The organism is Kaistella treverensis, from assembly GCF_900114045.1.
GTDB classification, from domain to species: Bacteria; Bacteroidota; Bacteroidia; order Flavobacteriales; family Weeksellaceae; genus Kaistella; species Kaistella treverensis.
On sequence record NZ_FORQ01000002.1, the window covers coordinates 1 to 57,671 of the forward strand.

General features: G+C 40.5%; 40 protein-coding genes (1 of these 40 running past the window's edge). 24 read left to right on the forward strand and 16 right to left on the reverse strand.

Translation table 11 applies throughout. The features are described 5' to 3' along the window. Positions 1-107: 107 nt before the first annotated feature. From BMZ55_RS11450 to BMZ55_RS11495, 3 genes are all read left to right on the forward strand, one after another. Positions 108-1,055 carry a hypothetical protein gene (locus tag BMZ55_RS11450; RefSeq protein WP_233701902.1) on the forward strand — a complete coding sequence of 316 codons (948 nt, stop codon included), beginning with the start codon at positions 108-110 and terminating at the stop codon, positions 1,053-1,055. Positions 1,056-1,069: 14 nt separating this feature from the next. Further along, on the forward strand, positions 1,070-2,338 hold the full coding sequence (locus BMZ55_RS05445; RefSeq protein WP_089819449.1) for a site-specific integrase: 1,269 nt from the start codon (positions 1,070-1,072) through the stop codon (positions 2,336-2,338). A gap of 90 nt (positions 2,339-2,428) precedes the next feature. Continuing rightward, the gene (locus BMZ55_RS11495) at positions 2,429-2,560 is read left to right on the forward strand and encodes a hypothetical protein (protein WP_262493335.1); all 132 of its coding nucleotides are present in this window, start codon (positions 2,429-2,431) and stop codon (positions 2,558-2,560) included. 122 nt (positions 2,561-2,682) lie between these two features. On the opposite strand, the gene bglX is transcribed toward BMZ55_RS11495, so the two are convergent. The 13 genes from bglX to BMZ55_RS05510 all read right to left on the reverse strand — a co-directional run bounded on the left by bglX (position 2,683) and on the right by BMZ55_RS05510 (position 19,838). Next, entirely contained in the window at positions 2,683-4,959 is a 2,277-nt protein-coding gene (bglX, locus tag BMZ55_RS05450) for a beta-glucosidase BglX (RefSeq protein WP_089819451.1), read from the reverse strand. Between the two features lie 12 nt (positions 4,960-4,971). Next, positions 4,972-6,360, reverse strand: a complete 1,389-nt coding sequence (locus tag BMZ55_RS05455) for a sialate O-acetylesterase (protein ID WP_089819453.1) — start codon at positions 6,358-6,360, stop codon at positions 4,972-4,974. A gap of 71 nt (positions 6,361-6,431) precedes the next feature. Further along, on the reverse strand, positions 6,432-8,417 hold the full coding sequence (locus tag BMZ55_RS05460) for a cellulase family glycosylhydrolase (protein ID WP_089819455.1): 1,986 nt from the start codon (positions 8,415-8,417) through the stop codon (positions 6,432-6,434). Between the two features lie 125 nt (positions 8,418-8,542). Beyond that, on the reverse strand, positions 8,543-9,670 hold the full coding sequence (locus BMZ55_RS05465; protein ID WP_089819457.1) for a glycoside hydrolase family 26 protein: 1,128 nt from the start codon (positions 9,668-9,670) through the stop codon (positions 8,543-8,545). Between the two features lie 9 nt (positions 9,671-9,679). Then, positions 9,680-10,921 (reverse strand): glycoside hydrolase family 27 protein, encoded by a 1,242-nt coding sequence (locus tag BMZ55_RS05470; RefSeq protein ID WP_089819459.1) that lies wholly within the window; start codon positions 10,919-10,921, stop codon positions 9,680-9,682. Positions 10,922-10,934: 13 nt separating this feature from the next. Further along, the gene (locus BMZ55_RS05475; RefSeq protein WP_089819461.1) at positions 10,935-11,276 is read right to left on the reverse strand and encodes a phosphomannose isomerase type II C-terminal cupin domain; all 342 of its coding nucleotides are present in this window, start codon (positions 11,274-11,276) and stop codon (positions 10,935-10,937) included. Positions 11,277-11,314: 38 nt separating this feature from the next. After that, a complete protein-coding gene (locus BMZ55_RS05480; protein ID WP_143068750.1) occupies positions 11,315-12,334 on the reverse strand; it encodes a hypothetical protein in 1,020 nt (339 codons plus the stop codon). A 13-nt stretch (positions 12,335-12,347) separates the two neighbouring features. Next, a complete protein-coding gene (locus BMZ55_RS05485; RefSeq protein WP_233701904.1) occupies positions 12,348-13,538 on the reverse strand; it encodes a glycoside hydrolase family 26 protein in 1,191 nt (396 codons plus the stop codon). A 35-nt stretch (positions 13,539-13,573) separates the two neighbouring features. Then, the gene (locus BMZ55_RS05490) at positions 13,574-14,755 is read right to left on the reverse strand and encodes an AGE family epimerase/isomerase (RefSeq protein ID WP_089819465.1); all 1,182 of its coding nucleotides are present in this window, start codon (positions 14,753-14,755) and stop codon (positions 13,574-13,576) included. Positions 14,756-14,823: 68 nt separating this feature from the next. Next, a complete protein-coding gene (locus tag BMZ55_RS05495) occupies positions 14,824-16,002 on the reverse strand; it encodes a glycoside hydrolase family 130 protein (protein ID WP_089819467.1) in 1,179 nt (392 codons plus the stop codon). Positions 16,003-16,015: 13 nt separating this feature from the next. Continuing rightward, positions 16,016-17,404: an MFS transporter gene (locus BMZ55_RS05500; protein ID WP_089819469.1), complete on the reverse strand. Its 1,389-nt coding sequence runs from the start codon at positions 17,402-17,404 to the stop codon at positions 16,016-16,018. Positions 17,405-17,423: 19 nt separating this feature from the next. Then, a complete protein-coding gene (locus BMZ55_RS05505) occupies positions 17,424-18,554 on the reverse strand; it encodes a glycoside hydrolase family 26 protein (RefSeq protein ID WP_089819471.1) in 1,131 nt (376 codons plus the stop codon). 3 nt (positions 18,555-18,557) lie between these two features. After that, positions 18,558-19,838, reverse strand: coding sequence for a glycoside hydrolase 5 family protein (locus tag BMZ55_RS05510; protein WP_221404024.1), 1,281 nt, complete (start codon positions 19,836-19,838; stop codon positions 18,558-18,560). A gap of 180 nt (positions 19,839-20,018) precedes the next feature. On the opposite strand from BMZ55_RS05510, the gene BMZ55_RS05515 reads away from it, so the two are divergent. The 20 genes from BMZ55_RS05515 (at position 20,019) to BMZ55_RS05610 (ending at position 50,250) form a co-directional block, all read left to right on the forward strand. Further along, positions 20,019-20,876: an AraC family transcriptional regulator gene (locus BMZ55_RS05515; RefSeq protein ID WP_233701905.1), complete on the forward strand. Its 858-nt coding sequence runs from the start codon at positions 20,019-20,021 to the stop codon at positions 20,874-20,876. A 224-nt stretch (positions 20,877-21,100) separates the two neighbouring features. Further along, a complete protein-coding gene (locus BMZ55_RS05520) occupies positions 21,101-24,034 on the forward strand; it encodes a SusC/RagA family TonB-linked outer membrane protein (RefSeq protein WP_233701906.1) in 2,934 nt (977 codons plus the stop codon). Between the two features lie 15 nt (positions 24,035-24,049). Next, entirely contained in the window at positions 24,050-25,636 is a 1,587-nt protein-coding gene (locus tag BMZ55_RS05525) for a RagB/SusD family nutrient uptake outer membrane protein (protein ID WP_089819477.1), read from the forward strand. A gap of 178 nt (positions 25,637-25,814) precedes the next feature. Continuing rightward, positions 25,815-26,708 carry an IPT/TIG domain-containing protein gene (locus BMZ55_RS05530; protein WP_177179786.1) on the forward strand — a complete coding sequence of 298 codons (894 nt, stop codon included), beginning with the start codon at positions 25,815-25,817 and terminating at the stop codon, positions 26,706-26,708. 576 nt (positions 26,709-27,284) lie between these two features. After that, the gene (locus tag BMZ55_RS05535) at positions 27,285-27,701 is read left to right on the forward strand and encodes a hypothetical protein (protein WP_089819479.1); all 417 of its coding nucleotides are present in this window, start codon (positions 27,285-27,287) and stop codon (positions 27,699-27,701) included. 217 nt (positions 27,702-27,918) lie between these two features. Further along, the gene (locus BMZ55_RS05540) at positions 27,919-28,305 is read left to right on the forward strand and encodes a hypothetical protein (protein ID WP_089819480.1); all 387 of its coding nucleotides are present in this window, start codon (positions 27,919-27,921) and stop codon (positions 28,303-28,305) included. A 19-nt stretch (positions 28,306-28,324) separates the two neighbouring features. After that, complete coding sequence (locus BMZ55_RS05545) at positions 28,325-28,948, forward strand: DUF3347 domain-containing protein (RefSeq protein ID WP_089819481.1); 624 nt, start codon at positions 28,325-28,327, stop codon at positions 28,946-28,948. A 14-nt stretch (positions 28,949-28,962) separates the two neighbouring features. Beyond that, positions 28,963-30,246, forward strand: coding sequence for an efflux RND transporter permease subunit (locus BMZ55_RS11500; RefSeq protein ID WP_089819482.1), 1,284 nt, complete (start codon positions 28,963-28,965; stop codon positions 30,244-30,246). Positions 30,247-30,248: 2 nt separating this feature from the next. Then, positions 30,249-32,207 (forward strand): efflux RND transporter permease subunit, encoded by a 1,959-nt coding sequence (locus BMZ55_RS11505; protein WP_089819483.1) that lies wholly within the window; start codon positions 30,249-30,251, stop codon positions 32,205-32,207. An 18-nt stretch (positions 32,208-32,225) separates the two neighbouring features. Beyond that, the gene (locus BMZ55_RS05560) at positions 32,226-33,473 is read left to right on the forward strand and encodes a TolC family protein (RefSeq protein ID WP_089819484.1); all 1,248 of its coding nucleotides are present in this window, start codon (positions 32,226-32,228) and stop codon (positions 33,471-33,473) included. Then, complete coding sequence (locus BMZ55_RS05565; RefSeq protein ID WP_233701907.1) at positions 33,470-34,720, forward strand: heavy metal-binding domain-containing protein; 1,251 nt, start codon at positions 33,470-33,472, stop codon at positions 34,718-34,720. Before BMZ55_RS05560 ends, BMZ55_RS05565 begins: the two co-directional genes overlap by 4 nt. Before the next feature lie 11 nt (positions 34,721-34,731). Beyond that, on the forward strand, positions 34,732-35,937 hold the full coding sequence (locus BMZ55_RS05570; protein ID WP_089819485.1) for an efflux RND transporter periplasmic adaptor subunit: 1,206 nt from the start codon (positions 34,732-34,734) through the stop codon (positions 35,935-35,937). 1 nt (position 35,938) lies between these two features. Then, positions 35,939-36,397 (forward strand): heme-binding domain-containing protein, encoded by a 459-nt coding sequence (locus BMZ55_RS05575; RefSeq protein WP_089819486.1) that lies wholly within the window; start codon positions 35,939-35,941, stop codon positions 36,395-36,397. A 12-nt stretch (positions 36,398-36,409) separates the two neighbouring features. Further along, positions 36,410-36,982, forward strand: a complete 573-nt coding sequence (locus BMZ55_RS05580) for a DUF305 domain-containing protein (RefSeq protein ID WP_224134514.1) — start codon at positions 36,410-36,412, stop codon at positions 36,980-36,982. Positions 36,983-37,040: 58 nt separating this feature from the next. Beyond that, positions 37,041-39,146, forward strand: a complete 2,106-nt coding sequence (locus BMZ55_RS05585) for a heavy metal translocating P-type ATPase (RefSeq protein ID WP_221404027.1) — start codon at positions 37,041-37,043, stop codon at positions 39,144-39,146. 7 nt (positions 39,147-39,153) lie between these two features. Beyond that, positions 39,154-41,898 (forward strand): multicopper oxidase domain-containing protein, encoded by a 2,745-nt coding sequence (locus BMZ55_RS05590; RefSeq protein ID WP_233701908.1) that lies wholly within the window; start codon positions 39,154-39,156, stop codon positions 41,896-41,898. A gap of 200 nt (positions 41,899-42,098) precedes the next feature. Further along, entirely contained in the window at positions 42,099-42,419 is a 321-nt protein-coding gene (locus tag BMZ55_RS05595) for a DUF6660 family protein (RefSeq protein ID WP_143068752.1), read from the forward strand. A gap of 110 nt (positions 42,420-42,529) precedes the next feature. Continuing rightward, positions 42,530-46,858, forward strand: coding sequence for a CusA/CzcA family heavy metal efflux RND transporter (locus tag BMZ55_RS05600; RefSeq protein WP_089819489.1), 4,329 nt, complete (start codon positions 42,530-42,532; stop codon positions 46,856-46,858). Between the two features lie 20 nt (positions 46,859-46,878). After that, positions 46,879-48,081, forward strand: a complete 1,203-nt coding sequence (locus BMZ55_RS05605) for an efflux RND transporter periplasmic adaptor subunit (RefSeq protein WP_221177636.1) — start codon at positions 46,879-46,881, stop codon at positions 48,079-48,081. A 48-nt stretch (positions 48,082-48,129) separates the two neighbouring features. Next, a complete protein-coding gene (locus BMZ55_RS05610; RefSeq protein WP_089819490.1) occupies positions 48,130-50,250 on the forward strand; it encodes a heavy metal translocating P-type ATPase in 2,121 nt (706 codons plus the stop codon). 736 nt (positions 50,251-50,986) lie between these two features. Here the strand turns inward: BMZ55_RS05610 and BMZ55_RS05615 are convergent. From BMZ55_RS05615 to BMZ55_RS05630, 3 genes are all read right to left on the reverse strand, one after another. After that, the gene (locus BMZ55_RS05615) at positions 50,987-51,868 is read right to left on the reverse strand and encodes an SDR family oxidoreductase (protein WP_089819491.1); all 882 of its coding nucleotides are present in this window, start codon (positions 51,866-51,868) and stop codon (positions 50,987-50,989) included. 365 nt (positions 51,869-52,233) lie between these two features. Next, entirely contained in the window at positions 52,234-55,161 is a 2,928-nt protein-coding gene (locus BMZ55_RS05625) for a M16 family metallopeptidase (protein ID WP_089819493.1), read from the reverse strand. Positions 55,162-55,226: 65 nt separating this feature from the next. Continuing rightward, positions 55,227-56,567, reverse strand: coding sequence for a dihydroorotase (locus BMZ55_RS05630; protein ID WP_089819494.1), 1,341 nt, complete (start codon positions 56,565-56,567; stop codon positions 55,227-55,229). 149 nt (positions 56,568-56,716) lie between these two features. On the opposite strand from BMZ55_RS05630, the gene BMZ55_RS05635 reads away from it, so the two are divergent. Further along, on the forward strand, positions 56,717-57,671 hold the 5' portion of the coding sequence (locus tag BMZ55_RS05635; RefSeq protein ID WP_089819495.1) for a lipopolysaccharide biosynthesis protein. It continues 470 nt past the right edge of the window; only the first 955 of its 1,425 coding nucleotides appear in the window; it begins with the start codon at positions 56,717-56,719; its stop codon lies off the right edge, out of view.

Sequence of the window (57,671 nt, forward strand, 5' to 3'; positions counted from 1 at the left end):
AGTGCTAAATTGAACATTTGGTTTTCAAATAAACATTAGTGCTAATTGAAAGTAAGTGCTTCAAAATCCGCCACTTCGCCAAGCCGCGGAACGTTATGTGCAACCGTATGAAAACAATTCCAATAACAATTTTATTTGCATTTATCACAATTCTGTTAGGGTGTTCCAAGGAAAGTAAAACCATTAAAGAAGACGATGAAAAAATCCTAATTAATGCAAAAGAAATTCTTGAAAACAAAAATCTTGCTGGCTTAATTACTAAACTTGAAAACACAGAATTGACGGAAGAAACCGATATTAACAAAATTCCAAAGGTTATATTAAACTTCCTAAATGCAATATTAGAAGATAAACCTATTGCAAATCCACACGAAAATTGGAATCCTACTGACGTTATTCTCGACAAAAAACTGCCAAGAAGAAAATTACAGTATTTTGGCAGTGGAAAAAATATAGCGTTAATGAATTATTTTAAGGGAGGAATAGGAAAATCAACCATCAGCACTTTAAATTATTCAGGGAGGAAATCAGGGACTAATGTTACTGATTTTTTATCTCCTAACCGAATTTCGAGGATGATTTTCTTTAACGAGGGGGATTGGGATCAATTAAAAGAAATTTCTTGGTTTCGCTTTGTGAAGGTCAATGACGGAAATTTTGATCAAATAATTAATTCCGATAATTTAGACTTAATAGCAAATTCTTCTCATACTAATAATTGGAAAGACGAAAATGGAAATGTAAGTTTTAGATCTGTTTCTGAACCTCTCAAAATCTCGCAGGAATTCAACGGAAAGAAAAATGAAAAAGGGCAATTGAGTACGCCGTTAACAGAGACTGAGATCTATGAAACCACATCGCCAATTTCCTCATTCTCTTTCCAAATTTACACCCACCGAAAAGATGACAACCCGGCCATTTCAACTGATCTGTCAAAAACAATCAACATTTACGCAGACAATAAATTAATAAAAACATTTAATTACGCTTACACAGATCTAAGAAAAGTGAGCGGTATATCTTTAAAGAACTTCAATGTAAACGAGGCGAAATAATAAAGGCAATAACAATGGAAATTAAATATCATGCTCAGTTCTTACTTGATAAAGAAAAAGATAAACCTACTGCAAAAGTTCGTTATAGAATTAAATGGGAAGATAATATTGTGGCTTTTAATTTAGGTTATCGCATAGAAATTGACAAATGGAGTCTCGAAACTCAACGCTGTAAAACCAATACAACGCACGGTGAAAAGAAAGTTAGCGCATCAATCATCAATAAAAAAATCAAACAATTTGAATCCGTTTGCGAGAAAGTTTTTCGCAAATTCGAAATCGAAAACTCTACACCTGGAAAAGAGAACTTTAAAAACTTGTTTAATCTTGAAATAGGCAAGAAACCCGTAGTTCTGATTGAGCGAGATAAAACTTTGTTTGAACTATTTGATGTTTTTACGAAAGAAGAGTCTTTGCTGAATCTATGGTCTATTAAGACACAGGCAAAAATGAAAACCTTCAAAAAGCATTTGAAAACATTTGATGAAAATCTAAGTTTTAAATCCCTGGATGAAAACAAATTAATAAAATACCAATATTTTTTACAAGACGATCTAAAACTCCAGAACTCCACTGCCTTAAAAAATTTTTCGTTCCTCCGGTGGTTTTTAAGATGGGCGACTAAAAAAGGTTTTAATGAAAACAAAGCATTTGAACTTTTTAAACCGAAACTCAAAACTATTCAGAAAAAGATAATTTTTCTTACTCAACCCGAGCTAAGTCAATTGAAGAATTTTGACATTCCAAAAGAGAAAAAATATTTAGAAAGGGTGAGAGATGTTTTTATGTTCCAATGTTTTACCGGTTTGAGATATTCGGACGTAGAAAATTTAAAACGAAGCGACATTAAAGATAATTTCATCGAAATAATAACGGTAAAAACTTCTGATAGTTTAATTATTGAACTCAATGATCACAGCAGAGCCATACTTGAAAAATATAAAGATGAAGTGTATGAAAAATCTAAAGCTTTGCCGGTGATTAGCAATCAAAAAATGAATGAATATTTACGGGAACTAATGGAAATGGCGGAAATTGATGAACCTATTCGCGAAACCTACTATAAGGGTAATGAAAAATTTGATGAAGTTTCCCCAAAATACGCACTTATGAGTTCTCACGTGGGGAGACGAACTTTTATCTGCAACGCTTTGGCTTTAGGAATTCCTCCGCAGGTCGTGATGAAGTGGACAGGTCACAGTGATTATGCTGCGATGAAGCCCTATATTGATATTGCAGATCAAACAAAAATAAATGCTATGGCAAAGTTTAATATGTTGTAAAGTGTAGCCTTCATCATATTCAATTACCATTATAGAAAAATTGATAGGAATAATATCGAAAATAACTACTTGGGCAGGCATTCAATAAAGATGAGAAAAACTTTCAGTGCCGGAATCCTCTACAGATTCCCGATGTTGGTAGATTGCAGGCAGAAATACTTACAGACGGAATCTGTAAGATTCCAACTGAAACGCGAGGATATACCAATGCCACTCGGTTAAGGGGACATTGATGATTAATACTAACAAAGAATATTTAGCATGTCTTAAATATATCGTCACAAAGAATTTTGGAATCTCCACTCACTACAACAGCGATATGAGTTGGGGTGCAGGGGCAACTCTTAGTTAACCTCAAATTTAAGCTCCATCACCTCTTGAGAATTTCCTCCCACCAATACTTTAAAACTTCCCGGCTCTACTACAAAAACTCCGTTGTTATTGTAAAATCCAAGTTCTTTATCTGTTAAAATAAATTTCAAAACCTTGGATTCTCCGGGTTTAAGATTTACTAACTGAAAACCTTTTAATTCCTTCACAGGTCTTGCAACGGATGCAAATTCGTCGTGAATGTAAAGTTGCGCAACTTCTTTTCCTTCGTGTTTTCCTGTGTTTTTCAAGGTCACTGAAACTTCTACATTTTCTCCGTTTTTAAATTCACTTTTATTGATTTTCAAATCTGAATACTCAAAAGTCGTATAGCTCAACCCATAACCGAAAGGATAAAGCGGTGTTTTTTCGGAATCAGAATAATGCGTCCAAAAAACATTTTTATCTTTATCTAAAGGTCGCCCGGTGTTGTAATGATTGTAATAAATAGGGACCTGTCCAACATTTCTCGGGAAAGTCATGGGTAATTTTCCACTTGGATTGTAATCACCGTAAAGTACCTGTGCAACAGCGTTTCCGGCCTGCGTTCCAAGATGCCACGCTTCTACAATCGCGGGGATATTTTTGTCTGCCCAATTGATTGTTAAAGGTCTTCCGTTATTCAGCACCAAAACAATATTTGTGTTGACCTTGTAGATTTCTTCCAAAAATTCCTGTTGAAGTCCCGGCAGATTCAATTCTGTTCTGCTTCTTGCTTCTCCAGAGCTGAAGGCGTGTTCGCCCAAAACCATTACCACAACGTCGGCTTCTTTTGCCGCTCTTTTCGCTTCCTCAAAACCGCTTCTGTCCGTCATATTATAATCAACATCGGTCAGGAAATCGGGTTCTTTTGTAGTCAGATGAAGCCCTTTTACATATTTTAAATGATTGCCTTTGTAAGCATTCATTCCTTCCAAAACGGAAACTGCCGAATTATCTTCTGCCGCAATTCTCCAACTTCCCAAAGGCGAGTTTTTACTTTCTGCAAGTGAGCCGAGCAATAAAATTTTCTGTCCCGATTTCTTTAAAGGCAAAATATGTTTATCATTTTTTAAAAGCACGATTGATTTTTTCGCCATATCCAAAACCGCATCATTGTTGGCTTTGCTTCCCACGGTTTCTTTTTCACGTTTTTCATCCAAGAATTTGTATGGATTATCAAAAAGACCGAGTTCATATTTCACCCTTAAAATTCTTCGGCAAGCATCATCAATAAATGATTCTTTCACTTTTCCTTCTTTAACCAAACTAATGAGTTGTGGCACATAGATACCGCTTTCCATATCCATATCGGTTCCGGCTTCCACGGCTGATTTTGCTGCTGCGGCTTCATTTTCAGAAAAACCCCACGGAATCATTTCACGAATCGAAGCCCAATCTGAAATCACAAATCCTGAAAATTTCCATTGGTCTTTCAAAACTCCTCTGAGCAATTCTTTATCTGCGGTTACAGGAATGCCATTCACTGTGTTAAAGGAGGTCATCACGCTTCTGATTCCAGCATCAACAGCCGCTTTAAATGGCGGCAAAACCTGATTGTGAAGTGTATTTTTTCCAATTTCCGCGGAATGGTACTCCAAACCGGCTTCCACAAAACCATAACCGGTGAAATGCTTTGCTGTCGCAGCAATTTTTAGAGGGGATTTAAAAGTATTATCACCCTGAAAACCTTTCACTCTGGCCACGGCAACTTTTGAACCCAGAAACGGATCTTCTCCGGCTCCTTCCATCACTCTTCCCCATCTTGCATCCCGTGAAATGTCCATCATTGGTCCGAAAGTCCAGTTGATTCCTGATGCGGCGGCTTCCGAGGCTGCAACTTCTGCAGATTTCTCAATAGCTTGTAAATCCCAACTGGCCGCTTCTGCTAAAGGAATCGGACTTATGGTTTTATAACCGTGAATCACATCAAAACCTATAATTAAAGGAATGCCTAATCTTGTCTGTTCCACCGCCATTTTCTGCACGGCAAGCACTTCTTTCACACCGCGAACCGTCAACATCGAACCAACCAATCCTTTTTGTATATTTTCATATTTCTGTTCCGCAGTTCCGCCAACAGGAGCAGGCCCTGTAACGTCCCAAAAACCATTGTATTGGTTCATCTGCCCCACCTTTTCTTCCAAAGTCATTTTAGACATTAAGACATCGATTTTTTTCTCAATCTGGGGATTGAGTTTTTGTTGTGAACTGAAAAGGGATGCGGTAAGAACACTCATTGTAAAAATTGCAGATTTTGTAAATTTTTTCATTAGTAAAGATATTTATTTCAAACTTTCTGTGGTAAAACTTGAAAGCGGAAGTCCTGATTTATTGAACAGATCGGGCATTGCAACGTTGCTCCACGCGTAGCGCACGTTCACGGGATTTTTCACGGAAGTGGATACTAAAGTGATTCGATTTCCTTTCAAAGTGGGTTTTGCAGGATAATATTTCCCATCGTTTCCTGCCATTTCAAACAGTTGGGAATTTGAATTTTTAAAATGAAGACCATCCGCAAATTCGAAAGTTAAAACTGCTTTGCTGCCTATGTATTCTACATTTTTAAATGCAGGACTTTCCACCAACCCGTTTTTAAAATTATATACATTTTTCAAAGCCAAATTCGCCATTCTTACACCTATCGGTTTTTTATTTTTGGGATGAATGTCGTCGGTTTTATCCAAATCTGTTGTTACTACCATTCCAGAATTTGGGACGGTTTGCGCCACCACTCGCTGTGCGTTTTTAATTTGAACCGTTGTATCGCTCCAACCGGTAAAACCCGCAATCTGAACAATGTAAAACGGGAAATCATACCCTTTTGCCAACCTCCAAGACGAAATCATTGAAGACAATAAATCTTTGTAACCCTCGGAATTTCCGGTGTTGGGTTCGCCTTGATACCACAATGCTCCTTTAAATTTAAAATTGTTGACCGGATAAATCATCGCGTTGTAAGCACCGGACATTTGCGAGGGATAATAGTCAGAATTTTCCAAACTTTTGAAATTTTCAGCAAGCGATGGATTTGAATCAAAAACCTCTTCCGGTGTCCATAATTCCGCAGGAGTACCGCCCCAAGCTGAACAAATCAGACCAATAGGAACGCCTTTCAAATCTTCCTGCAGTTTTTGGGCGAAAAAATAACCAACGGCACTGAAATTTTTCATTGTTTCAGGCGTGCAAAGCTGCCAGTTTCCAAAGAAATTATTCTGTGGAAATTCGGAGGAAAGTTTTGGAACAAAGAAAAAGCGGATGTTCGGATAGTGGGCTTTTGAAGCTTCCAACTCGCCGTCTTTTATTCCCCAACTCGCGCTCATCTCCATATTGCTCTGTCCGGAAAGCAGCCAAACTTCGCCCAGCATCACGTTGTTCAGCACGACTTCGTTGTATCCTTTAAGCGAAATTCTGTATGGTCCGCCTTCTTTTCCGGTAGGAATTACAAATTTGAAAGTCGAGTCATTTCCTGTCGTCACTTTATATTCTTTGTCGAGAAAATCGGCTTTCAAAGTGATTTCCTCTTTCGGATTCGCATTTCCCCAAATCACGACTTGCGAATTGCGCTGCAGCACCATGTTGTCTGTAAAAACCGCAGGTAGATTGATGTTCGCAAAGGCAAAAACCGATGCCAGAGAAGAAAATAATAGCGCAAATTTTATTTTGAAATTCATTTTGAAAATTTTTAATGTTTTGAGATTGCCACTTGATTTTGCTATTCCATTTCGCCCAATGACAATGGCTATTATCTGTTTAGAAATGTTTTGAAAGAAGGATAAAGCTGATCTGCCATTTCCTGATCCTGTTTTATACTTGGATGTCCGCATCCTTCAGACTGCATCTCCTGAAATTTCAAAATCTCAATTGGAGCGTGTTTGGTATCGTTTTTAAAGAAATCTTTCACTTCAGAAAGGCAATCGAGCAAAATTTTATTTCTTTCGCCGTGAACCATTGGACTGTTCAGCAAAACTACCCTTGTATTTGGATATTTCCGGTAAATATTTTGGATGAATTCAATATAATTTCCAACAAACTTATATTTGTTGAAAGGCAGTCTTTCTTTCTTGCCGTCTCCATCTGACAAATCGTTTGTTCCGAGACAGATGCTAACTACATCGGGCTGAAAATCGTTACCAAATTTTGCCGGCTCCGAAGTACGCAAATAAAGGTGGTCGTAAACATCGGGCAAAATGTTTTCTTCCCGTTTTTCGCTATTCCAGTTGCGATACATTCCGTAACCGGAAACTGAACTAAGCATAAAATCAGCATCCAACATTCTTGATAAAGCCGGACCGTAAGCATAATATGCATTGTGCTGATCAAACCATTGCCCATCACCACATTTTTTGTCGCTTTCATCGTTCCCAAAACCGCAAGTGATGGAATCGCCGATAAATTCAATTTTTTTCCTTGATTTTGACTGCATAGCCACTGTTTTCACACCTGTTCCGTCAAAGAAAACTTCGCCCATCGCAGCTTCGGTTGCTTTAAAAATTTTAATTAAATGAATTGTTTTGGATTGATCTGCAACACGGAAAGTAAATTTTTTAAACTCATTGTTATCCACTTTGAAACGTCCAATATATTTTCCGTCCAATTCAACAGATATATAGTTGTAATAGCCCTGATACGGCACATTTTTGAGATTAACCTCCACCGAATTTCCCTGAAACTGAAATTCTAACGAGGAGCCCGGACCAATTAATTTCCCTGAATTTTCTGATTGTTTGTCAACGCGACCTTTCCAGACAAAATTTTGAAAATAATTTCCACGGTAATCATATTTCCGAAGAATTTCACGAGTTTTTACGCCCGATTCATTTAAGTCAGAAATGCTCCAATTTCCTTTTGAGTTTGCAGTGGGCAAAAGCATTGAACACGATTCTTTTTTATCCGAAACCGACCAGGTAATCCATGATAATTTCCTGTCGTTCATCCAGTTAATCCAGCGTTGCCATTCTGCATCGTCGATCTTTCCATCACCACTCGCTTCCATCCCAGCAGATTCCGATATAAAAACAGGAATACCGGAATATAATGCAGAATCGGTTCTGTCCCGAAGCCATTGTCCGTGAGTTCCGGCATAAAAATGCACGGTGTACATCACATTTTTTACATTTTTCAAAGGATTTTGCTGAACCAAATCAATCCGCTGATCCCATTCCGGACAACCAACCAAAATCAAATTATCAGGATCATTTTTGCGGATTTCCGCAATAATTTCTTCCGCATAGACTTTCACTTCCTCCCAAGACTGCTTTTCCGGTTCGTTGAAAATTTCGTAGATCACATTCGGATATTTGCCATATTTTTTTGAAACTTCAGAAAAAAATTTCTTCGCTTCTTTGGTATGGATTTGATGCGCGTGCCAATCAATAATGACATAAATTCCTTCTTTTATGGCACCATCAACAACTTTTTCAATAATTTTTCTGTTTTCTGCGGGTTTTTTCAGATAAGCACCATCCGGTTCAATTCCCATCGAGGCACGGACTACATTGACGTTCCAGTCGTTTTTAAGCCATCGTACAGTTTCCCTATTGTAAAATCTGGGATGCCAGTTGCTCCAACCAAAACTGGTCCCAATCAATCGTACAGGATTTCCACCTTGGTCGGAAAGTTGGGTTCCTACAACCTGAAGTTTCCCAATTTTCTGTACGGGATTTTTAGCCAGTCCAAGCGTGAAAACCGTTATGAATAAAAGGAAAATTATTTTTGAAAAATTTTTCATACTTTTTTGTAGCCACAAAAGGCACATAAGTTATTAGGATTAAATATTATAGTTTCAAAGGTGTATCAAGTTTTGAAAATCAAAGATTTTCATATTTCAGAGTACCTTTTCTGGCTGTTTTAATTTTATCGATACAGTTTCATTCTGCGTGCCTGTTTTTCAAACAAAGTTTTTCTGTCCTTATAAAATTTCTGAAAATCTTTTTCGGACGCATGACCTTTGAACGGCAGATAATATTCCACCTCGTTGTTACCAGGCTTAAATCCGGCATTTCGCCAAAATAAAACATAGGAAAACTGATGTTTATCGAAAACAGGTTTCAGAATTTTTGTAAACCACTGTTGGTCGGGAATTTGGTTGTAGCCAATCTCTCCAATTGCTGTGATTTTGCTATGTTGAACTCCAGCCAGATTCATATTTTTCAAGAGTGTGTCAATCTGTTCTGCGAATTTATACCCTTCTTCTACTGAACTTCTTTGGTACGCATCAAAAGTAAAAATATCCACATATTCATCTCCGGGATAACGTTTGAGATATTCTTCAGGCGAATTGAATTCAGTCCCGGTATTGTAAACTGAAATTAAATTGTGCAGATTTTTGGTTTTTCGCCAATAATCCAAAGTATATCTGAAAAACTCCCTATATTCCTCATCCGTAGCTGAGTTGACACCCCACCAAAACCAGGTTCCGGTATGTTCGTGCCAAGGTCGCCACAAAACCGGGATTGGTTTTCCGTTTTTGTCCTTTAAATCGCTGATGAACCCGGCAACTTTATCCAGATAAGTTTTGAAAAGTTCGTGTTGTGAGCCATTCGGAAGAATTTCCGAAATGGATTTATTTGATGAATCCCATGCATTTTTTCCAGTGATAGGATTGTTCGGATGCCAACTTAAGGTGATGATTCCACCTCTTTGGTGTCCTTCTTTGATGAACTCCTTCATTTTGTCGAATGGAACGCCATCAAGATTTTTGTCGTGGCCGAGTTCCAAGTCGCCGAGCTCCCAACCGTATACTGCAGGAAAATCTTTTACCACTTCTTTCACATCGCTTCTGCCATCCTGATATTTCCAGTAAACACCATAAGCCAAATCATCCTGATGTCCCACGAAATAGCCTTTTTTTTGTGCTTTTACGAGATTTTCGTAAAGCTTCACAGTTTCGGGAGTTGCATCGGGATCCGATAGTTGGTATTGCGCGTCAGAAAATCCTATAACTCCAATAAAAGCAAAAGTTAGTATTTTTCTTAAAAACATAATTTCAGTTTAATTAGCTGGTGATAATCTCAACATTAAAATATCTTTTCCGGGAACAGTAAACTTAAAAGATTTATTGGTATTTCCCATTTTTTTATCTGTCCAAAGATTTTCGATACTGTAGTTTTGATTTGATGAATTAAAAGTGAGTTTCGAAACTTCGTCATCGGTAAATTGATTATTTTTCCAATCGAAATTATAAGTTTTGGGTGTTGCATTTCGGTTTAGAAAAGCTACTGCCCAATCTCCATTTTCCAATGGCTTGAACCAGATTTCAAAATCTCCGTCATCCTTATATTTCAGTCCTTGAACACCAAGTTTGTCCTGATTAACGGCGATTACTTTTTTATTGGTTAAAACTTGTAAAGTTTCAGCGTTCATATTTCTGATATCATTACCTGCAATTAAAGGTGCCGCAAGCATTGTCCACATCGAAAAATGGGCACGCTCTTCGCCAGCAGTAAGATTCCCATTTCCGATTTCCATCATATCAGGATCGTTCCAATGACCGGGACCAGCAAATTTTCTTAATCCTTCCTGTTTATCTAAAATTTGTAAAACACCAAATGACTTCCAGGTTCCATGGTCCTCAATACAATCAAAACAGTTATAAATATCGCCGGTTGTACGCCAAAGATGACCGATATTTTTTCCCCAATCCCAAGGTTTGTTATCTCCCCATTCACAAATGCTCAGAACAATTGGACGCCCTGCCCTTTTCAAAGCTGCCGCCATCGTTTTGTAAGCACCTTCTGCGCTTAAACTTTCTGAACTGCACCAGTCATATTTCAAATAATCAATTCCCCAATCGGCGTAAGTTTTGGCATCCTGATTTTCAAATCCGCGACTTCCGGGTCTTCCACCGCAAGTGAGTGCTCCCGCATCCGAATAAATACCAATTTTTAAACCTTTGGAATGAATATAATCCGCCAAAGCCTTCATCCCCGAAGGAAAACGTTTTGGATCCGGATGAATAAAACCATTTGCATCGCGATCACCGTGCCAACAATCGTCGATATTAATGTAAGTGTAACCTGCATCACGCATTCCTGTAGAAACCATAGCGTCGGCAATTTCTTTGATTAAATTTTCATCTACGTTGCAGGCGAATTTATTCCACGAATTCCAGCCCATTGGTGGCGTTAAAGCCAAATTAGGATATTTGGTATAATCTTGAGCGTACTTATTTTTTTCCTGTGCAGATAATAAAGAAGAAATAACAAGAAACGCACAGATCGCAAGTTTTTTCATAATTTTTATTTAATTAAGCTCTGTTGTAATCGTCTTCAATTCTTACAATATCTTCTTCACCGAAGTATGTTCCATACTGAACCTCGATAAACACAACCGGCTCGTTGGTTTTGTTTTCAATTCTGTGGTGTGCTCCCTGCGGAATTTCGGCTACTTCGCCGGCTTTGTAATCTTTGATAGAATCGTTAATGGTAATGGTTCCAACTCCGGAAACAATCGTCCAAACTTCTCCTCTTTTGTGGTGATACTGCAAAGAAAGTCTGCCACCGGGATTGACCTGAATTCTTTTAACTTTGTGTGTATCAGCATCCTCCAATACCCAATATTCTCCCCAAGGCCTTACGTCGTGTTCCATTTTTTTTAATTTTAATTTTAGTTTTTGAAAATTTTCTGTTATTTATTAAATTTCACCTGAACATCGTCCACATACATTGTTCCGGTCGCTTCTGAAAGGGCAAGCATAATTCTGTATTTTCTGGAATTTGCAGGGATTTCCAAGGTTTTTGTAAACTGTTGCCAGTCTTTTGCATCATCTACAAAGAAAATCGCCTGATCCTGTGACGTTTTGTTAGTTCCGTCTGTGGTAAATTCTACAATCATTACGCCCTTATTCCAGTCATTTTTGCCGGCTTTTATATCTTTGGTTTTTACGGATGCGGAAACATCCATTGTTTTTGCATCCGCAGGAATGTCGGCGATTTGATCCACGCCGTACCAAACCGGTTTTTCGGAGGTTAATTTCAGACTGAAATTCCCGTTCTTCTTTTCTTCCGAAGTCATTATGGCGTTTCCACGCCAAGGTTCAAGACCATTTTCGAAATCACCGCCTGCCAATGTCAGAATTTCCAAAGGTGTATCATCGGTAATGACCTTCACCTCGTATTTTTTGTTTTCAGCTTCCACGAGTTTATTGTAGTCTTCCTGATTTAAAGGAGTAACTTTCACATCATCAAAGTAAAAACTTCCGGTGCATTCGGAAAGTGCAATCATCAGTCGTGCGTTTCGGTCTTTATTGATGGGAATGATTTTTTTTACTTCCTGCCACGCTGTAGTACCGTCCAAAGCCACGATGTTTTCTCCTTTCCCGGCAATTTCTGCGATGATAACGGCTTTGTTCCAGTCGCTTTTGCCTTTATCAATTTCGTCTGCTTTTACCCAAGCCGAAACTTCAATTGCTGCCGTATTTTTGGGAATGCTGAAAGACTGATCAATACCTCTCCATGTTGGCGAAGTGTATTGCGTAATGGAACCTCCTTTTTGCCCTGAATGTTTTGAATAGGGCGAAACGGTCAACAGATTTTCATTGTTCCAGCCCGTTGCATCGTATTCAAAACCACCATTTTGAATGAGATTTTTCTGAGCGAAAATCCCAAGACTTGAAATGAAAGCGAGTGTTAAAAATATTTTTTTCATCTTAAATAAAATTTTATTGAAGCACATACAGCGAAGTCCCGATGTTGTTTTGCAAAGTCATTTTCGGTTTCAAGGTAAAATTTTTGAAATCCGTTGCGTAAGGTGTTGCAGGTGTAGGAACAAAATAATTGTCCTGATAATTGCTCCAAAAGTTAATATATGAAATTTTGATATTATTGTTTGTAATCGCAGGAAAAACCAAGTCTGTGAAATGCGCCGCTGTTCTTGGCGTAGTGTTGGAACTTGAATATCCGGTTTCCGTTAAAGCCGCAATTTTATTTTTTTGAACCGCCAAATCTGAAATCATCTGCAATTTTTGGTTCGCCAATGTAACTCCGGCAGAATTTTGATTGTAGAAATCAATGTAATTATCCATTCCCAAAATATCAACATAAGAATCTCCAGGATAACGCTGAAGATAACTCACAGAATTATTGTATGATGCATCAGGAGAAAAAGCATACAACACATTGTGAACGCCTTTCGTGTCACGAAGATAACTTACGGTAAACTGATAAGCCTGGTTGTATTCATCAGCAGTGCAATAATTTGCTCCCCACCAAAACCAGTTTCCGTCAAATTCGTGAAAAGGTCTGAAAATCACAGGGATTTTTTTGCCATCGTTTCCAATTAAATTATTGAAAACAGAAGCGACTTTATCCAGTTTCAGTTTATACCAGTTGTGTTTTGCACCGTTGGGTAGTATAGATTTAAAGGCATTCTGTTTCTGCTCATCCGTCATATTGGTAGTGTAGAAATCCGTTTCCTGAAATGGTTCACGCAGATGCCAGCAAAACGTAACCGCCATTCCTTTATTGTAGGCTTCTTTTGCGGCAGCAATAATTTTCTGTTCCTGCTGATAATACCAATTTGATGAATTTGCCTGATAATTTTTATCGGTAATGAACATAAAATCCAGGCCAATCATTGCAGGATCAGAACCAATAGTTTTCTTTACATCCGACATTGAAGCATCATTCTGATAATAACTATAAAACGCGTCCTGATGTCCAACCAAAATTTTGCTCCCGGCATTTTTATAAAGATTGTAAAACAATGCCGCAGTTTCCGTAGTTGCATTTTTGTCTACCATAAAAGTTTTTACATTTTGTGGCGTAATTCCAGCAACAACAGGAGTATTTGAATTTTCATTGTTCTCTGTTCCGTTTCGGGAGCAGGAAAACATCGAAAATGCAAAAATCAAAAACAATATTTGGTAAATTCTGCGCATGTTTAAACTTAACTTAATCGACTGATAATTTCCAGACAAGCACGGGAATTGTGGTACGGACATTTCCAAAAACCGGCTTTGTCTTTTTGTATTTTGGAATAATCAGCATTAATGCCCCAAAACCATTCACCCTTTTTTCCGTCGATGATGTGTTTTTTTGTGAATTCCCAGTTTTTTCCGAAAATTTCCAGATATTTTTCGTCTCCGGTGATTTGGTAGGCATTTACACAACCAATCCAAAGTTCGGCTTGTGGCCACCAGTGTTTTTCGGCGATGAGAAGATTTTTCTGTGGATCATATTCATACCAAAGTCCGCCGTCTTCATCCAGACCTTCCAAAGTTGCATTTGCGATTTTCACAGCGTAATCTCGGTATTTCTCAACCAATTCTTCATCGTTGGAAACTTCTGCACACCAGAGCAACAGCCATGCTGCTTCAATATCGTGTCCGTAAGAAACCACGTCTTTTCTTTCGTTCCAGTTTTCATCAAAAAAGAGTTTCAGATGCCAAGTTTCTTTGTCGATAAAATACTGGTCAATAATCTTTAGAATTTCGATGATGCTTTGGCGAAGGTCCTCGTTTTGCCAAACCAGATACAGATTTGCATAGGCTTCTACAATATGAAGATGGGTGTTCATGGTTTTCTTTTCATTGGCGTCTTTTTCGCTTAAACGCATATCTTCAATAGGTTTCCAATCGGAAGTGAAGGCTTCAAAATATCCTTTATTTATTTGATCATAAGCATAATTTCGGATACTTTTAAATAAAACAATAGCTAAATCCAAAGCTTCCTTATTTTTTGAAATTTTATAGAACTCGCTCAATCCATAGATTACAAAAGCCAATGCATAAATTTGATTTTTGCGGTCTTTAGGAGATCCATCTGCATGAATACTCCAAAAAACTCCTTTGGTTTCAGGATCATAAAATTTGGTTTTTATTTCCTCGAAGGCTAATTCTGCCAACTGAAAATGTTCAATGTTTTTGGTTACAGGAAACGCTGCCGAGAAAGTCCATAAAATTCTTCCACACAACACGGAACCCTTTTCTGCACCGAAATTTTTGATCTCGTTGAAATCTACTTCGCCAATAAAGCCGCCGTTTTTTTCATCCAACGTATTTTTGCTCCAATAATTCAGAATATTGTGGAGTTCAGATTCAATTTCGGATGAAATATTTTGATAAGACATTTAAAAATTTTAAAAAATGGCGCAGTCCTTAATCCTTAAATGAACTACGCCGTGAGAAACTATATGAGTTATTTTGAAACTAAATTTCCGTCCACAATTCCGATAATGGTCTGAACGGAATCGTAGGAAGTCAGTTTGTCTTCCGGTGTATTGATGCAGTAATCCACCAGTTGCTCAACCGAAGAAACCGCCACGTGCATTCTTGTATCAGACGAAGCATAATAAATGAAAACTTTTCCATCTTCATCGGCAATCCAACCATTTGAAAAAAGAACATTAGAAACATCTCCAATTCTTTCAATACCTTCAGGAGCCATGAAATATCCTGCTGGTTTGTGAATTACTTTTCCCAAATCTTTTAAATCCGTCATGAACATATACAAAATATAGCGCAAACCAGCGGCAGTATTTCGAACTCCATGCGCAAGATGCAGCCAGCCTTTTTCTGTTTTAATTGGAGCCGGACCGAGACCATTTTTCAGTTCATAAACAGTGTGGTATGTTTTTCCGTAAATGATATGTTCGTTTTCCACAACCGGATTGTTCATATCGGTTACATAACCCAAACCAATTCCGCCACCACTACCGACATCAATGAAACCATCTTGCGGACGCGTATATAAAGCATATTTGCCATCAACAAATTCCGGATGCAAAACAACATTTCTTTGTTGGCCGGTATTGGAAATCAAATCCGGAAGTCTTTCCCAATCGATCAAATCTTTGGTTCGCACAATTCCTGCATTCGCAATTGCCATGGATGTATCGCCTTTTGGAGCTTTCGGATCTTTTCTTTCGGTGCAGAAAATACCATAAATAAAACCATCTTCATGATGAATTAAACGCATATCGTACATGTTGGTATCAGGATTCCCATCAATCTGTGGAATTACAATTGGTTTTTCCCAAAATCTGAACTGATCTACCCCATTTGGTGATTCGGCAATTGCAAAAAAAGATTTTCTGTCGTAGCCTTCCACACGTACAGAGAGCAAATATTTTCCATTCCATTTCATAGCTCCCGCATTGAAAGCGGCATTAATCCCGAAACGTTCCATCAAAAACGGATTTCTTTCCGGATTAAAATCATAACGCCATTCCAAAGGTGCGTGAGCTGCAGTAACCACAGGATTTTCATAACGTTGGAAGAATCCGTTTCCTGCTTCGTTCACCGGCAAATTAGTTCTTGATATTAAACTCTCAAATTCAGTTTTAATTTGATCTAGTCTGTGTTCGTATGTGTTCATTTTTATTTCAGTTTTAGATTTGTTGGGAGTTATTATCTCTTCTAGCATTCAGTTCTGTTTCTATTTCTATTATTTTTTGATCATTTAAAGGATAAAAGAATATAAAAATCACCGAAATCACCGCTGCGATTCCCGGGAAAATGCTCAGCATCAGTTTTATTCCGTTTAAAGTTCCTTGCTCTTGAACCAAGTTTGCTTGAAATCCATAGTATCCTAAAAGCCAACCTGTTAAAGAACCTCCTATTGTCCAACCCAATTTTTGCGACATTGATGATGCGGAAAATACCAAACCTGTTGCTCTTCTTCCTTGGGTATATTCAGAATAATCGGCACTATCGGCATACATCGACCAGATCAACGGGAAAATACACCCGGCGCACATGCTGATCAAAGCCTGCAAAATCATAGTGAACCATATATCATCTTGTTTCAGATAAAAGAAAAACACGCTTAATACGGCTGCTGTGAGCATGGCAAGAAGGAAAGTATTTTTCTTTCCGATTTTATTTGCAATGGGCGTGGCCAGAATTACTCCGACGATGTTTGCAGCTTGTCCTAAAACAAGATATAGCGAAGTTGGTGTATTTTCAATCCCGAAAAGCTTGAACGTATTCTGATTTTCAAAATAATATTTAAAATAATAAACCGCAGCACCATCTCTCACCGAATTGAAAACCAAGGCCCCAACACCAGCACCGAGCAAAATCCACCAAGGTTTATTTTTCCATAAATCCTTTAAATCTTCTTTCAAATTACTTTGTTCAGTAACAGGTTGAATTCTTTCTTTAGTTAAAAAGAAACACCCCCAGAAAAACAAAGTCGTAAGTACACCGAAAACTGCAATTGCCCAAAACCAGCCTTCCGCAGAATTCATATCGCCGCCAAAATATTTAATAAGTGGTTCCAAGAGCCACAGCGCGAGCAAACTTCCTCCAAATGCGAAAACCATCCGGTACGATGACAAGCTGTTGCGGTCTTTTCTATCGGACGATATCACACCCAAAAGCGAAGCATAAGGAACATTAATCAGCGAATACACCATCATCATTAAAGAGTACGTGATGTAGGCATAAATAATTTTGCCTTTGTCATCAAAATTGGGAACATAGAAGGTTAAAATACCGATAATCGCAAATGGAATCGCTACCCACAGTAAATAAGGACGGAATTTGCCCCATTTGGATTTGGTTCGATCTGCCAAAATTCCTACAATGGGATCGAAAAACGAATCCCAGATTCGGGTAACTAAAAACATGGTCCCAACCACTGCAGGAGCCAATCCAAAAACATCGGTATAGAAAAGCATCAGGTACATACTGAAAATTTTCCAAAACATTGACGATGCAAAATCGCCCAAACCATAGCCTATTTTTTCACTAATGCCCACTTTAGAATTGTTCATTTTGATTATTAAAAAATTATTATTTATAAATATTTGGTGTTTGAATATCCTTTAGAAAAAAAGTATTCGGAAGGTTATAAAAGTCTTTAAAATCCTGCTCATTCGGATGTCCCTTGTACGGAGTATAGTAATGCATTTTCTTTTCCGGGGTTAATCCATGATTTCTCCATGCTAGAATGTATGAAATCTTATAATCTCCTATTGCCTCGATCAGTGTTTTGGTCCAGAATTTATGATACGGAATTTCCTCATATCCGGTTTCTGCCATGGCGGGAATTTTATGATGTTCTTTAGCGATTTCATCCATTATTTTAAACTGTCTTTTTGAGTTTTCCACAAAAGAATTATGATGAACCGGATTTTCCAATGCATAAATATCGAAACTCACCATATCCACAAAATCATCGCCCGGATAAGCTTCCAGAAATTCTTCTTTCGTAGTAAAATCTGAAGTATTATACACCCAAATTAAATTGTGAACATTTTTTTCGTGGGTTAAATAATTAAAAGTGAATTTCCATAATTCCTGAAACTCTTTGGGGGTACAATTTCCTTTTCCCCACCAAAACCAGTCTCCTGTTAATTCATGATAAGGTCTAAACAAAATGGGTACGTTTTTCCCGTCTTTTCCTTTTGGTGAAAGCAAGTTTTCAGCAACTTTGTCGAGCCATAACTTAAATTTTTTATGGTTAACATTCCCTGGAAGGATGCTGGTTACTGTTCCCAGAACTTCATTTTTATTCCAAGCATCTTTTCCGGTTTTAGGATTATCGGCATGCCAAGAAATTGTATTGATTCCTCCTTTATTATAAACCTCTTCCATAAATTTCTTTTGATCTTTAAAAGTAAAAATATCAATACTTCCGGCTGCATTTTTCTCCACTCCACCAATATCCCAACCGAAAACTGCCGGAAAATCCCCTGCGACTTCCTTTACATCACTTCTTCCTTTCTGCATCCTCCAATTCACACCGTAAGCTAAATCATCCTGATGTCCGAACATAATGCCTTTATCTAAAAGTTTCCAAAGATTTTTATAAAGATTTTGGGTTTCCGAAGTTGCATTTTTATCAGCTAAAGCATATTGTCCGAAAGCGAAACCGGTCACCAGAAAAAGAAAAAATGCGGAAAATTTAGTAACGTGACCCATATTTTATTCTGATTTTGAAAATTTACGAATGATTTCCCAAGTCGATTGATCCGAAACAAAAACGGAATTCAAACCTTGCTCTTCCATCGGTGGATCGCCCATAAAATCATCGCCTTTTTTCCAGAAAACCTGCCCCGGAATTGGCTTTGCCTCACCTCCGAAAGCCCAAAAAGCAACACCCGCAAATCTTCCGTTCTTATTTTTGGAATTGTGCCATAATTTCAAAGCCGTTTCAAAATACCGATCCCTCAAATTCGTTGAAGAATGGATGTCAAAAGAATGATGATCACGCGGAAAACCAAATTCTTCTAAAACCATGGGTTTATTGATTTCATCGGCTATTTTGAGGTGTTTTTCAATATAGTCTATGCTTTTTTGTCTCGCATTTTCGAAGCCTTCCTCCATCTTATTTTTATCGAACCAACCCCAGTTTTTTGGCCAAATATGGATGGTTAAATAATCTATATTTGGATCTTGATGCGTCTGTTTAAACAAATCCATATTTTCAGTGCCCATTTCTCCCTCGCTGCCGGTGGTTACCAAGTGATTTCGGTCCAAAGATTTAATAAACGCCGAGCTTTTTGCTAGGAATTTTTTGTAATTTTCATTAGCATAAGGGCGCATTGGGCGGGGTTCATTTGCGATTTCCCATGCCATTAAGGTTTTATCACGAGTGTATTTTTTACCATTCACAGCGTTTTTTCTTGTAATAATTCGCCTTACCTGTTCAAAATACTGTTTCTGGCATTCATTACAGCTATAAAATTTTGAAGTATAATCTCTCCAATCATCCCAATTGAAAGGGTTTTGTAGGGTTTCATCATCTATTTTTCCATTCCAATTTAGGTATTGAAGCCAGCCACCGCTCCATTCCCAATTATTGGAAAGAAAAAGAACGACTTTAATATCTTGTTTTGCGGCTTCATTCATCAAAATATCGAGTCCTTTAAGATTTTCTTCGTTGAATTTCCCGGCTTCGTATTGATATGCAGGTTCCACTCGGTTATTTCCATTAATTTTTCCCGTTCCTTCCACTCCAACCAAGACTCTGATATTGGTAACATTTTGAGATTTTAAGAAACTCAATTCACTTTTCAAACGATTTATCCCGCGTTTGTCATCACTTTCAAGACCTAGATATGAAGCATACCAAAAATTGGTTCCAACAAAGTAATACGGCTTATTGTTCAATATAAACTGCCCATTTTCCACGGAAACAAATTTCTGAGCTGAAATTCCTGATGAGATCAACACCAGCAATGCAAACATTAATTTGGAAAACATTCGAGCCATTCTTAAATTTTATAGTTATTAACAATATGTTAATGTCAAATATAATCCGTTAAATTTGCAACAGACTAATATTATTTTGTCATTTTTACAAAAAATAAATACATAAAATAGACAACTATCTGTTTTTCAATCAAATAAAATTAATACAATATGAGCAAAACCATTGAAGTAATGAGAGAGATAACACCACTTTCTCCCGAAGAAAGCTTTCTGGTGTTTGACCGAGTAAAGAAAAATTTTGATTTTCCACTTCACTACCACCCGGAAGTTGAACTTAATTTCATTTCAAAAGGAAAAGGAATCAAACGCGTTGTCGGGGATCATGTAGGAGAAATCGACAACCTAGAACTGGTATTGATTGGCCCCAATCTGCCGCATTATTGGAGTGATTATAAATGCAAGACTAAAAAAATCCATGAAATCACCATACAGTTCAGCCTTGATTTTTTTGATCAATCATTCCTGAAGAAACGCCTGATGAAGCCTATTAACGACATGATGAAAGAATCCATTCGGGGAATCATGTTTTCGGAAGCAACAATTGAAAAAGTAAAAGATAAATTACTAAGCCTCTCCACAGTAACAGGCTTTGAATCTTTCATAACAATGATGGAAATATTGAACGAACTGGCAATTTCAGAGAACAAAACCCATTTATCATCCTACAGTATCGAAAATGAAACTTTTGTAGACAATGACGACATGAAGCTTGTTTACGACTATATCCACAAAAATTTTGACAAAAAAATCACTTTAGAAGAAATTGCGCAACATGTGAACATGAGCATCGTGACCTTCAACCGATTCATCAAGAAACGTTCCAGCAAAACCTTCATCAATTACCTCAACGAAATCCGGGTAAGTTATGCATCAAGATGGCTTATAGAGAAGGACATGAGCATTTCGGAGATCGCTTACTTATGTGGTTTCAACAATATCGCCAACTTCAACAAAATCTTCAAATCCTTGAAAGGATCAACCCCAACAGAATTTCGGGATCGCTTCACTGGAATCAAAAAAATAGAATGACAATTGTCATTTTAACACCTAAAAAATAATTATTAAATAATATTTATAATAAATTATAAATCAATAACATACAATTAAACAAACGATGTATAATCATGCACTAATCAAAAAATAGCATGTATAATTGACAAAATAATATTAACATTGAAACTCAAATGAGTATAGATTTGCTTAAATAGCAAACCAAATATTAACTCAATGTTAATCTATTAAAAAAAATGGTTATGAAAAAAACAACAACCAATGCACTCAATCCCTTTTTCAGCAATAGAGCAGCTTTATTTTTTGCGCTCACGGTATTGCCGGTAGGATTTTTAAGTGCGCAATCTACTTCTGATAGCATCAAAGAAAAGAAAATTGATGAAGTAGTCGTAATCGGATACGGAACACAGAAGAGAGCGGATGTTAATTCTGCGGTATCATCGATCAAAGCAAAAGACATCGAAGACATTAAACAAGTTTCGGTGGATCAAATGATTCAGGGGAAACTTTCCGGAGTTACCGTGACTAATTCCAGTGGACAACCCGGATCCGCTGTTTCTATTAAAATTAGAGGTGCTACTTCTATCAACGGAACCAATGAACCGCTTTATATTATCGATGGAGTTCCGATGTCGGGAGACGCAACGGGAAGATCTACCACAGGGCGACCAATTGCGGGTAATGACTTTTCTTCTACCGGTGGATCAGGAAGTGTGGCGGTTTCTCCAATCTCTTTCTTGAATCCGAACGATATAGAATCGATTGATGTATTGAAAGATGCCTCTGCAACAGCTATTTATGGTTCAAGAGGAGCAAATGGAGTAATTTTGATTACAACCAAATCCGGAAAGAAAGGTTTAGGAAAAATAAGCTACGAAGGATACAGCTCGGCATCAGAAGTTTCCAATTTTCTGGATGTTTTGAATCTTAGACAATATGCTGAACTTCAAAATGCTATGGCACCGGTTTTCGGAACCCAAATCCGTCCGGAGTTCGCTCATCCTGAGCTTTTAGGAGAAGGAACCGACTGGCAAAAAGAAATTTACAGATCAGCATTTTCGCAAAATCACCAAGTTGCTTTTTCTGGAGGAAGTGATAATTTAAATTACTACACTTCTTTGGGATACTTGGATCAAGAAGGTATTATCATCAATACCGGAATGAAACGATATACACTCCGAGTGAATGTGAATGCTAAAATTAAGCCTTGGCTAAAGGTTGGAACGAATCTTTCGGGAGGGTTTTCCAATGAGCGATTCACCGTCAACCAAAGTTATGTAGGGTTGATTTCGAATACACTTCTACAAGCCCCAGATCTTGCGGTTTACAATAGCGACGGTACTTTTGCATTGCCGCCATCCAATCAGTTGGTGAGTTATTTCAACCCCATTGAAGAAGCAACGACCAAAATCAATAAACTTATCCGTAAGAATTTCCTTGGAAACATTTATGCAGAAGTAGATCTTTTAAAAGGTTTAAAATACCGAATCGAGTTATCAGCCAATACCGAATTTTCAGAAAACACCGAATTTGCACCGAAAAATAGACTTAACGACGATGCTGATTTATGGTTAAGAAATGGAGATTGGTACAGCACCAACATCAAAAATTTATTAACCTACGACTTCAGCTTTGGTCAACACAGATTCACCGCTTTGGTGGGACAAGAAGCATTGGACAGCCACTGGAAATCAACAAATACTGACGGACACGGATTCCCTTCCAACGATATATTCACGATGACCATGGCTGAAACTACAAACTCGCAAAGTTATATAGGAAGCCAATCTCTCAGCTCTTATTTTGCTCGTTTGCTCTACGATTTCGGAGGAAGATATGGATTAACAGCTTCCATAAGAAGAGATCAATCTTCAAAATTCGACCCAGTTTATGAAGATGGTAAAAACCAAATTGGATATTTTCCAGCAGTTTCTGTGTCATGGAAAGTGACCAAGGAAAACTTCATGCAATGGATTCCTGAAAATTATTTTAGCAACCTGAAATTCCGCGTAGGATATGGGGAAACAGGAAACCAACAAATCCCTAACAACCTATATTCTTCTCTACTTTCTACTTATAATATTCCGCTCAATCTCAATAATCCAAATTTAACTTGGGAAACCATGAAGCAAACCAATATTGGGGTGGATGTAACGCTACTGAAGAGATTGAATATTTCCGCAGATTGGTACAACAAAGAATCTGCAAACTTCCTATTCCAGCTTCCGTTGCCTGATTATTTAACGGGAGGATTAGGACAATATGGAGGAATCAACGCTCCTTATTCCAATATCGGAAGCATGCAAAACCGAGGTATTGATATTTCCGCCAACTATGTTTTGAGAAATGACAATTTCGAATGGAGCAGCAATTTTGTGTTTTCAAAATACACCAACAAATTGATGGATCTCATCAACGGAATGTCCGACATTACCAAAGACGTAAACTTAAACGGATATCAACCAATGACCGCAACCAACACCATTATCGGGCAACCTATCGGAATGTTTTATGGTTTAAAGGCCAACGGTTTGTACAGAAACGAAGCTGATCTTTCAAATGCTCTCGAAACATTTGGTGGAGCACCACAATTAGGCGATGTAAGATATGTTGACGTCAACGGAGATGGTGTGATTGACCTAAAAGACCGCACCACCATCGGAAATCCACACCCGGATTTCACTTTCGGATTTACCAATAGTTTTAGATATAAAGCTTTCGACCTTTCTGTTTTCGTACAAGGTTCTGTAGGTAATGAAATTCTTAATTTAACAAGAAGAAACGGTACCCAAACCGCAATGATGTATCAAAACCAACTTGCAGAAGCCATGGATTACTGGAGCCCAACAAACGTCGATGCAGCCAACCCAAGATTAATCAACAGTACCTCGCATGCAAACATTATGATTTCCGATCGATATGTTGAAAAAGGAGATTACTTGCGCGTGCAAAATGTAACTTTAGGCTACAACATGCCTTCCGAATTTGCATCCAAATTAAGTTTATCAAAACTTCGGATTTATGTAACAGGACAGAACCTTTATACCTTAACCGATTATTCCGGTTATGATCCAGAAATCGGAGCATTCAACCAAGATGTTCTGCTTTCGGGTATCGATAATGGTCGCTATCCTTCACCACGTACTTATATTTTAGGTTTTAATATTGAATTTTAAAAAAAATAGACTGTCATGTCAAAAAAAACATACTTATCAAAACTAATAGCTGCTGCAATTCTTACGGGCGTTATCACCTCTTGCAGCAGAGATTTCACCGACAGACCTTCCGAGGAATCGATCACGGTTGACAATTATTATAGAACCGACGAGCAGGTAAGAACTGCAACTGATGCATTATATTATAAAACCTGGTTTCAGTTTAACAACAAGTTTTTCTGGGCAATTTCAGAGGTGGGTTCCGGAAATATGTACACCAATTCTTCCGATGTAAATGCGATGCGAAACTTCTCGATCACTGCTGCTGATCCTGAATTAAACAACGGATGGCAATCCCTTTGGGCGAATGTTGCACAAGCCAACTTTCTGATCAATAACCTTCAGCAAAGAGTAGATCCATCCGTAAGTGCAGCCTTAGTAAACAATGCATTAGGAGAAGCCTATTTTATGAGAGCTACCGCCTATTTTTATCTGGTGAGACTTTGGGGAAATGTTCCTATTATTACGAATAACTTAGACCATGTAACCAATCCACAGATTAATACCAATCCTATTGCAGATGTTTATACCCTCATCAATATGGATTACGAGAAAGCCATTACCTTGCTGGACAATAAAGTGCGAGGAGCAGCATACTCTTCCAATGCCAAAGTTTCTAAAGGTTCCGCAAAAGCAATGTTGGCCAAAGTTTCCCTTTATTTGAAAAATTATTCCAAAGCAAAACAACTCGCAGAAGAGGTGATTAATAGTGGAGAATTTAAACTCTATGGAGGAACTTCAATGTATTCACTACCTGGGAAAACCTATGACGATTTGTTTAAATACCCCAACAATAACAATGAAGAATCTATTTTTGCACTACAATGGAAAAGTGATGCTAATTACGGTTCAGCAAACAATAGCAACACGAATTTTGGTATCCACACTGCTGATATTTCTACCTCTAATGCTTCTTATGGTGGTGTATTTGCTCCTTCGCAAGACATCCTAAACCTATACAGCACTACCGATTTGAGAAGAAATTCAACGATTATGTTTCCGGGGAATGTTTACAGTGATATTAAAATAAAAAATGGATCTGTAGGATTTACCGTTCCAGCTGCAGAGGCTATAGGAGGACAAGGAGCCGGTGCAGCCATCAAGAAATACAGCATTGGAGTAGTGAACGGAAACCAAACAGGACCGGTGGATTCTTGGGCAATGATGAATAATAATACTTACATTATGAGATATGCAGAATTGCTTTTGATTCATGCTGAAGCAGTGATGAACGGAGCAGCTTCAACCAGCGATCCTGCCGCACTACAATCTTATAACGCGGTAAGAAACAGAGCAGGACTCTCAGCAGTAAATTCATTTACTTTTGAAGAATTGTTTACCGAAAGAAGAAAAGAACTTGCATTCGAAGGTGATTATTGGTTCGATTTAGGAAGACTTTCCAGATCACAAGCTACTGCTATAATGGCTGCCCAAAACCGCGGAAACATGTGGACTGCAGAACATTATACCCCAAGTGAAAACGACTTCACCCTTCCTTATCCGGCAAATGATGTCGCAAAAAATCCAAAATTATTGGAAGCTCCGGTTCCTTATGTATTTTAATTAATTAAAAAGAATTCTAATGAAAAATATTTTAAAATTTTCTCGAGTATTCATTACCGCATTGTTGCTGGGTATTTTGGTCGGCTGTAGAGACGATTCAAGTACGACAACAGACTTCACACCGGTAATAGAATTAGTTTCTGCATCAGTGAATACTGAGGGACAACCCGTTAATCCTTTGGAAGCCACCCATGTGGGTTTTGCAAACAATACTTACATCATCAAAGGTAAGAATCTGCAATCTACGAAACATGTGTATTTTAATGGTTACGAGTCTACTTTCAATTCCAATTTCGTGACAGATGGAGCAATTATTATCACCATTGATGAAAATACTCCTTACACCAATATTACCAACAAATTGGAAGTTGTAACCACTTATGGTACCGCTGAATACGATTTTGTAATCGCTCCTCCTGCTCCTGTTTTCAATGGTTTTCATCCAATAAATGCTGCTGATGGAAGCAACATTACCATCAAAGGAAATTACTTTGTAAATCCTACCGTTACCGTAGGAGACGCAGAAGCGACCATTGTTTCTTACACCCTTACCGAGATCGTTGCCACTTTGCCTGCAGGTTCGCAAGGGAAGAAAGTAAGCGTTTCGACTCTTTCCGGTGCTCTCACCTATCAATCACAGATTGGAACTTCTATTTATGATGATGCTTTCTACGGTGCAGTAACCAACTCCACTTGGTCAGGCGATGTCTATGATGTTGCTTATGCTGAAGATCCGGCAAATATTTGGCAAGGCACAAAAGCCATAAAATGGTCAGCCAAAGCATGGTCGGGATTCCAAATCGAAAATAGTCCTTCAATACCTTCAAACGCAAAAGGAATTCGATTTTACATTAAATCCAATGCCACCATTAACCAAGGTATTAAAATAATTTTAAATTATAGTTGGGCTGCCACTCCAACGATTAGTTCAGCAACCGAATATCAGTACATTGAAATTCCGTGGTCTGAATTTGGACTTGCTTCTGCTCCTGAAACAATGAATTTAACACTTAATCACGCTCAGGGAGAACCAAACGATATCTATTTGGATGATATTGGATATTACTATTAATCTGGTAATCAACTAAAGAGGCATGACTTATAATCAGCCTCTTTTTTTTTACCAAATCATTTAAAACAAGGTTCAGATCGTGAAGATTCTCTCTGAACAAAATCAAGGAAATTGGTGACCGAGATATGAAGAGAACATGATGATAGACAAATTATTAATTGAAAAATTAAAACATAAACGATCGCCTAATAACCAAAGTTTCGCAAGCCTTGAAGATCCGACATAAAGCGCTGAGATAAAATGCTTTCGAATGGAAGCTTTTGGAGCTTTTTTGAGCATTATGGTTTTACCGTAAAAAAGTTTTTTAAAAAAATTGAAGAGACTTGTAAAAAGGTCTCTTTTTTTTGCGTCGTTTTCATACTTTATTTAATTAATTTTACAACATTAACTCATATTTGTGAATGGTAAAAAGTTATCGGAGGTTTAGTTGAATAAGGGTTTTGCGTGAGGCGGGCTTAAGCGCAAAAATCAACGCCAGTTTTCAATTAAACTTTAGTAACAAAACCAGCTTTTGTGTTTCGGTTTCGCAGATATTGCTTCTAAAATAATTCCCTATCTTTGTGCTGTTTACTTACAATGGTCGGAAATTTTAAAATACTGTTCCTTTCCCTTACACTCGCGTTATTTCTGGCGCCAGGGATTTCTCAGGCTTGCAGTAAAAAGGAGAAGCAGGTTATTAAAACCGCGACCAGTTCGCAAACTTTCATAAAACAGTCATTCGCACAGATACAGCCGTCGTGCGACAGCGACGATTGCAAAGAAGAATGCTGTCACCCAAAATCACACAATTGTCAAACCGATGGATGCTCAGGAAATTGCAGCGGTAACCTTTGCAGCACTGCTCAGTATACCATTCTAGCAGACAGCAAATTTTTAGAGGATTCTAAAAACGAAGCGTCCGGTTACGATGACAAAAATTCTAATTTCTTTTATCAGAATCCCCATTACTCCGGTGGATTCTATACCATTTGGGAACCGCCCAAAATAGGTTAAGATCTTCTTTTACAGCCCGAATTGTGTCTGGTCGTGAAGTGTTTATGACACTTTCCGCAGATTATTTAGCGGTGCTGAATGTCCCTTCGAACTTCCATTTCTCCTTTAAGTAATCTTTTAGAAAAGAATGTTCTTTAAAGAACAACTTGAAGATCAGGATATTCGTACACAGTCTCTCAAGACGGAGGCTCAAATTTAACCTTTAACCGATAATTTAATGAAGAATATTCTTTTAGGAATACTGGCTTTTGTAGCAGTGTTTCTCGTTTCCTGCACCAATTCAAAAGCCGAAAATACCCAAATTACCAATGCACAGTTCAAGACCGGCGACATTGTTCCTTACGACCAGGTCTGTATGGTAAACAACGCCTACATGGGCAAAAAACAGCTCGAAGTAAAGCATGACGGCAAAACCTACTACGGTTGCTGCGAAAACTGCAAACTCAGAATCCCGCAGGAAGAAAATGCGCGCATGGCGTATGATCCGATATCTCATCAACTCATCGATAAAGCGACCGCAATTATCGCAATCTCTGATAAAAATGATAATGTCGTGTACTTCGAAAATAAAGCAAACTACGAAGCCTTTTTTAATAATAAATAACCTTTAAACTTATAAAATAATGAAAACACTAATATTCAGCCTTTTAGCAATTGGCACACTTGCACTCTCTTCTTGTAAAGAAAACAAAGAACAGAAAAAATCCACTGAAACATCAATGCAGCATGATATGAGCACGATGTCGGACAGTTCAGCGATGGACAATATGGCAATGGATGCTAAGGTAACCGTGACCACCGCCAAAAAAACTACCGCTGACCTTACGGAGCTCTATTCTCATTACACCCACCTTACATTCGCGTTGTCCGGTGATGAGGATAAAGAAGCGGTGAGTGCAGCCAAAGGGATCCTCGCTTCTTTTCCCAAAATAGACATAAACGGTTTTTCTGCTGAACAGAAAAAAGAATTTGCTGACCTCGAATCAAGCATCAGTGAACACGCCGAGCACATTGCAGATAACGCCGGAAAGATTGATCATCAGCGCGAACATCTGGATTTAATGAGCGCAGATTTTTACGACCTGCTGAAAGATTTCGGAACTCCAAAACCGGTGTACAAAGTATTCTGCCCGATGTATAATGATAACAAAGGGGCCTTCTGGCTTAGCGATTCACGTGAGGTGAAGAATCCTTATTACGGCAAAGAAATGCTTTCATGTGGCGAGGTTCAGGAAGAAATTAAGTAAAACCGTACAGAACCATGATTCAAAATTTAATCAAACTGTCCCTCCGCAACAGGTATTTCGTTTTGCTGATAGCAATCGGCCTTTTTATCTGGGGTATTTTTGCGGTAAGGGACAATCCCATCGATGCAATTCCGGATCTGAGTGAGAACCAGGTCATCGTTTTTACGGAGTGGATGGGCAGAAGTCCCCAGATTATTGAAGATCAGGTGACTTTCCCGCTGGTCAGCAACCTTCAGGGCATTCCGAAAATCAAAAATATCCGGGCTTCCTCTATGTTTGGGATGAGCTTCGTGTATGTTATTTTCGAAGATAACGTGGACATTTACTGGGCCAGAACCCGGGTAATGGAACGGCTCAACTATGCCCAACGCCTACTCCCGCAAGACGTAACGCCTACGCTCGGACCGGATGGTACCGGCGTTGGTCACGTCTTCTGGTACCATTTCGATGCACCTAAAATGGATTTGGGAGACCAGCGCGCCCTCCAGGACTGGTATGTGAAATTTGCTCTGCAGACGGTTCCCGGTGTGGCGGAAGTAGCCTCCTTTGGCGGCTTCGAAAAACAGTACCAACTCATTGTAGATCCTGTAAAACTCCAGTACTATAACGTCTCTCTGATGGATGTCATGAACAAAGTGAAAGCCAACAATAATGATGTGGGCGGACGTAAATTTGAAATGGCTGATATGGCCTATATCATTCGCGGTCTGGGTTACATCAAGAACGTAGCCGATATCGAAGAAATTGCTTTGGGAAATTACAACGGTATTCCCGTGCGGGTCAAAGATATTGGCTCTGTACAGATGGGTGGCGATCTGCGTCTGGGTATTTTTGATGCAGACGGTGAAGGCGAAGTTGTGGGCGGTATCGTTGTGGCACGGTATGGCGAAAATGCAGATAAGGTCATCAACGATGTGAAAGAGAAAATGAAGGACGTTGAAAAAGGACTACCTGAAGGTGTCACTTTCAAAACATCGTACGACCGCAGTACTCTTATTGAAGGGGCAATAGACAATATCAAAACCAAGCTGATCGAAGAGATCATCGTGGTCGCCATCATTGTTATTCTGTTCCTCTTTCACTGGCGAAGTGCATTCAGCATTATTATTCAGATTCCGGTCACCATTGCCATCAGCTTTATTCTGCTCAATGCGTTTGGACTTTCATCCAATATTATGTCGCTTACCGGAATTGCACTGGCAATCGGGGTGATTGTAGATAACGGAATTATCATGTCCGAAAATGCCTATAAAAATCTCTCCGATTGGCAGAACCATCAACAAAATAAAAACCCATAACAATGAAAACCAACTGGTTTAAAAATATATTCAGAAAAAAAGACAAAGAGAAAGAGAGTTACGTTAAAATTCCCGAAGATATTCGGCTGAAGATTATCGAAAAATCATCCTTACAGGTATCCAGAGGGGTCTTTTTCTCTACGGTGATTATCGTGGTTTCCTTTCTCCCCGTATTTATGTTGACAGGTCAGGAAGGTAAACTTTTTCACCCGCTGGCGTACACCAAAACCTTTATACTGATCGTAGATGCGATCCTGGTACTTACCCTTGCGCCGGTGCTTATCTCTTTTTTCATGAAAGGAAAGTTTAAGGATGACAATAAAAACCCGATAAACAGAGGGCTTGAGCGGATATACGAACCCATCATTCGCTGGTGCATGGAATGGAAAAAAACAACGCTTGGCATTAATATTCTTGCCCTTCTTATCAGCATCCCTTTAATTATGAACCTCGGCCGTGAGTTTATGCCGCCCTTAGATGAAGGCTCACTACTCTTTATGCCGGTCACTTTGCCTGATATTTCGAACTCTGAAGCCAAAAGATTACTTCAGGTGCAGGATAAAATCATTAAAGGAGTTCCGGAGGTGGATCATGTTCTCGGAAAAGCCGGAAGAGCAAACACGGCGACAGATAATTCACCCATTTCAATGATTGAAACCATCATTCTGTTGAAACCTCAGGACGAATGGCGCGACGGCCTTACAAAAGACGATCTTATTAATGAATTGAATGCCAAACTGCAGATTCCCGGCGTAACCAATGGTTGGACCATGCCGATTTCCAACCGGATCAATATGCTTTCAACAGGGATTAGAACGGATGTGGGCGTAAAAGTGTACGGACAGAACCTGGACAGTATCGCAGTCCTTTCCGAAAAAATAAAAAAGGAACTCACCGGTATTGAAGGAATAAAAGACATGTACGTAGAACCCATTACCGGCGGAAAATATGTGGATATTGAAGTGAAACGCGAAGAAATAGGAAGATACGGCCTAAGTGTGGATGATGTAAATGCCGTCGTGGAAAGTGCGCTCGGCGGAATGAAACTCACCACCACCGTGGAAGGCCGACAGCGCTTTTCGGTAAATGCCAGATACGGCCAGGATTTCAGAAATAATTTGGAATCTCTGAGAAGATTGCCCATGCAGACGATGGAATTTGGTTCCATTCCGCTAAGTGCAGTGGCTGACATTCGTCTTACAGAAGGACCACCAATGATCAATTCTGAAAATGCAATGTTGCGTGGAACTGTTCTATTCAACGTACGCGACCGGGATTTAGGCAGTACCGTAGAAGAAGCCCAGGCAAAACTCAATAACATGGTGAACAAAATGCCAAAAGGTTATTTCGTGGAATGGAGCGGTCAGTACGAAAACCTGATTCGCGGAGAGCAGACTTTAAAAATGATTATGCCCCTCGTATTAATCGTGATCTTTCTTTCCATGTACTTTGCATTCAATTCTTACCGCGAAGCTTTCTTTAATCTCATCAGTATTCCTTTCGCCTTAATCGGCGGTGTCTTTATGATTTCGCTTTGGGGTGTTAATCTCTCCGTAGCAGTAGCAGTGGGATTTATTGCCCTGTTCGGACTTGCGGTAGAAACCGGAATCGTGATGGTTATCTACCTGAACGATGCCATGATTCAGCTTACCACGAAGAACGGCAACTCACGGGAGACCATTACCAATGAAGAACTTCGGGAGTATGTCATCAATGGAGCAGCGAAAAGATTAAGACCTAAAATTATGACAGTGTGTGTTACCCTTTTCGGACTCGTTCCCATCCTGTGGAGTCACGGCGTTGGAAGTGATATGATGAAACCAATCGTATTGCCGATGGTCGGTGGCGTTTTTACTTCCGCAATTCACATCCTGTTGGTAACCCCCATTATCTTTTACATGCAGAAAGAATGGGAACTGAACAAACTGGGGAAAATTGACGTCCTCGACGCTTCCCATTAATCCTAAAATGATTACAAAATGAAAAAATTCATAATAACAGGAGTACTTGCTTTGCTCTGCACCACCAGTTATGCTCAGCGGATGCCGTTGCCGGCAGTAATGGACAGTATTGCAGCCAACAATCCTGTGGTTAAAATGTATAATGCGGAAGTCCGGTCAATGGACGCTTCGGCCAAAGGCGCAAGAAGCTGGATGCCCCCAACCGTTGGAGCCGGGTTGTTTATGACACCCTATAATCCAAAACTCTGGCAACGCGACGGCGATATGCTCGGTATGGGCTCAGTAGCAGTTTCTGTGGAGCAGATGTTTCCCAACACAAGGAAACTTGATGCCAACGAAAATCTGATGAAGGCGATGTCTTCCGTAGAAAAGGAAAAACTCTATGCCACCCTCAATGAAAACTTTCAGGATGCGAAAAAACTGTATTACAGTTCAATCGTCCTGGATAAAAAGCTGCAGGTCGTAAAGGAAAACGAAAAGATGCTGGATTTCATGATCAGAAACGCCGAAATCCGGTACAAAAACGGACTCGGTAAAATATCGGCATATTACAAAGCGAAAGCTGCGCTTGGCAGTTCCAAAAACATGCAGCTCATGTACGAGAATGACCTTCGCGTCAACCGGATCCGGTTGAATGCCCTCATGGGAAGAGACGCGCTCGCACCGCTGGAGATTGAGCCGGAATACAACCTGAATGACTATTCTCTCGAGACTTTTGGTCAGGATCTCTTTTATCAGAACAGAAGTGATCTCCGCGGCATCGACCGGGAAATCAATATTGCCAAACTGAAGCAGGATCTGGAAAAACAGAATCTGAGACCGGAATTCGGCGTTAAGTTCGAAAATATGTTCGGTTTTGGTGGCCAGCCCATGCAGTTTTCACTTATGTTGATGGCAAAGCTGCCGTTTGTTTCCTGGGCTTCAGGCATGAGTAAAGCCAATATTGAAAGCCTGAAACTGAAAGAAGAAGCCTTGCAGGCACAGAAAGAAATGATGGTGAACGAATACAGTGGAATGGCCTACGGAATGCGCAATGAACTGGACCTGAATAAAAATCAGCTCAAACTATATGAAGACACCATCATTCCAGCTTTAAAAAACAACTACAAATCCATGCAGTTGGGCTACGAGCAGAATACGGAAGAACTCTTCATGTTGTACGATGCCTGGGAACAGCTGAATATGTCCCAACTGGAATATTTCGAGATCCTTACCAAAGCACTGCAGACGCAAACTGAAATTGACCGCTTAATTGAAAGAAGATGAGAAAAATTATAATATTCACCATGCTTTTGTTGGGTTTGACGGCGTGTGATAAATTAAAGTTCTGGGAAGATAAGCACTCGGCAGAAGCTGCAATGCATACTTATACCTGTCCGATGCATCCGGAAGTGATCTCAGACAAACCTGGCCAGTGTCCGAAATGCGGTATGGATTTGGTCCTGAAAGATGCCCCTGAAAAAAAGGAAGAGGGGATTAAACTCGACGATCTGCTGAAACCAACCAATGAATTTGTTGTCTCGGAATTGCCGGTCGTAAAGTTAAAAAAGGAAAACATCCCGACCACGGTCGATGCTTTAGGGACGGTAGAATACGATACTCGACAGATTGGCAGTATTTCCTCACGCGTTGCGGGCCGTATCGAAAAACTCTATGTGCGGTATAAATACCAGAAAGTGTCCAAAGGCCAGCGCATTTTAGATATATACAGCCCGGAACTGTTAACCGCGCAGCAAAACCTACTCTTTGTTCTGAAAAATGACCGCTCAAACAAAACGATGATTGATGCTTCACGCCAAAAACTCCTTCTTTTGGGAATGCCGGCTTCACAGATTCAGAAAGTCATACAGAGAGGAAAACCTGATCTCACAGTTCCGGTTTTCAGCAATTACAGCGGACACATTCAGCAGGCAGGATCGGCAGGATCCATGGCTTCAGCACAGCAACCCGCTCCCGCAATGGCTTCAAATACGGCAGTTACCGCTGAATTACCTCTGAAGGAAGGAATGTATCTTCAAAAAGGACAGAATATTTTCAGTGTCTTCAATCCCAACAGAACCTGGGCCCTGATCAATATTTTTTCTGAAGACATCGCGCTGGTCAGCAAAGGACAGTCAGTCATGATCATCCCGGAAGCCAATCCGGATAACCGCTTCAAAGGAACCATCGGTTTTATTGAACCCTTTTTCAGACAGGGCAGCAAAACCGTAACGGCGCGCGTCTATTTTGATAATTCCACCGCAAAAATTCCTGTCGGAAGTCAGGTTAAAGCGGAGATTATGAGCCACAATAGAATGGCAGACTGGCTGCCGAAATCAGCGGTGGTTTCTTTAGGGATTGATAAAATCGCGTTCAAAAAAGTAGAAGGCGGTTTTATTGCCCATAAAGTTGTTACCGGCGCGGTGGTAGGCGATAAAATTCAGATCATCAGTGGTTTGCTTCCTGAAGATGGAGTTGCCGAAAATGCACAGTACCTGATGGACAGCGAAAGTTTCATAAAAATTAACAGATAAAAATTGATAAGATGAAATTCAATATTTTAATGCTGGCCTTGCTGGTTTTTCTTTACTCCTGTAAAAAGGAGGAAGATCCGCATGCCGGCCACGATATATACTACACCTGTTCCATGCACCCACAGGTAGTCTCCGATAAACCCGGAAAATGCCCGATTTGTCACATGGATTTGGTGCCTGTCGAGAAGAAAAAGAATGCTGATCCTAACGAAATTATTTTGAATGACGAGCAGGTTAAACTTGGGAATATCAAAACAGTCGCGCTATCAGATGGGTCTATGGCTGATAAACTTACGCTGACCGGAACACTCAATTTTAATCAGTACCAAATGCAGGCAGTAAGTTCAAGAGTAATGGGTAGAGTTGAACGGTTGTATTATAAAAACATTGGCGATTTTGTTCCGAAGGGGGCGCCGTTGGTCGATATTTACAGTGAAGAACTCAATAATGCAAAGCAGGAATATTTGCTGGCATTAGAAAGACGCAAGCTCTTCGTCGGTAATACTTCCATTGATTTTGACCAGCTGCTCCAAAGTTCCCGAAACAAGCTTTATTTATGGGGAATGTCGGAAAGCCAGATCAAACAGCTGGAAAGATCAGGAAAAGCCACACCTACCACCACTGTGTTCAGCAATGCAGCCGGTTACATCACCGATCTGAGCATTGCCGAAGGCGATTATCTTGCAGAAGGTGGCACCATCGTGAATCTGGCAGATCTTTCATCGCTGTGGGCGGAAGCGCAGGTCTATTCCTCTCAAATGGCTCTCCTTCAGAAAGACAGCAAAGTTACCGTGTATATTCCCGATCTGGATAATTTGAAGATTAATGGGAAGATTGATTTTACAAACCCAGAAATCAGCGCTTCCAGCAGGATAAATCTGGTTCGCGTTTCCGTGCCTAACAAAGGAAATCTGCTGAAACCCGGAATGCCGGTATATGTTCTGGTGGAAAACAAATCCCGTGATGGCCTTTCCATGCCTGTGGATGCGGTGATTAGAGATGGTAAATCCTCCACGGTGTGGGTGAAAACCGCGAAGAACACCTTCGTCAACAGAATGGTGGAAACGGGTCTGGAGTATGAAGACAGAATAGAAATTACCTCCGGAATCAAGTCGGGTGACGAAGTAGTGGTTTCCGGGGCCTATCTGCTGAACAGTGAATATATATTCAAGAAAGGGGTCGATCCCATGGCGGGTCACGATATGAGCACAATGTAATATGAGAAAATTGAATATGATAGGCTGGCTGGCGGTGCTAGTGGTGGCTATTGTTTTAGTCATTCAGGTCATACCGGTGGAGCGTAATGTCTCCACCGTTCCGCCAGGTCAAAGTTTTGAAAAAACCGAAAAGGTGCCCGCCAACGTGGCTGCAATCCTTAAAGTTTCCTGCTATGACTGTCATTCAAATAATACCCGTTATCCCTGGTATTCGGTATTACAGCCGGGCGCGTGGTTCATGGCCCGGCATATTAAAAAAGGCAAAGAAGAACTCAATTTTGATGAGTTCAATAACTATTCAAAAAGACGTAAAAAAGCAAAAATAAAAAGCATCATCAGCCAGATTGAGAAAGACGAAATGCCTTTAAAATCATACCGCATGATGCACGGAAACGCCAGATTATCAGCGGATGAAAAAAAAGAACTGTTAGATTTTTTTAATACCATTAACCCACACTAAAAAATTACTAGGATGAAAAATTTAGAACATGATCACAACATGCTTAAGGATACTGATTCAACAACAGGCAATCATTCCAAACATGAAATGGAATCGGGCAAGGAGTCTGTCCAGCACGCGCAAGAAAGCCATGCCTCTGCATACAAAAAGTTATTTTGGATGCTTCTGATTTCCTTTATTTCAATGTTTATACTAATGTATGCGATGGTGGACAAGCTGGCTAACGTAATTCCAAACATAAACCAGTTATACATGGCAGGCCTGATGGCTTCTCCTATGTTGATCATCGAACTGCTGTTAATGGGGAAGATGTATCCCAACAAAAAACTCAATAAAATTCTTATGGGCCTCGGAGTGCTGATGATGGTGCTGTTTTGGTCCGGGATTCGGCAGCAGACAGCCGTGGGAGATGTCCAGTTTCTAAAGTCCATGATTCCACACCATGCAGGGGCTATTCTTATGGTCGAAGAAAGTAATCTGGTCGATCCGGAAGTGAGAAAGTTGGGCGAGGAAATTATCAAAGCACAGGAGGAAGAAATTGCTGTCATGAGGGCGAAAATTAAGGAACTTCAAACCCGGAAGTAATCTCAAATAGCAGAATTTAACGCAAAAAAATTGATTTATGAAAAAATACACCTGTCCCATGCATCCCCAGATATTGAAGGACGAACCGGGGAAATGTCCACTTTGCGGAATGAACTTAATTCCCTTGGGAGGAACCACCCGAGCTGAAAAAGACGAACACAGCCATCATCATCAGAATCATGGCCATCACTCAGAATCTGATAGTTCGGCGGCGGGATTTGACAAACATGCAGGTCATCATACTCCGGATTTTCTAAAAAGATTCTGGATTACACTGGTGCTTTCTGTTCCGGTGCTGCTGCTTTCCCACATGATTCAGCAGTGGCTCGGTTTTACGATTGCTTTTCCTGGGGATAAATACGTGCTGTTGGTTTTAGGAAGTATTATTTATTTCTACGGTGGAATGCCTTTTTTCAAAGGGTTTTTGGGCGAAGTGAAAGCCGGAGCTATTGGGATGATGACGCTCGTTGCTTTGGCAATTACTGTAGCTTATGTCTATTCCGTTGCCGTCGTATTCGGACTGCCGGGCATGGATTTCTTCTGGGAACTTGCCACCTTAATTGTGATCATGCTTCTTGGGCACTGGCTCGAGATGCGTTCGCAGATGGCTGCTTCAAAAGCGTTGCAATCTCTAGTTGCCTTACTACCAAATGACGTAACCGTCGAGCAGAACGGAAGCCCCGTCAAAATAAAACTGGAACAGCTGAAAAACGGAGATACCGTAATCATAAGACCGGGCGAAAAAGTCGCCGCAGACGGTCTGATTGTCGAGGGCAGTTCCTATTTAAATGAAAGCATGCTGACCGGAGAAAGTGTTCCTGTAAGAAAAGAGTCCGGTGGAAAGGTTATCGCAGGGTCTATCAATGGAGACGGGGCTTTAAAGATAAAAGCAACAGGGGTTGGAAAGGATTCGTACCTCAATAAGGTCATTAATTTGGTTCAGGATGCGCAGGCAGCAAAGTCGAACACTCAGAATCTGGCGGATAAAGTAGCCAAATGGCTTACTATAGTAGCAATTGTGGTGGGAGTAGGAACTTTCGCTTACTGGTACATCACCATGGGAGATTTGGCTTTTGCTCTGGAACGGATGGTAACGGTAATGGTAACGGCCTGCCCTCATGCTTTAGGAGTGGCAATCCCTCTGGTGGTGGCCATTTCCACTACACTTTCAGCGACAAATGGTTTACTCATCAGAAACCGCACGGCTTTTGAAACCACCAGAAAATTATCGACCATTATTTTCGATAAAACCGGCACCCTTACGAAAGGTTCCCACACTGTGCAGAAAATCATTCCTCTAACGGAACACTATTCGGAAAACGATTTACTCCAGTATGCAGCAGCAGTGCAGCAGAACTCCGAACATCACATTGCAAAAGGAATCATGCAGACCCTTTCCGAGAAAAAACTGGAGCTATGGAAGTCAGACAGTTTCCGCTACATGCAGGGAATTGGAGTGACAGGAATCGTAAACGGTAAATCGGTTGTCGCGGCTGGTCCTAATTATTTTGTTCAAAACAATAAACAGGTACCTGCCATTCCGGAAGAAATCAACCAGGATGCAGAAACAGTGAACTTTATTTTGATTGATGACGTGCCCGTGGGTATTGTTTCTTTAGCAGATACCATTCGCGAAGGCGCAAAAGAAGCTATTGACCAACTTCGAAGCATGAACATTAAATCATTCCTGCTTACAGGTGATAACGAAAAGGTAGCGGCGGCGGTGTCAAAGCAGTTAGGAATGGACGGATATTTGGCAAATGTACTTCCGCACCACAAACAGGAAAAAGTAAAAGAATTCCAGGACAAAGGGGAAATCGTTGCCATGACAGGAGACGGCGTAAATGATGCACCGGCTTTGGCAGCAGCAGATGTAGGCATTGCAGTTGGCAGCGGAACTGATGTTGCTGCCGAAACCGCAGATATTATTCTGGTCAACAGTGATCCCCGTGACGTGGTAAAAATGATAGATTTTGGAAAGAAAACCTACAGCAAGATGATCCAGAATCTCGTATGGGCAGTGGGCTACAACGTCGTGGCTATTCCACTTGCTGCGGGTGTTCTGTATCCTACATTTGTCCTGAGTCCCGCCATGGGCGCAGTGCTGATGAGTGTCAGTACCATCGTGGTCGCACTTAATGCAAGTTTGTTAAAAATTAAATAATCACAGGATGAAATATATATTTTCGCTCTTCCTATTTATGGCAATGTCCATAAACAGTTATTCACAGAGCACCAAAACCGTGTACACCTGCCCGATGCATCCACAGGTCGTGAAATCAGCACCCGGTAACTGCCCCATTTGCGGCATGACACTGGTGAAGAAAACCATCACCGAAAAAAAACCGGCAGCCAAACCGGCAGCTGCTCCTAAAAAAGTTACAGCAGTTAAAAAAACTACGGCTAAGAAACCTGAAATTACCGCTGCAAAAACAAAGACGGTAACGGAAGTTAAAAAAACGGTCCTGCCAAAGGCTAAACCAACACCGAAAGATCCAGCCGCCGTTAAGACCCCACAACATCAAACTTCAGATCATAATCAGCATGAAGCTGCGCAAAAAAGTTACACATGTCCGATGCACCCCGAGGTCGTTTCAGACAAACCCGGACAGTGTCCGAAATGCGGAATGAATCTGGTCCTTCAAGAAAAAAAAGAAGATCATTCTGCACACGGAAGTACCCAAATGGATGGTGAACACAAAATGGTGATGCCGATGCCTGAAAAAAACCTGAAAGGAGGGCGCAAAGTGACGTATCATCTTTATGTAAAAGATACACTCGTGAATTTTGCGGGTAAGGAGAAAAGAGCCATAGCGGTAAACGGTCAGATTCCTATGCCAAAACTGGAGTTTTATGAAGGAGATACGGCAGAAGTTATTGTCCATAATTTAATGGATGAAGAAACTTCTCTGCATTGGCACGGCGTGCATCTTCCCAATAAAGAAGACGGCGTGCCCTGGCTGACCCAGAAGCCCATTCCACCAAATTCTGTTTATACCTATACATTTCCCGTCGTTCAGAACGGTACCCACTGGTATCACTCACATACCGGTCTGCAGGAACAAATTGGAATGTATGGCATGTTGATTCTGAAAAAACGTCCCGAAGATCCTACCTTCCGGAAAGGGATAGATGATCTGCCCACAGAGCATCTTATCCTTAGCGAATGGACGAACCTGAACCCCAACAACGTCCAGCGGATGCTCCACAATGCGAACGACTGGTTTGCTATTAAAAAAGGCAGTACTCAAAGTTATGCCGAAGCCATTAAAGAAGGCCACTTTAAAACAAAACTCACCAACGAGTGGAAGCGGATGCTGGCCATGGACGTGAGCGATGTATATTATGATGCATTCCTGATTAACGGTAAAATCGAAAGTCAACTCTCCCGATATAAAGCCGGTGATAAAGTTCGGCTTCAAATCGCCAACGGCGGTGCTTCCTCCTATTTCTGGCTCAGTTATGCCGGAGGAAAAATAAAAGTAGTGGCCAGTGATGGATTGGATATTGAACCGGTCGAAGTGGATCGCCTGATCCTGGCGGTTTCCGAAACAGTGGATATCGTAGTGGAAATTCCTGAAAAAAACACTTCATACGAACTCCTTGTTACACCCGAAGACCGCACAAAATCTGCGTCAGTGTTTATTGGAGAAGGAGCTACGAAATCCCATGATCCATTACCCAAACTCAAATACTTTGAAGGGATGAAGATGATGAACGACATGATGAAGATGAACGGTGACATGAAAGATATGGGCATGAAGATGAGTTATCAGACGATGGATATGAATCAGGTGATGTATCCTGAAATTAGTGCTGAAAATAATGCAGCAATGCCGATGGACAAGATGGACAACAACGATGCGCAAATGGATCACTCACAGCATCAGATGCCTGCTTCCGGGATTACCACATTGAATTATGGGATGATGAAATCGCCTTATGACACTTCACTCCCGAAAGACAGTCCCGTGCGCGAGCTCAAGTTTACCCTTACGGGAAACATGAACCGCTACATATGGAGCATGGACGATAAAGTCCTGGCAGAATCTGACAAAATATTGGTAAAAAAAGGCGAAATTCTCCGCATTACCCTATTCAATAATTCAATGATGCGTCACCCGATGCACCTGCACGGTTTTGATTTTCGGGTACTCAACAAAAATGGCCTTCAGGCACCCCTCAAAAATGTGTTGGATATTATGCCGATGGAAACTAATGTCATCGAATTTGAAGCTAAAACTGACGGGGACTGGTTTTTCCACTGTCACATCCTCTATCACATGATGGCGGGGATGAACCGTGTTTTTGCTGTTGGTGATTATCAGAATCCTTTGCTGCCCGATAAAGCTTCAGCTTACAAAAAGCTCCAGCGCGAAAGTAACATGTGGCACCTTATGGCCGAAAACGATTTTGCTACTAATGGTAACGACGGGATGTCGAGGATCTCAAATGCCCGCTGGGAATTGGGAACAGAATGGCGTTTAGGTTACAATCCCCATCACGGCTACGAGGTGGAAACCCAACTCGGCAGGTATGTGGACCGTATGCAGTGGCTGAAACCATTTATCGGATTTAACTACCATTATAGAAAGATTGACAGGAATAATATCGAAAAAAACCTTTTTGGACAGGCATCTACTAAAGATGAAAGAAAAACTTTCAGCGCTGGTATCATGTATAAACTCCCGATGTTGGTGGACCTGCAGGCAGAAATATTTACAGACGGAATTGTAAGGTTCCAGCTGAAACGTGAAGACATTCCGTTGACTGCGCGTTTGCGCGGGGCATTCATGGTCAATACCGACAAAGAATATATGGCAGGTCTTAAATATATCGTCACAAAAAATATCGGAATCTCAACCCACTACGACAGCGATATGAGCTGGGGTGCAGGGATTACACTGAACTATTAAAGGAGTTTTTAGTGTGTCAATTTTAAAGAGTGCAGCTGCCAAATAAAGACCGGTTGCACTCTTTTTTACAGCGTATAACGACCGCCGTAAACACAGATTCTCATGAGGCAAACAATACCAGCCTACAACCTGAGGAATCATTGCAGTAATATGAGCTAAGACATAAATTCAAGTAAATATATTTTTATTAAATTAGCCCCGTGAAAATTTTTGCCTTTCTTTTATCCTTATTCTTTATGGCACTTACCGTAGTACCTTGCAGCGATGCAGCGAGTGGTTTCGGCGATAAGGTGTGTGTGGCAGAGGATGTTCATTTGGAGCAAAGTCAGGATGAACATACGGACCTTTGTACGCCCTTCTGCGTTTGCAATTGTTGTGGTATGACTTTATCAGTTTCACAGATTAATACATTACTTCCTGAGCACCACAAGGTTGTAATAAAAGATATTCTTCCTGATAGGAAATATCATCACAAGATTCTCCACCCTGCCGGTATCTGGCAACCCCCCAAAATAGGTTAATTACTTTTTCTTCGGATTTTTTCGGAAGACCACTCGGCTATTAAATAGTCGCGCATTTTCGTGAACAATACGGAACGTGCTTTACCTTCAATTAACCTTAATTTTTACAAATGCTATATAAAATTATACAGTTTAGTGTAAAGAATAAGCTCATTATTGGGCTCATGACTTTCGCACTAATCATTTGGGGCGTGTATAGCGCTACTAAGCTTCCCCTAGATGCTGTGCCAGATATCACCAATAATCAGGTTCAGATCATTACCAGTACACCCACATTAGCCGCACAGGAAACAGAACAGTTGGTAACATATCCAATTGAACAGAGCCTCGCCAACATTCCCGGAATTACCGAAATGAGGTCAATTTCAAGATTTGGCTTGTCCGTAGTGACGGTCGTTTTCGACGAAAGCGTGGATATTTACTTTGCACGCCAACTCATCACTGAAAAACTGAAAGAGGCCGAAGAAAATATTCCACAGGGTATTGGCACCCCCGAAATGTCCCCGGTTTCTACCGGCTTGGGAGAAATCTATCAATATGTTATTCACCCTAAAAAAGGGTCAGAAGATAAATACTCCGCTACGGATCTGCGTACCATGCAGGATTGGGTCGTGGCAAGGCAACTTTACGGGACACCCGGAGTAGCTGAAATTAACAGTTTCGGCGGGAAACTTAAGCAGTATGAAGTCGCGATTAATCCCTATAGGCTTAAAGCAATGAATGTTACCATTGCAGATATTTTTGCTGCACTCCAGAAAAATAACGAAAATACCGGCGGCGCTTATATCGATAAAAAACCTAATGCCTATTTTATTCGCGGCATCGGTCTGATCTCTTCTTTAGATGATATTTCCAACACCGTAATAAAAACAGTCAACGGTATCCCTGTACTTATCAAAGATGTCGCGGAGGCACGTATAGGCAGTGCCGTTAGATATGGTGCCCTTACCTATAACGGCGATAAAGAGGCTGTCGGGGGTATTGTAATGATGCTCAAAGGTGAAAATTCCGCGGAAGTAGTGAGTCGGGTTAAGGAAAAAATGCTCACCATTCAAAAATCCCTTCCAGCGGATATTATCGTAGAACCTTTCGTGGACCGGACTAACTTAATAGACCGGGCGATCCGTACCGTAGAAACAAATTTGGTGGAAGGCGCTCTTATTGTCATCCTTGTGCTCGTTCTGTTTCTGGGTAATTTTCGTGCAGGGCTTATTGTGGCTTCTGCCATTCCACTTTCTCTCCTTTTTGCCTTAGGTATGATGAATGTTTTTGGAGTCAGTGCAAACTTGATGAGTTTGGGAGCTATTGATTTCGGGCTTATTGTAGATGGCGCAGTAATCATTGTGGAGGCGACCCTTCACTTTCTCGCGGTCCACCACAAATCCCAAAAACTGTCGCAGCACACAATGGACCGGGCTGTGGAAGCCAGTGCAAAAAAGATGATGAGTTCTGCAGCATTTGGCCAGATCATTATACTTATTGTCTACCTACCCATTCTGTCACTTCAGGGAATTGAAGGTAAAATGTTCCGTCCTATGGCAGAGACCGTATCATTTGCCATTGTCGGAGCACTGATCCTCTCTCTTACTTATATACCCATGATGTCCGCATTGTTTTTATCTAAAAATATCAGTGCCAAAAAGACCTTTGCCGATAAAATGATGGCTAAGATCCATAATTTTTACGTTCCGTTGTTGCAGAAGGCTATTGCATTTAAATATGCAGTAGTTGCCGCGGCCATAGCGCTGCTTACGGTGTCGCTTCTGCTGTTCTCTCGCATGGGCGGCGAATTTATACCCCAACTTCAGGAAGGTGATTTTGCCGTACATTGTATTCTGCCACAGGGCACCTCCCTTTCACAAAGTATAGAAACTTCTATGCAGGCAAGCCGTATTTTGAAATCATTTCCCGAAGTCAACACCGTGGTCGGTAAAACCGGAAGCGCGGAGGTTCCAACAGACCCTATGCCGCCCGAAGCAACCGATCTTATTGTCACGCTAAAACCTAAAAAAGATTGGAAAGACAGCGACAAATCTTACGAAGAGTTAAGTGCCGAAATGATGGAAAAACTGGAAATGATACCTGGCGTGTTTTTTGAAGTCTCCCAACCCATACAGATGCGTTTTAACGAATTAATGACCGGGGTAAGACAGGATGTGGCGATTAAAATATTTGGTGAAAATATCGACACCCTCGCTGAATTGGCACCGGACGTTGCCAAAGTCGTCCAGACCGTTCAGGGGGCCACAGAACCCCAGATTGAGCAGACCGTGGGATTGCCCCAAATTACCATTACCTACGACAGAGCCCGCCTCGCCTCCTACGGTCTCAATATTGAGGATATTAATCACACAGTAAGTACTGCGTTTGCTGGTGAAACAGCAGGAGTAGTGTTTGAAGATGAAAAGAAATTCAATCTGGTCGCGCGTCTGGACAGTGCGAGCAGAAGCTCTATTGAGGACGTCAGCAGCCTCTTTATTCCAACCGCAAACGGAGTCCAGATTCCGCTTTCACAGATCGCAAAAGTGGAATATAAAGACGGTCCGGCACAGATAAGTCGGGAAGATGGAAAGCGCCGCATCGTCGTAGGTTTCAATGTAAAAGATAGAGATGTAGAAAGTGTGGTGACCGAAATTCAGCAAAAACTCACTGATGCCAACCTGCTGCCCCCCGGATATTATTATACCTATGGTGGTACTTTTGAAAACCTGGAACAGGCCTCTTCCAGATTACAGATTGCCGTGCCGGTTGCTTTAGCACTCATTTTTCTCTTGCTTTATTTTGCCTTCCGCAACCTAAAAGACAGCTTGCTTATATTTACTGCAATACCAATGAGTGCTATTGGCGGTGTGTTTGCGTTGCTCATAAGAGATATGCCATTCAGTATTTCTGCAGGAGTGGGCTTCATTGCGTTATTTGGTGTGGCCGTCCTGAACGGTATCGTCTTGGTGAGTACTTTCAAAGACCTACAGAAATCCGGTGTAAATAATGTAATACGAAGGGTCATAGAAGGAACCAGTATCAGGCTTCGTCCTGTATTGATGACGGCAGCCGTAGCATCATTTGGATTTTTCCCGATGGCTTTTTCTACCGGGAGCGGTGCCGAAGTGCAAAGACCGCTTGCAACAGTAGTTATCGGCGGTTTGGTTACGGCGACCTTTCTAACGCTGTTTGTATTGCCTTTGCTGTATATCATCTTCAATTCTAAAAACCAATTCAGAACTAAATTGAGAAATATTAAAAATTCACCGCTTCCGGTGCTGGTCTTGCTGCTCTGTCTTGTGACAGGCTCCTTCCAGGCACAGGAAAGGATCTCGCCAAATGATGCAGTGAAAATAGCACTAGCCAATAATTTGCAGTACTCCGTAAACCGTGCTCAGGTAAGCAAAGCTGTGCTGGAGACCAAAACTACGCGTGAAATTCCTAAGACCGGCATTTTTATAGAAAATGACGATATGAGGCCAAGTGATCCCAATGGCGAATTAAAAATTGGAGTCCAGCAATCAATCCAATGGCCGGGATTATATAAGGCGAAAAGAAAGTATTTTGAGGAGCAGCTAAAATACCACCAGCTTAATAAAGGTATGCTCGATGCCGTAATTAAAAAAGAGGTAAACACAGCATTTTATCAGCTGTGGTACCTTCAGGATCTAGCCAGACTTTATCAGAAACTTGATGAATATTACACCAGTATGTACGAAGCAGCTAATCTTCGTTTCAAAACGGGTGAAGCTGCAGGACTGGAAAACATTGCTGCCGAAGCACGGATGAAGGAGCTGCAGGCACAGAAACAGCAAAACCAACAGAATATTTCAGTACAGCAGCAGCAGTTGAGCCTTTTTCTCAATACTCAGACGATGTACTTGCCGGAAGACACCAATTTGCAGAAACTGGATGTGGATGACTTTCCGTCAGACAGTTTGCATCCCTCATTGGCACTGCAGCACCAAAATATCGAAATTGCACGGGCTAATATAGATGTTCAGAAAATGCAGAATAAACCTGACTTTTCCGGCCGGCTATTCTCCCAGAGATTATACGGAATGAAAGATCCCATAACCGGCTTTTCTGTAGCGGTAGAATTTCCCATTTTTGGAAAAACTGCCTATAAAGCCAAATTGCAGGCTGCCGAAGCAGAAGTTGAAATTCAGCAGTCGCAGCTGCGCTATCAGGAAAGCCAATTCGCTGCACAAACGCGCACCAGCTACACCGAAATTCTAAAAGCTTCTGAAATGCTTAAATATTATGAAAGTATAGGTTTGAAACAGGCAGACCAGATCTTTGATGCGGCAATGTTAAGTTACAAAGCAGGTGAAATAGGTTTTTCTGAAATGCACCAGTTCTTTACCCAGGCAATAGACATCAGAAAAAATTATCTGATTGCATTAAACGAGTACAACATGGCCGTAATTCAATATAACTATTACATTAAAAATTAAGTACAAAAAGAGAATATAACATGAAAAAATATATCACCCTTATTTTTGCAGTCTCTGTCTTGTTGACAGGATGTAAAAAAGAATCAGAAGCCACTGAAACCAAAGAAGCAACTGAAGTAGAGAAGCCTGATGAGCACGAAGATCCCAATGTGGCTCATTTCACCGAAGAACAGATAAAAACTGTTGGTATCCAGATGGGCAGCATTGAAAGTAAGGAACTTTCCAATACAATCAAGGTGAGCGGTATGCTAACGGTGCCGAACCAGAATAAGGCATTTGTCACGCCCTCCTATAGTGGCATAGTGCGCTCTTTGTATGTACAGCCCGGTAGCTATGTATCAAAGGGAAAAGTTATAGCAACCATTTCAAACCCCGATTTAATTGTGATGCAGCAGCAGCTTCAGCAGGTTAATGGTCAGATCCGGATGGCAGAGTTGGAGGTTACGCGTGCACAGCAGCTTTATAAAGGTAATGCCGCACCCCTAAAGAAATTCCAGCAGGCCCAGACAGATCTTGCTACATTGCGAAGCCAGCGCTCCGGACTCCAGAAACAGCTGGGCAGCATTGGCGCCGCCCAGGGGTACAGTTCGTCCCTTGCGGTGCGTGCCCCCATTAGCGGCACGGTAAGCAAAGTAATTGCGCAAATCGGGAGTAATGTAGATATGGCTTCTCCAATTGCGGAAATTGTAAGCAATGCGGCACTCCATCTGGATATTTACGTGTATGAAAAAGACTTGGGTAAAGTTCAGCCAGGGCAAACCATTCATTTTACACTAACCAACAGTCCCGGTAAAGAGTATGATGCAAAAATAACTTCAATCGGTACTGCCTTTGAAGGAGAAAGCAAAACCGTTCCCGTTCACGCACAGGTCTTCGGTGACCGGGCAGGTCTCATCGATGGCATGAATGTTACCGCAGTTATAAGTCTGGATAATCAAACCGCTGCATCCGTTCCTACTGAAGCTATAGTTAATGATAAGGGCCAGGATTTTATCTTTATTATGCAAAACAAGGATAACAAAGAGGGAGATAACAAAAAAACGGTGGAAGAAAAGGAAATAAGTTTTGAAAAAATTCCTGTGGCTAAGGGAGTTACTGATTTGGGCTATACACAAATTACCCCCTTGAAACCCATGCCCCCAAATGCCAAAATAGTAACTAAAAATGCCTTCTTTATTTTAGCTAAATTAAATAACAAAGGAGAAGAAGGGCACGGCGATTAAAAAATATATAATCAAAAATAATCAAACTCATCATTTAAAATAAAACTTATGGCAAATAATAAATCACATATACATACCTACGACGAAAATGGCAATCAGCTGTGCTGCACGCCTCAGGAAGGGAAAATATATAAAAATGCGGGGGCAGAAAAATTAGTCGAAGACGGTTGTTGCGCAACGACCGATAAAGTCTATGCCCCAATAAAGAAAATGACTCCCGATACCGAAAAGCATCCCGCTGATGACGGCTCAAACCATGCTGCTGAACATGCCGATGATGATGGACACGATCATTCTACACAGGAAAAATCAACTTTTCAGCTTTTTCTTCCGGCAATTATTTCATTCGTGATCTTAATGGCAGGCTTGGCAATGGATCATCTAATTCCTCAATTTTGGTTTAAAAATTGGGTGCGTATTATTTGGTACGCCGCAGCCTATCTGCCGGTAGGTTTGCCGGTTCTGAAAGAAGCGTTTGAAAGTATCAGGAAGGGAGATGTGTTTTCGGAGTTTTTCCTGATGTCTATCGCGACAATAGGAGCCTTTGTCATTGGCGAATATCCTGAAGGGGTGGCGGTCATGCTTTTCTATTCAGTTGGCGAAGTCTTTCAGACTTTAGCCGTTCAGCGTGCCAAGGGGAATATCGCTAAACTGCTGGATCAGCGCCCGGACGAAGTGACGGTTTTAGTTAATGATCGTCCACAGACAGTTAAAGCTGCTGAAGTTGAACTTAACTCCCTTATTCAGTTGAAGCCTGGCGAAAAACTCGCTCTCGATGGTATTTTGATTTCCCAAAGTGCTTCGTTCAATACCTCGGCACTCACCGGCGAAAGTAAACCTGACACAAAGCAAACAGGAGATACCGTCCTTGCTGGTATGATCAACCTCAATACCGTTGCACAGGTGAAAGTAAATACACCTTATGCAGATTCAAAACTTTCCAAGATTCTGGAACTGGTACAAAACGCGACAGCACAGAAGGCACCCACAGAATTATTCATCAGGAAATTTGCCCGCATCTATACCCCAATCGTGGTATTTCTCGCTGTGACAATCTGTCTGTTACCCTATTTGTTTGTGGATGAATATATTTTCCGGGACTGGTTATACCGCGCTCTGATATTTCTGGTAATATCCTGTCCATGTGCATTAGTAATTAGTATTCCACTAGGATACTTTGGTGGCATTGGTGCCGCAAGCAGAAATGGAATTTTATTTAAGGGCAGTAACTTTCTGGATGCGTTGGCAGAGGTCAAAAATGTGGTTATGGATAAGACCGGAACCATGACTGAGGGCGTCTTTAAAGTACAGACCGTCAATCTAAAGCAGGAATTTGACCGGGATTTAATTCTAAAATTAGTGAATGTAATCGAAAATTCATCAACCCATCCGGTTGCAACTGCCATTCACGATCATCTCGGTGAACCCGACCACAATATGGTTCTGGAAAATGTGGAAGAAATTGCAGGGCATGGTTTGAAAGGGAGTTATCAGGGAAATCAGCTACTGGTCGGAAACTTTAAACTTATGGATAAATTCCTAATCCAATACGATATTAATCCAAACGATATTGTAGAAACCTTGATTGCCATTGCGTACGAAAGGAAATTTGCGGGATACATCACCATTGCAGACAGTATTAAGGAAGATGCTGCCTATACAGTACAGAAACTTACCAGTTTAGGTGTCAAAGTTACAATGTTGAGCGGCGATAAAACTACCGTGGTAAAAGCAGTGGCACAAAAACTGGGTATCCAGAATGCTTTTGGCGATTTGTTGCCGGAAGATAAAGTGAATAAGGTAAAAGAGCTAAAATCGCGGGATGAAACGGTGGCATTTGTAGGAGACGGAATAAATGACGCGCCGGTAGTAGCTTTAAGCGACGTGGGAATTGCAATGGGCGGATTAGGAAGCGATGCAACCATTGAAACTGCAGATGTAGTAATTCAGGACGACAAACCTTCCAAGATCCCGATGGCCATTAATATTGGTAAGCAGACAAAAAAAATTGTGTGGCAGAATATTGCATTGGCATTTGGAGTAAAAGCCATTGTTCTCGTTTTAGGAGCGGGCGGTTTAGCTACAATGTGGGAAGCGGTATTCGCCGATGTGGGTGTAGCTCTTCTTGCCATATTAAATGCAGTAAGAATTCAGAAAATGAAATTTTAAACAAAGCGGGCTTCGGTCCGTTTTTTTTCTTTCTGGGTAAAAAATTAAGTGTTGCGTATAGACGCAGAAAAATGGTGCAAAAATCTAATAGTTGATCACATAAATCGTCAAATAAAATACTGTTTCTCCGCTGAATGATATAGCAGCATTATTCACTTTCGCCACCGCGCACAGCAATATTCCTATGTGCCGACGCACATACCGCAATGACGACCGCGTACCAGATATTCTTCGATGGTCTGAATAAGTCACCATTAAATCGAGGTCGCTTTTATACTAAAATTACCCAAATTCAACTAGTGAATTTCAGATCTACTGCTCGTTGGTCACTTAGCTAAGAAATCAGCATCAATTTTTTCCGTATTTTCTAAACTGACATTTATAGAGGAAATTCCGCAGGCTGTTGGCAGTACGTTAATAATTAATGTTGTGTAGATTTTGATGCGGGTATTTTTAGTCCCTACTTCTAAAATCAGGGACTAAATCGGGGATTGTTTAATGGTTTTTACGATGCCTTATGCTTTTATAAAATTATCTAACTTGCTTACTGTCAGTAAAATGATGACTTACATTGCTTTATTGGTTTAAATAATTACTCCCTGTGGGTCTACAAATTTTTGCAAAACGCTTTGAAATTTCAAAGCGTTTTTTTTGCTTAAATAGTAGAAGTTTAAGATTTCAAAAATCCAAAAAAACCATAAAAGAACCCGATATTTTTAGATACCGGGTTTTGTTTTTAATTGGATTTTTTTGCTTTAATCATCGCTTCCAGCATATCCCACATTTCCTGCGGAATTTCGTCCAGCATATTGAATTCGCCGGCGCCTTGCAGCCATTCTCCACCATCGATGGTTACGACCTCACCGTTAATGTACGCGGAATAATCTGAAACCAGATAAGCAGCTAAATTGGCCAGTTCCTGATGTTCACCCACTCTGCGCAGTGGGACTTTTTTCCGCATATCGAATTTTTCTGCCAAATCTCCCGGTAATAATCTTTCCCACGCACCTTTTGTTGGAAACGGTCCGGGCGCAATCGCATTGAAACGGATTTGGTATTTCGCCCACTCGACCGCTAAACTTCGCGTCATTGCCAAAACACCGGCTTTTGCACAGGCAGACGGTACAACGTACGCAGAACCCGTCCAGGCGTAAGTGGTAACAATATTCAGCACGGTGCCCGGAATTTTATTTTCAATCCAGTATTTACCGACCGAAAGTGTGCAGTTTTTCGTGCCTTTTAACACGATATCCAAAACAGAATCAAAGGCAGAATGCGTGAGTCTTTCTGTCGGCGCGATGAAATTTCCTGCTGCATTATTGAGCAAAATATCAATCTGTCGAAACTCTTTTACGGCAGCGTCTTTCATAGCTTCCACTTCGTCCCAGTTTCTTACGTCGCACTGTACGCACAGCACTTTTCCGCCGGTTTCTTCCTCGAGCTCTTTGGCAGTATTCTGCAGTTTTTCCAGATTGCGTGAGGTAATCACGACTTTAGCGCCAAGCTGCAGAAAATATTTGGTCATCGCTTTGCCAAGTCCGCTTCCGCCGCCCGTAACGATTGCGACTTTATCTTTGAGAGCATCTTCTTTGAGCATCGGTTGTGTATAGAGATTCATGGTGTATGGTTTTTGTAAATTTAGTGGAAATATCCTGTAGAAAGTTACGAACAATTATGCGGGGAATAAAAATTGGGCGCTAAAAGCAGTAAATTTTTGAATTTCTATAGAAGTGAAGATTTGGATTTGAAAAAGAGTTTTTAAATAAACGGTCACCGCGCCCCGACTTGAACGGAGCTCTTTTTGCGGAGCGCAGCGGAGCAAAAAAGCGGGAGTGGAAGGCGGAAATGGCGCCCAAAAAAACAATAACTCCATCGTTGAGAAATAGTCCAGATACAGCAAGAGTGCTTCGTTCCTCGCAGGACACAAAAAAACTGCTCCAAAGCTGGAGCAGTGTCTATAGAAAATTGAAAAAATTTGCCGTTTTAGTAGCCAAAAAGTTCTTCGAGAGAAATCTTTTTCACCTCGCCAAGTTTCTGCATATCTTTCATCGGAATGTTTTTCTCGGATGCAACAATTGCGTAAGTGTACGGTTTTCCGGAGAAATTCGCCTGGTGGAAATTCTTCAGATCCTTCATCGAAATATTGTCCACCGCGGTGTAAATATTTTTTCTTGGATCATCGGTCAAACCTAAATCTTTCGCTGCCAAATAATTATAGATGATGTTATCCTGTGTGATGCGCTCGGTCTGGATGTCTTTTTTCACCTGTGTTTTGGCAAGATTTAAGTTTTCTCCCAAATCCGGCATTGTGGTTAAAAGCTCAGTCATCGCCGTGGTAGCATCGTTGAATTTGTCTGCCTGGCTGCCGACATAGCTCATCAGATAATATTGATCTGTCTTTTTCTGCGGCTGCACGTAAACTCCGTAAGTGCTGTACGCCAAAGCTTTACTCTCGCGAATCGTCTGGAAAACGATGGAACCCATGCCACCACCGAAATAGTTGTTGAAAACTTTTACAAGCGTATTTTTAGCCGGGTCGTAGCTTTCGGTGTTTCTGATCCAGCGCGTTTCTGCCTGCACCATATCGTAATCTGCAAAAAGAACCTGGTTTTTGGATTGCGGAACCTGTTTGAAAACTTTTGCAGGCGCAGCAACAGCAAATTTTGCCGGTACAGGATGCACATTTTTTAGTTTGCTTTCCAGTTCCTTTATCGAAATGGGGCCGTAATAAATTACGGTTTGCTCGTAATTATTCAGGTTTTTGATTCGGTCTACCAACTCTGCGGCTGTGGTAGATTCCAGCTCAGCGTTGCTCATTACGTTGTTGAATTTATTATTCGCCCCGTACATTGCATAGCTCGTAAGTCCCTGTAAAATTGCTCCTTTGTTGGCTTTTACGTCTTTTCGGGATTTTGCCATTCTTTCTTTCAGGCCTTTTAAAGCAGCGTCGTCTGCCTTTACATTTAGAACTAAATCTTCGTAAAGTTTCACTGCTTTATCGAAATTTTCCTGCAAACCTTCGATGGAAACTGTGGTGTATTCTTCGCCAGTGGAAACATTGAAGCTGCTCGCGATTTTATAAAACGCTTTCGAAATTTCTTCTGCAGACATTTTATCAGTTCCTAAAAATTGCAAATACTGCGAAGCCAAAGGCTGTTTCAAATCATTTAAGGAACCGATTTTATAGCGGTATCTTAAACGGAAAATCTGGTTATCCTTGTTTGGAACGTAAAGAATTTCCGCTTTTCCTAGATTGGATTTCTGGATGTCTTTTTTATAATCAAGGAAAACCGGTGCTGATGGAGTGTTCGGCATATTTCCAACCATTTTTACAAACGGCGACTGTTTATCGGCATTCGTTTCTACCGGTGTAATCTGTGGTTTTTCAATTTTTGTTGATTTTACAGATTCTCCTTTTCGTTTTAAAATCGCAACATAGTTGTCACCAAGATATTTATTTGCAAATGAAACAATGTCAGCTTTGGTGATTTTAGACAAATCATTAACGTAAGCCACCTGATCTCTCCAGTTCAATTCGGAAGTAAATGCATCCATCAAAGCGCCAGCGCGGTTGTCATATTTTTCTGATTCGTAAATCTTCGATTTTTTGATGTTGTTGATGATTGAAGTAATGAGATCATCATCGAAATTTCCTTTTTTAAGATTATCGATTTCACCTAAAACCAAAGTTTTCACCTCGTCCAGACTTTGTCCGTTTGTAGGTGCAGCGCTTAGGAAAAGCACTCCATAATCGATCAAGGTGAAAGTAGACGCAGAAGCGCGAAGTAATTTTTGTTTTTTAACCAAATTAAGGTCTAACAGTCCGGCTTTTCCGTTGGTAAGAATCTGGCCGACAAGATCTGCAATTAAAACATCTTTGTCTTTATTTCCCGGAAGTCTGTAGCCAATTGTTAAATTTTCGGCGTCCGGACCGGTAATTTCTTTGATGATCGGTGCGGTAATCGGTTTTTCCGGTGCAAAAGTATATTTTTCCACAGGTTTCATTTTCATCTGAGAAAACGATTTGTCGATTTTTGCAATCACTTCATCGGGATTGAAATCTCCGGAAAGAATTACGCCCATATTATTGGGAACATAATAATTATTGAAATATTTTCGGATTTCAACTAACGATGGATTTTTCAAATGTTCCACTGTTCCGATGGTTGTTTGCTGACCGTAGTTATGATTTTTGAATAACTGCGCGAAAAGCTCTTCGAAAACTTTGCTTCCGTCGCTATCCAAACTTCTGTTTTTTTCTTCGTAAACGGCTTCAAGCTCCGTGTGGAAAATCCTTAAAACCGGATTTCGGAATCTTTCGCCCTGAACGGCCAAATATTTATCTAATGATGAGCTCGGAACATCGTCGGTATAAACCGTTTGTTCGAAGCTTGTAAAAGCATTCGTTCCCTGCGCTCCCATCGAAGCCATCATTTTATCATACTCGTTTGCGATTGCAAATTTGCTCGCAACACCAGAAACTGAATCGATTTTTTTGTAAATCGCTTTTCTTTGTGCAGCATCGCTGGTTTTGTTGTACTGTTCATACAATGCATCGATTTTGTCAAGCTCCACTTTTTCTTTAGACCAGTCCAGCGAACCGTATTTATCGGTTCCCTTGAAAAGCATGTGCTCCAGATAATGCGCAAGACCAGTATTGGTGCGCGGATCGGTTTTACTTCCTGCTTTTATCGCCACATAAGCCTGAACTCTAGGATCAGTTTTCGTAGGGCTTAAGATTACAGTTAAGCCGTTTTTCAGCGTGTAAAAGCGAGCATTCATGGGATCGTTGGAAACATACTTGTAGGTATATCCGTTCCCGGTCGCTTCTTTCCATTCAAACTGTTTCTGCGCAAACGTCAGTACAGCAATGAATAAAGCGGTAAGTGTGAAAGAGAGTTTTTTAAACATAGATTATATTTTATAAGTAATTAGACGAATTAATTTTCGAAATGTTTCACCGTAGACAATTATTTTTAAAGATTTCTGTCGAAGAGCAATCTTTCACCATGCTTTTCTTCGGAAATTTTACCGTTTTCAAAGGCTAAAAAGCCGTTCACGAAAGTATGGGTGATTTTTGAATGAAAAGTTGTTCCTTCCAGCGGGCTCCAGCCACATTTGTACAGAATGTTTTCTTTAGAAACTGTGTAGCTGTCATTTAATTCCACCAAAACCAGATCAGCCTTATAACCTTCACGGATGAAACCGCGCTTTTCAATTTCAAAAAGAATGGCCGGATTGTGACACATTTTTTCTACGAGCTTTTCGAGTGAAATCATGCCTTTTTTATAATTTTCGAGCATGATATTTAAAGAATGCTGCACCAGCGGTCCGCCCGACGGCGCTGTGGTATAAACATTCTGCTTTTCTTCCCAGGTGTGCGGCGCGTGATCGGTGGCGATTACATCAATCCGGTCGTCCAGCAGCGCTTCCCAAAGTCCGGCGCGGTCTTGCGCAGTTTTTACGGCGGGATTCCATTTAATTAATGTGCCTTTATCCGTGTAATCTTCGTTGGTAAAAGTTAAATGATGAACACAAACTTCGGCGGTGATTTTTTTATCTTTTAAAGGAATGTCATTTCGGAAAAGTTCGGTTTCCTTTGCTGTTGAAATATGGAATAAATGCAGTCGTGCGCCGGTTTTTTTTGCTAATTCCACTGCTTTTGATGAAGAAATATAGCAGGCTTCTTCACTTCTGATTAGATGATGAAATTCCATGGGAATATCATCGCCAAATTTTTCGAGGTAAAAGGCGGTATTTTTCCGAATTGTCGCTTCATCTTCGCAATGCACAGCGATGAGCATTTTGGTTTTCGAAAAAATCTCCTCTAAAGTTTCCGGATTATCAACGAGCATATTTCCGGTGGAAGAGCCCAAAAACAACTTTATGCCGGCAACATTTCGTGGATTGGTTTTCAGAACTTCTTCCAGATTGTCATTTGTTCCGCCCATCATAAATGAATAATTGGCGAAAGATTTTTTGGCGGCTATTTCATACTTTTTTTCCAAAAGTTCCTGCGTCACAGCATTCGGAACCGTGTTCGGCTGTTCCATAAAACTCGTGATTCCGCCCGCAATTGCAGCTCTTGATTCGCTTTCGATATCACCTTTCCAGGTTAAACCGGGTTCACGAAAATGCACCTGATCATCAATAATCCCGGGTAAAAGATATTTTCCGGTGGCATCAATAATTTTATCGACATTTTCAGTGGAAATATTTTTTTCGATTTTCGATATTAAATCATTTTCGATGAGCAGATCGCTTTCGAAAATCTGGTTTTCATTTACAATTTTGGCGTTCTTTATCAGGATTTTCATGAATGGAAAATGGTTAAAATTGGGTGTTTCAGCACCGAATTTTTCACAGCGCTTTTCACAAATTTAGCATTTAAAAACGAAAAAAAGCCGACGGTGAAACCGTTTCATCTCTGCACAAATTATTTATCTTTGCGCAAATTGAATTTGTTTTGAAAAAACTTCTGAACGAAACCATCATTTACGGGATCGGCGCCATTTTACCACGGATCATTATTTTCCTGCTGAATCCGCTGTACATCAACCAAATCCATAAAGATGAGTTTGCGCAGTTTACCAATCTTTACGCACTGATCTCCTTTGTAAACATCGTTCTGACTTTCGGTTTTGAGACTGCTTATTTCCGTTTTTCCTCCGAAGGCGAAAACAAATCGAAAACCTTCCATACTTCCTTATGGTTTTTAGCCGCTATTTCGGCATTTTTTCTCATAATTTGTTTGCTGTTTAACCAACCGATTGCTGATGTTTTAGGCTACAGCGAAAATCCGGAATACATCCGCTGGTTTGGTTGGATCGCATTTTTTGATACTTTGTGCGTGATTCCGTTCGCGTGGCTGCGCTACCACAACAAACCGGTAACTTATTCGATGATCCGCGTGGTGCAGTCATTAATTCAAACGGTGATCGTTATTGCACTTTTCCTTTATATTCCCTTTGAAATTTCGCGAAAATTCGGCATGAATGAAAAAGTTTCGTTTCCGTTTTACAGCAATCTTTTGGGGAGTTTTGCAGGTGTAATTCTGCTTCTACCGATTATTTTTAAGGTTAAATTCGAGTTCGCAAAAGATTTATTTGTCCGGATGATTAAATATTCCTGGCCGATTATGGTTGCAGGTTTTGCTTTTATGATTAATGAAAATTTCGACAAGGCCATCCAGTATTTTTTCATTGATGAAGGTGATGCCGGTGCGTACGGCGGTTGTTACAAGCTTGCGGTCTTGATGACTTTGTTTGTAACAGCGTACCGAATGGGGATTGAACCGTTTTTCTTTAAACAAATGCAGAATGAAAATGCAAAACTCACCTACGCGAAAGTCACCGAATATTTTACCTTTTTCGCCTCGATTGTCGCTATGGGAATTATTGCAAATATTTCCTGGTTAAAGA

Excerpts from the sequence above, each read along its gene's own strand:
- BMZ55_RS05585 (WP_221404027.1), top strand. The coding sequence starts at position 37,041 with ATGCATCCCCAGATATTGAAGGACGAACCGGGGAAATGTCCACTTTGC.
- BMZ55_RS05580 (WP_224134514.1), top strand. The coding sequence starts at position 36,410 with ATGAAAAATTTAGAACATGATCACAACATGCTTAAGGATACTGATTCA.
- BMZ55_RS05495 (WP_089819467.1), bottom strand. The coding sequence starts at position 16,002 with ATGAACACATACGAACACAGACTAGATCAAATTAAAACTGAATTTGAG.
- BMZ55_RS05475 (WP_089819461.1), bottom strand. The coding sequence starts at position 11,276 with ATGGAACACGACGTAAGGCCTTGGGGAGAATATTGGGTATTGGAGGAT.
- BMZ55_RS05470 (WP_089819459.1), bottom strand. The coding sequence starts at position 10,921 with ATGAAAAAACTTGCGATCTGTGCGTTTCTTGTTATTTCTTCTTTATTA.
- BMZ55_RS05615 (WP_089819491.1), bottom strand. The coding sequence starts at position 51,868 with ATGAATCTCTATACACAACCGATGCTCAAAGAAGATGCTCTCAAAGAT.
- BMZ55_RS05500 (WP_089819469.1), bottom strand. The coding sequence starts at position 17,404 with ATGAACAATTCTAAAGTGGGCATTAGTGAAAAAATAGGCTATGGTTTG.
- BMZ55_RS05515 (WP_233701905.1), top strand. The coding sequence starts at position 20,019 with ATGAGAGAGATAACACCACTTTCTCCCGAAGAAAGCTTTCTGGTGTTT.
- BMZ55_RS11450 (WP_233701902.1), top strand. The coding sequence starts at position 108 with ATGAAAACAATTCCAATAACAATTTTATTTGCATTTATCACAATTCTG.
- BMZ55_RS05455 (WP_089819453.1), bottom strand. The coding sequence starts at position 6,360 with ATGAATTTCAAAATAAAATTTGCGCTATTATTTTCTTCTCTGGCATCG.
- BMZ55_RS05445 (WP_089819449.1), top strand. The coding sequence starts at position 1,070 with ATGGAAATTAAATATCATGCTCAGTTCTTACTTGATAAAGAAAAAGAT.
- BMZ55_RS05630 (WP_089819494.1), bottom strand. The coding sequence starts at position 56,567 with ATGAAAATCCTGATAAAGAACGCCAAAATTGTAAATGAAAACCAGATT.
- BMZ55_RS05465 (WP_089819457.1), bottom strand. The coding sequence starts at position 9,670 with ATGTTTTTAAGAAAAATACTAACTTTTGCTTTTATTGGAGTTATAGGA.
- BMZ55_RS11495 (WP_262493335.1), top strand. The coding sequence starts at position 2,429 with ATGAGAAAAACTTTCAGTGCCGGAATCCTCTACAGATTCCCGATGTTG.
- BMZ55_RS11505 (WP_089819483.1), top strand. The coding sequence starts at position 30,249 with ATGAAAACCAACTGGTTTAAAAATATATTCAGAAAAAAAGACAAAGAG.
- BMZ55_RS05480 (WP_143068750.1), bottom strand. The coding sequence starts at position 12,334 with ATGAAAAAAATATTTTTAACACTCGCTTTCATTTCAAGTCTTGGGATT.
- BMZ55_RS05505 (WP_089819471.1), bottom strand. The coding sequence starts at position 18,554 with ATGGGTCACGTTACTAAATTTTCCGCATTTTTTCTTTTTCTGGTGACC.
- BMZ55_RS05545 (WP_089819481.1), top strand. The coding sequence starts at position 28,325 with ATGAAAACACTAATATTCAGCCTTTTAGCAATTGGCACACTTGCACTC.
- BMZ55_RS05575 (WP_089819486.1), top strand. The coding sequence starts at position 35,939 with ATGAGAAAATTGAATATGATAGGCTGGCTGGCGGTGCTAGTGGTGGCT.
- BMZ55_RS11500 (WP_089819482.1), top strand. The coding sequence starts at position 28,963 with ATGATTCAAAATTTAATCAAACTGTCCCTCCGCAACAGGTATTTCGTT.
- BMZ55_RS05590 (WP_233701908.1), top strand. The coding sequence starts at position 39,154 with ATGAAATATATATTTTCGCTCTTCCTATTTATGGCAATGTCCATAAAC.
- BMZ55_RS05535 (WP_089819479.1), top strand. The coding sequence starts at position 27,285 with ATGGTCGGAAATTTTAAAATACTGTTCCTTTCCCTTACACTCGCGTTA.
- BMZ55_RS05605 (WP_221177636.1), top strand. The coding sequence starts at position 46,879 with ATGAAAAAATATATCACCCTTATTTTTGCAGTCTCTGTCTTGTTGACA.
- BMZ55_RS05460 (WP_089819455.1), bottom strand. The coding sequence starts at position 8,417 with ATGAAAAATTTTTCAAAAATAATTTTCCTTTTATTCATAACGGTTTTC.
- BMZ55_RS05610 (WP_089819490.1), top strand. The coding sequence starts at position 48,130 with ATGGCAAATAATAAATCACATATACATACCTACGACGAAAATGGCAAT.
- BMZ55_RS05520 (WP_233701906.1), top strand. The coding sequence starts at position 21,101 with ATGAAAAAAACAACAACCAATGCACTCAATCCCTTTTTCAGCAATAGA.
- bglX (WP_089819451.1), bottom strand. The coding sequence starts at position 4,959 with ATGAAAAAATTTACAAAATCTGCAATTTTTACAATGAGTGTTCTTACC.
- BMZ55_RS05490 (WP_089819465.1), bottom strand. The coding sequence starts at position 14,755 with ATGTCTTATCAAAATATTTCATCCGAAATTGAATCTGAACTCCACAAT.
- BMZ55_RS05510 (WP_221404024.1), bottom strand. The coding sequence starts at position 19,838 with ATGTTTTCCAAATTAATGTTTGCATTGCTGGTGTTGATCTCATCAGGA.
- BMZ55_RS05540 (WP_089819480.1), top strand. The coding sequence starts at position 27,919 with ATGAAGAATATTCTTTTAGGAATACTGGCTTTTGTAGCAGTGTTTCTC.
- BMZ55_RS05525 (WP_089819477.1), top strand. The coding sequence starts at position 24,050 with ATGTCAAAAAAAACATACTTATCAAAACTAATAGCTGCTGCAATTCTT.
- BMZ55_RS05565 (WP_233701907.1), top strand. The coding sequence starts at position 33,470 with ATGAGAAAAATTATAATATTCACCATGCTTTTGTTGGGTTTGACGGCG.
- BMZ55_RS05600 (WP_089819489.1), top strand. The coding sequence starts at position 42,530 with ATGCTATATAAAATTATACAGTTTAGTGTAAAGAATAAGCTCATTATT.
- BMZ55_RS05625 (WP_089819493.1), bottom strand. The coding sequence starts at position 55,161 with ATGTTTAAAAAACTCTCTTTCACACTTACCGCTTTATTCATTGCTGTA.
- BMZ55_RS05560 (WP_089819484.1), top strand. The coding sequence starts at position 32,226 with ATGAAAAAATTCATAATAACAGGAGTACTTGCTTTGCTCTGCACCACC.
- BMZ55_RS05570 (WP_089819485.1), top strand. The coding sequence starts at position 34,732 with ATGAAATTCAATATTTTAATGCTGGCCTTGCTGGTTTTTCTTTACTCC.